Source organism: Pseudomonas sp. NBRC 111124 (genome assembly GCF_001320245.1).
Classification (GTDB): domain Bacteria; phylum Pseudomonadota; class Gammaproteobacteria; order Pseudomonadales; family Pseudomonadaceae; genus Aquipseudomonas.
Map to the genome: position 1 here is coordinate 1 of NZ_BCBA01000106.1, position 55,986 is coordinate 55,986.

Annotated in this window: 56 protein-coding genes and 1 pseudogene (1 of these 57 only partly in view); 38 read left to right on the plus strand and 19 right to left on the minus strand. The window is 64.0% G+C overall.

The window, feature by feature from the left end:
- Positions 1-40: 40 nt before the first annotated feature.
- Positions 41-1,051: an aldo/keto reductase gene (locus APH28_RS25995; RefSeq protein ID WP_060513286.1), complete on the minus strand. Its 1,011-nt coding sequence runs from the start codon at positions 1,049-1,051 to the stop codon at positions 41-43.
- A gap of 118 nt (positions 1,052-1,169) precedes the next feature.
- Here APH28_RS25995 and APH28_RS26000 point away from each other — a divergent pair, with 118 nt between their 5' ends.
- The 7 genes and pseudogenes from APH28_RS26000 to APH28_RS26030 all read left to right on the plus strand — a co-directional run bounded on the left by APH28_RS26000 (position 1,170) and on the right by APH28_RS26030 (position 7,944).
- Entirely contained in the window at positions 1,170-2,093 is a 924-nt protein-coding gene (locus APH28_RS26000) for a LysR family transcriptional regulator (protein ID WP_060513287.1), read from the plus strand.
- An 86-nt stretch (positions 2,094-2,179) separates the two neighbouring features.
- Positions 2,180-2,977, plus strand: a complete 798-nt coding sequence (locus APH28_RS26005) for an SDR family NAD(P)-dependent oxidoreductase (RefSeq protein ID WP_060513288.1) — start codon at positions 2,180-2,182, stop codon at positions 2,975-2,977.
- A 21-nt stretch (positions 2,978-2,998) separates the two neighbouring features.
- The gene (locus APH28_RS26010; protein WP_060513289.1) at positions 2,999-3,406 is read left to right on the plus strand and encodes an SRPBCC family protein; all 408 of its coding nucleotides are present in this window, start codon (positions 2,999-3,001) and stop codon (positions 3,404-3,406) included.
- A gap of 129 nt (positions 3,407-3,535) precedes the next feature.
- Positions 3,536-4,520, plus strand: a pseudogene (locus tag APH28_RS26015) (zinc-binding dehydrogenase).
- Positions 4,521-4,731: 211 nt separating this feature from the next.
- The gene (locus APH28_RS26020; RefSeq protein WP_060513349.1) at positions 4,732-5,274 is read left to right on the plus strand and encodes a WYL domain-containing protein; all 543 of its coding nucleotides are present in this window, start codon (positions 4,732-4,734) and stop codon (positions 5,272-5,274) included.
- 98 nt (positions 5,275-5,372) lie between these two features.
- The gene (locus tag APH28_RS26025; protein ID WP_060513290.1) at positions 5,373-6,308 is read left to right on the plus strand and encodes a cyclase family protein; all 936 of its coding nucleotides are present in this window, start codon (positions 5,373-5,375) and stop codon (positions 6,306-6,308) included.
- 184 nt (positions 6,309-6,492) lie between these two features.
- Entirely contained in the window at positions 6,493-7,944 is a 1,452-nt protein-coding gene (locus APH28_RS26030; RefSeq protein WP_156340957.1) for a catalase, read from the plus strand.
- Here the strand turns inward: APH28_RS26030 and APH28_RS26035 are convergent.
- Positions 7,913-8,950: an AraC family transcriptional regulator gene (locus tag APH28_RS26035; RefSeq protein WP_060513291.1), complete on the minus strand. Its 1,038-nt coding sequence runs from the start codon at positions 8,948-8,950 to the stop codon at positions 7,913-7,915. The two genes, APH28_RS26030 and APH28_RS26035, sit on opposite strands and share 32 nt — an antisense overlap.
- A 168-nt stretch (positions 8,951-9,118) precedes the next feature.
- Between APH28_RS26035 and APH28_RS26040 the strand changes: the two genes are divergently transcribed.
- From APH28_RS26040 to APH28_RS26050, 3 genes are read left to right on the plus strand one after another with little or no spacing between them, the layout of a single operon-like run.
- Positions 9,119-10,303: an acetyl-CoA C-acyltransferase family protein gene (locus APH28_RS26040; RefSeq protein ID WP_060513292.1), complete on the plus strand. Its 1,185-nt coding sequence runs from the start codon at positions 9,119-9,121 to the stop codon at positions 10,301-10,303.
- Between the two features lie 11 nt (positions 10,304-10,314).
- Positions 10,315-11,163, plus strand: coding sequence for a 3-hydroxybutyryl-CoA dehydrogenase (locus APH28_RS26045; protein WP_060513293.1), 849 nt, complete (start codon positions 10,315-10,317; stop codon positions 11,161-11,163).
- Between the two features lie 12 nt (positions 11,164-11,175).
- A complete protein-coding gene (locus tag APH28_RS26050; protein ID WP_060513294.1) occupies positions 11,176-11,757 on the plus strand; it encodes a TetR/AcrR family transcriptional regulator in 582 nt (193 codons plus the stop codon).
- 93 nt (positions 11,758-11,850) lie between these two features.
- Here APH28_RS26050 and APH28_RS26055 read toward each other — a convergent pair whose 3' ends face one another.
- Genes APH28_RS26055 through APH28_RS26075 form a run of 5 tightly spaced genes read right to left on the minus strand, consistent with a single transcriptional unit; the run spans position 11,851 to position 18,351 of the window.
- Positions 11,851-12,228: a response regulator gene (locus APH28_RS26055; RefSeq protein ID WP_060513295.1), complete on the minus strand. Its 378-nt coding sequence runs from the start codon at positions 12,226-12,228 to the stop codon at positions 11,851-11,853.
- Positions 12,229-12,267: 39 nt separating this feature from the next.
- Positions 12,268-13,500 carry a hybrid sensor histidine kinase/response regulator gene (locus APH28_RS26060; RefSeq protein WP_060513296.1) on the minus strand — a complete coding sequence of 411 codons (1,233 nt, stop codon included), beginning with the start codon at positions 13,498-13,500 and terminating at the stop codon, positions 12,268-12,270.
- Positions 13,494-14,069, minus strand: a complete 576-nt coding sequence (locus tag APH28_RS26065) for a chemotaxis protein CheB (RefSeq protein WP_060513297.1) — start codon at positions 14,067-14,069, stop codon at positions 13,494-13,496. The genes APH28_RS26060 and APH28_RS26065 overlap by 7 nt, the downstream gene beginning before the upstream one ends.
- Complete coding sequence (locus tag APH28_RS26070; RefSeq protein WP_060513298.1) at positions 14,066-14,887, minus strand: protein-glutamate O-methyltransferase CheR; 822 nt, start codon at positions 14,885-14,887, stop codon at positions 14,066-14,068. Before APH28_RS26070 ends, APH28_RS26065 begins: the two co-directional genes overlap by 4 nt.
- Entirely contained in the window at positions 14,884-18,351 is a 3,468-nt protein-coding gene (locus APH28_RS26075) for a response regulator (protein ID WP_060513299.1), read from the minus strand. Before APH28_RS26075 ends, APH28_RS26070 begins: the two co-directional genes overlap by 4 nt.
- A gap of 253 nt (positions 18,352-18,604) precedes the next feature.
- On the opposite strand from APH28_RS26075, the gene APH28_RS26080 reads away from it, so the two are divergent.
- A complete protein-coding gene (locus APH28_RS26080; protein WP_060513300.1) occupies positions 18,605-18,955 on the plus strand; it encodes a response regulator in 351 nt (116 codons plus the stop codon).
- Positions 18,956-18,971: 16 nt separating this feature from the next.
- On the opposite strand, the gene cobF is transcribed toward APH28_RS26080, so the two are convergent.
- Together cobF and APH28_RS26090 are read right to left on the minus strand one after the other, a co-directional pair.
- Positions 18,972-19,721 carry a precorrin-6A synthase (deacetylating) gene (gene cobF / locus APH28_RS26085; RefSeq protein ID WP_060513301.1) on the minus strand — a complete coding sequence of 250 codons (750 nt, stop codon included), beginning with the start codon at positions 19,719-19,721 and terminating at the stop codon, positions 18,972-18,974.
- Between the two features lie 20 nt (positions 19,722-19,741).
- On the minus strand, positions 19,742-21,031 hold the full coding sequence (locus APH28_RS26090) for an OprD family porin (RefSeq protein ID WP_060513302.1): 1,290 nt from the start codon (positions 21,029-21,031) through the stop codon (positions 19,742-19,744).
- Positions 21,032-21,390: 359 nt separating this feature from the next.
- Between APH28_RS26090 and APH28_RS26095 the strand changes: the two genes are divergently transcribed.
- The 3 genes from APH28_RS26095 (at position 21,391) to APH28_RS26105 (ending at position 22,846) form a co-directional block, all read left to right on the plus strand.
- The gene (locus APH28_RS26095) at positions 21,391-21,750 is read left to right on the plus strand and encodes a histone-like nucleoid-structuring protein, MvaT/MvaU family (protein WP_060513303.1); all 360 of its coding nucleotides are present in this window, start codon (positions 21,391-21,393) and stop codon (positions 21,748-21,750) included.
- Between the two features lie 228 nt (positions 21,751-21,978).
- Positions 21,979-22,506, plus strand: coding sequence for a lactoylglutathione lyase (gene gloA / locus APH28_RS26100; protein ID WP_060513304.1), 528 nt, complete (start codon positions 21,979-21,981; stop codon positions 22,504-22,506).
- Between the two features lie 97 nt (positions 22,507-22,603).
- The gene (locus APH28_RS26105; RefSeq protein WP_060513305.1) at positions 22,604-22,846 is read left to right on the plus strand and encodes a hypothetical protein; all 243 of its coding nucleotides are present in this window, start codon (positions 22,604-22,606) and stop codon (positions 22,844-22,846) included.
- 9 nt (positions 22,847-22,855) lie between these two features.
- Here APH28_RS26105 and APH28_RS26110 read toward each other — a convergent pair whose 3' ends face one another.
- Positions 22,856-23,689: a shikimate 5-dehydrogenase gene (locus APH28_RS26110; RefSeq protein ID WP_060513306.1), complete on the minus strand. Its 834-nt coding sequence runs from the start codon at positions 23,687-23,689 to the stop codon at positions 22,856-22,858.
- Between the two features lie 159 nt (positions 23,690-23,848).
- Here APH28_RS26110 and APH28_RS26115 point away from each other — a divergent pair, with 159 nt between their 5' ends.
- The 3 genes from APH28_RS26115 to pbpG all read left to right on the plus strand — a co-directional run bounded on the left by APH28_RS26115 (position 23,849) and on the right by pbpG (position 25,635).
- Positions 23,849-24,190 carry a hypothetical protein gene (locus APH28_RS26115; protein WP_060513307.1) on the plus strand — a complete coding sequence of 114 codons (342 nt, stop codon included), beginning with the start codon at positions 23,849-23,851 and terminating at the stop codon, positions 24,188-24,190.
- Between the two features lie 94 nt (positions 24,191-24,284).
- A complete protein-coding gene (locus tag APH28_RS26120) occupies positions 24,285-24,467 on the plus strand; it encodes a hypothetical protein (protein WP_060513308.1) in 183 nt (60 codons plus the stop codon).
- A 241-nt stretch (positions 24,468-24,708) separates the two neighbouring features.
- Positions 24,709-25,635 (plus strand): D-alanyl-D-alanine endopeptidase, encoded by a 927-nt coding sequence (gene pbpG, locus APH28_RS26125; protein WP_060513309.1) that lies wholly within the window; start codon positions 24,709-24,711, stop codon positions 25,633-25,635.
- A gap of 72 nt (positions 25,636-25,707) precedes the next feature.
- Here the strand turns inward: pbpG and APH28_RS26130 are convergent, their stop codons facing one another.
- Positions 25,708-26,145: a hypothetical protein gene (locus APH28_RS26130; protein WP_060513310.1), complete on the minus strand. Its 438-nt coding sequence runs from the start codon at positions 26,143-26,145 to the stop codon at positions 25,708-25,710.
- A gap of 200 nt (positions 26,146-26,345) precedes the next feature.
- Here APH28_RS26130 and APH28_RS26135 point away from each other — a divergent pair, with 200 nt between their 5' ends.
- The 9 genes from APH28_RS26135 to APH28_RS26175 all read left to right on the plus strand — a co-directional run bounded on the left by APH28_RS26135 (position 26,346) and on the right by APH28_RS26175 (position 33,917).
- Positions 26,346-27,680 (plus strand): lysine N(6)-hydroxylase/L-ornithine N(5)-oxygenase family protein, encoded by a 1,335-nt coding sequence (locus tag APH28_RS26135; RefSeq protein WP_060513311.1) that lies wholly within the window; start codon positions 26,346-26,348, stop codon positions 27,678-27,680.
- Positions 27,681-27,850: 170 nt separating this feature from the next.
- Positions 27,851-29,056, plus strand: a complete 1,206-nt coding sequence (locus APH28_RS26140; RefSeq protein WP_060513312.1) for a PepSY domain-containing protein — start codon at positions 27,851-27,853, stop codon at positions 29,054-29,056.
- The gene (locus APH28_RS26145) at positions 29,053-29,592 is read left to right on the plus strand and encodes a hypothetical protein (protein ID WP_060513313.1); all 540 of its coding nucleotides are present in this window, start codon (positions 29,053-29,055) and stop codon (positions 29,590-29,592) included. The genes APH28_RS26140 and APH28_RS26145 overlap by 4 nt, the downstream gene beginning before the upstream one ends.
- A complete protein-coding gene (locus APH28_RS26150) occupies positions 29,589-29,909 on the plus strand; it encodes a hypothetical protein (RefSeq protein WP_060513314.1) in 321 nt (106 codons plus the stop codon). The genes APH28_RS26145 and APH28_RS26150 overlap by 4 nt, the downstream gene beginning before the upstream one ends.
- Positions 29,910-29,920: 11 nt before the next feature.
- Positions 29,921-30,490 carry a DUF6162 family protein gene (locus tag APH28_RS26155; RefSeq protein WP_082432401.1) on the plus strand — a complete coding sequence of 190 codons (570 nt, stop codon included), beginning with the start codon at positions 29,921-29,923 and terminating at the stop codon, positions 30,488-30,490.
- A 16-nt stretch (positions 30,491-30,506) separates the two neighbouring features.
- Positions 30,507-31,409 carry a metal ABC transporter substrate-binding protein gene (locus APH28_RS26160; protein WP_060513316.1) on the plus strand — a complete coding sequence of 301 codons (903 nt, stop codon included), beginning with the start codon at positions 30,507-30,509 and terminating at the stop codon, positions 31,407-31,409.
- Positions 31,406-32,152: a metal ABC transporter ATP-binding protein gene (locus APH28_RS26165; RefSeq protein ID WP_060513317.1), complete on the plus strand. Its 747-nt coding sequence runs from the start codon at positions 31,406-31,408 to the stop codon at positions 32,150-32,152. The genes APH28_RS26160 and APH28_RS26165 overlap by 4 nt, the downstream gene beginning before the upstream one ends.
- A complete protein-coding gene (locus APH28_RS26170) occupies positions 32,152-33,051 on the plus strand; it encodes a metal ABC transporter permease (RefSeq protein WP_060513318.1) in 900 nt (299 codons plus the stop codon). The genes APH28_RS26165 and APH28_RS26170 overlap by 1 nt, the downstream gene beginning before the upstream one ends.
- On the plus strand, positions 33,048-33,917 hold the full coding sequence (locus APH28_RS26175; protein ID WP_060513319.1) for a metal ABC transporter solute-binding protein, Zn/Mn family: 870 nt from the start codon (positions 33,048-33,050) through the stop codon (positions 33,915-33,917). The genes APH28_RS26170 and APH28_RS26175 overlap by 4 nt, the downstream gene beginning before the upstream one ends.
- Before the next feature lie 41 nt (positions 33,918-33,958).
- Here the strand turns inward: APH28_RS26175 and APH28_RS26180 are convergent, their stop codons facing one another.
- Positions 33,959-35,365 (minus strand): cytosine permease, encoded by a 1,407-nt coding sequence (locus APH28_RS26180; protein ID WP_060513320.1) that lies wholly within the window; start codon positions 35,363-35,365, stop codon positions 33,959-33,961.
- A 316-nt stretch (positions 35,366-35,681) separates the two neighbouring features.
- On the opposite strand from APH28_RS26180, the gene APH28_RS26185 reads away from it, so the two are divergent.
- From APH28_RS26185 to APH28_RS26230, 10 genes are all read left to right on the plus strand, one after another.
- Complete coding sequence (locus APH28_RS26185) at positions 35,682-36,167, plus strand: flavin reductase family protein (RefSeq protein WP_060513321.1); 486 nt, start codon at positions 35,682-35,684, stop codon at positions 36,165-36,167.
- Positions 36,168-36,242: 75 nt separating this feature from the next.
- Positions 36,243-37,283, plus strand: coding sequence for an LLM class flavin-dependent oxidoreductase (locus tag APH28_RS26190; RefSeq protein WP_060513322.1), 1,041 nt, complete (start codon positions 36,243-36,245; stop codon positions 37,281-37,283).
- Between the two features lie 196 nt (positions 37,284-37,479).
- Positions 37,480-38,076, plus strand: coding sequence for an amino acid synthesis family protein (locus APH28_RS26195; RefSeq protein WP_003256068.1), 597 nt, complete (start codon positions 37,480-37,482; stop codon positions 38,074-38,076).
- 68 nt (positions 38,077-38,144) lie between these two features.
- Positions 38,145-38,978 carry an alpha/beta fold hydrolase gene (locus APH28_RS26200; RefSeq protein WP_060513323.1) on the plus strand — a complete coding sequence of 278 codons (834 nt, stop codon included), beginning with the start codon at positions 38,145-38,147 and terminating at the stop codon, positions 38,976-38,978.
- The gene (locus APH28_RS26205; protein WP_060513324.1) at positions 38,975-40,456 is read left to right on the plus strand and encodes an aldehyde dehydrogenase; all 1,482 of its coding nucleotides are present in this window, start codon (positions 38,975-38,977) and stop codon (positions 40,454-40,456) included. The genes APH28_RS26200 and APH28_RS26205 overlap by 4 nt, the downstream gene beginning before the upstream one ends.
- 13 nt (positions 40,457-40,469) lie before the next feature.
- Positions 40,470-40,955 (plus strand): flavin reductase family protein, encoded by a 486-nt coding sequence (locus APH28_RS26210; RefSeq protein ID WP_060513325.1) that lies wholly within the window; start codon positions 40,470-40,472, stop codon positions 40,953-40,955.
- 212 nt (positions 40,956-41,167) lie between these two features.
- Positions 41,168-41,557: a carboxymuconolactone decarboxylase family protein gene (locus tag APH28_RS26215; RefSeq protein WP_060513326.1), complete on the plus strand. Its 390-nt coding sequence runs from the start codon at positions 41,168-41,170 to the stop codon at positions 41,555-41,557.
- 90 nt (positions 41,558-41,647) lie between these two features.
- The gene (locus tag APH28_RS26220) at positions 41,648-42,412 is read left to right on the plus strand and encodes a GntR family transcriptional regulator (RefSeq protein ID WP_060513327.1); all 765 of its coding nucleotides are present in this window, start codon (positions 41,648-41,650) and stop codon (positions 42,410-42,412) included.
- 2 nt (positions 42,413-42,414) lie between these two features.
- A complete protein-coding gene (locus tag APH28_RS26225; protein WP_060513328.1) occupies positions 42,415-42,978 on the plus strand; it encodes an NUDIX domain-containing protein in 564 nt (187 codons plus the stop codon).
- Positions 42,979-43,063: 85 nt separating this feature from the next.
- Positions 43,064-45,232, plus strand: a complete 2,169-nt coding sequence (locus tag APH28_RS26230) for an ATP-binding protein (protein WP_060513329.1) — start codon at positions 43,064-43,066, stop codon at positions 45,230-45,232.
- Here APH28_RS26230 and APH28_RS26235 read toward each other — a convergent pair whose 3' ends face one another.
- On the minus strand, positions 45,233-47,398 hold the full coding sequence (locus APH28_RS26235) for a response regulator (protein ID WP_060513330.1): 2,166 nt from the start codon (positions 47,396-47,398) through the stop codon (positions 45,233-45,235). It abuts the gene before it with no gap.
- A gap of 97 nt (positions 47,399-47,495) precedes the next feature.
- A complete protein-coding gene (locus APH28_RS26240; RefSeq protein WP_060513331.1) occupies positions 47,496-48,110 on the minus strand; it encodes a LysE family translocator in 615 nt (204 codons plus the stop codon).
- 112 nt (positions 48,111-48,222) lie between these two features.
- On the opposite strand from APH28_RS26240, the gene APH28_RS26245 reads away from it, so the two are divergent.
- Complete coding sequence (locus APH28_RS26245; RefSeq protein ID WP_060513332.1) at positions 48,223-48,675, plus strand: Lrp/AsnC family transcriptional regulator; 453 nt, start codon at positions 48,223-48,225, stop codon at positions 48,673-48,675.
- Between the two features lie 292 nt (positions 48,676-48,967).
- Positions 48,968-50,380 (plus strand): cytosine permease, encoded by a 1,413-nt coding sequence (locus APH28_RS26250; RefSeq protein ID WP_060513333.1) that lies wholly within the window; start codon positions 48,968-48,970, stop codon positions 50,378-50,380.
- A gap of 105 nt (positions 50,381-50,485) precedes the next feature.
- Here APH28_RS26250 and APH28_RS26255 read toward each other — a convergent pair whose 3' ends face one another.
- The 5 genes from APH28_RS26255 to glnT all read right to left on the minus strand — a co-directional run.
- Positions 50,486-51,787, minus strand: coding sequence for an ammonium transporter (locus APH28_RS26255; RefSeq protein WP_060513334.1), 1,302 nt, complete (start codon positions 51,785-51,787; stop codon positions 50,486-50,488).
- A 59-nt stretch (positions 51,788-51,846) separates the two neighbouring features.
- Complete coding sequence (locus APH28_RS26260; RefSeq protein WP_016715698.1) at positions 51,847-53,172, minus strand: FMN-binding glutamate synthase family protein; 1,326 nt, start codon at positions 53,170-53,172, stop codon at positions 51,847-51,849.
- A gap of 15 nt (positions 53,173-53,187) precedes the next feature.
- Positions 53,188-53,862 (minus strand): protein glxC, encoded by a 675-nt coding sequence (locus tag APH28_RS26265; protein WP_060513335.1) that lies wholly within the window; start codon positions 53,860-53,862, stop codon positions 53,188-53,190.
- Positions 53,863-53,887: 25 nt separating this feature from the next.
- Positions 53,888-54,793, minus strand: coding sequence for a glutamine amidotransferase family protein (locus APH28_RS26270; RefSeq protein ID WP_060513336.1), 906 nt, complete (start codon positions 54,791-54,793; stop codon positions 53,888-53,890).
- Positions 54,794-54,859: 66 nt separating this feature from the next.
- Positions 54,860-55,986, minus strand: the 3' portion of a protein-coding gene (gene glnT, locus APH28_RS26275; RefSeq protein ID WP_060513337.1) for a type III glutamate--ammonia ligase. Its footprint extends 208 nt past the window's final position; only the last 1,127 of its 1,335 coding nucleotides appear in the window; its start codon lies off the right edge, out of view; the stop codon is at positions 54,860-54,862.

The window sequence follows — 55,986 nt, forward strand, 5'->3', positions numbered from 1 at the left end:
TTTACCCGCGAATGGAGGGCAAAGCCCTCCCCTTGCGCGATCAGGCCATAGGCACTGGCGCTTCCTGGGCAATCAGCCCCAGTTCACGCAGCTCGGCCCAGAACGCAGCCGGGATCACTGCGTTGAACGCCGCCAGGTCCTGGTCGGCATGCTGCGGCCGGGTCGCCCCCGGAATCACCGCCGCCACTGCCGGGTGCGCCAGCGAGAACTGCAGCGCTGCGGCCTTGATATCCACGCCATGACGCGCTGCCACTTCGTTCAGGCGCTGCACACGAGCACGGATTTGCGGGCTGGCCTTTTGGTACTCGTAGTGGTCACCACCGGCAATCACACCCGAGTTGTAAGGGCCGCCAACGACAATGCCGAGGCCTTGCGCCAGAGCACCCGGCATCACCCGCTGCAAGGCACGCTCGTGATCCAGCAGGCTGTAGCGGCCAGCCAGCAGGAAGCCGTCCGGGCGCGCTTGCTCAAGATCCAGGGTCAATTCGATCGGCTCGACGCGGTTGACGCCCAGGCCCCAGGCCTTGATCACCCCCTCTTCACGCAGGCGGCTGAGCACGCGGAAGGCACCGGTGCGGGCGATTTCGAACTGGCTCAGCCATTCGTCACCGTAGAAGTCCTGGGCGATGTCGTGAATCCAGACGATATCCAGGTGATCGGTGCCCATGCGCTTGAGCGTGTCTTCGATCGAGCGCAGGGTGGCATCGGCGCTGTAGTCGTTGACGATGCGGTTACGGTTGCCATGCTCGAACAGCCCGCTCTTCTCGCCCAGCTCACGGGCAGCGGGGTCTTCCAGTTCGTCGAGGATGACGCGGCCAACCTTGCTGCTCAGTACGTATTCGTTGCGAGGGCGCTGGGCCAGGGCTTTGCCCAGGCGGATTTCCGAGAGGCCGGCACCGTAGAACGGCGCGGTATCGAAATAGCGCACGCCATTGTTCCAGGCAGCGTCCACCGAGGCTTGCACTTCGTCCTGTGGCACGTTGCGGAACATGTTGCCCAGTGGCGCGGTACCGAAGCCCAGCGGGTTGGCGATCAGGTCTTTCAGGTTCATGGAATCTTCTCCAGTAAGGTGTGAAAGGTCGTCAGCCGACGACGTGAGCGCATCCTAGGCTTCCCAAGACAAGACCGTCCAAGTCATAATTCGACACAGTTAAGTCCCTGGAGGTCTCATGCAGGATCTACGTCAGTTGCGCTACTTCGTGGCCGTCGCCGAATGCGAGAACGTCGGCCGGGCCGCCGAGCAGCTGCATATTTCTCAATCCCCCCTGAGCCGGCAGATCGCCCAGCTCGAAGACAACCTCGGCCTGGCGCTGTTCGAGCGGCGCAACCAGCGCCTGTACCTCACCAACGACGGGCGCACCTTCCTGGCCGAAGCGCGCGGCCTGCTCAAACATGCCGAACGCCTGGAGTCGCTGGGCAAGCGCCTGGGCCGTGGCGAGGAAGGCGGCCTGTGCATCGGTTATGTCAACCACGCCATTCATGCCGGCGTGCTGCCCGGGGCGGTACGGGCGATCCGCGGTGAACGCCCGAACATTCACATTGCGCTGTACAACATGACCCCGGGCGAGCAGTTCGAAGGCTTGCGCCAGCGCAGCCTGGACATCGCCCTGGTCTGCGAGCCGCCACCGAAAAACGACCCCGACCTGCGCAGCCAGCCGGTACTCGATGACCCGATGCTGTTGGCCATCCCCGCCGTGCATCCCTTGGCCAGCAAGGCCGAACTGACGCCGGCCGACTTGCATGAACAGGAATGGATCATTACCGGCGGCCAGCCCGACCAGGTCAACAAGCGCGACGATTTCATCGCCCGCTGCGGCGATGCCGGCTTCACCCCGCGCCTGTCGCTGGAGGCCACCGACCCGCTGAGCGTACTTGGCCTGGTGTCCGCCGGCCTGGGCCTGGCCATGGTGCAGAGCAGCTTGTCGGCCAGCGTCGGGCCAAGCGTGGTGCTGCGCCAGCTGGACTGGTTCCAGCCTTGTGTGCAGCTGTGGGCGGCCTGGCACCAGGTGGACCTGCGGCCAATCGTGGGGATCTTCCGCGAGCGGGTACTGGCCCTGGCTGATCAAACACCTGATCAGTCGATACAGGTCTGAACTCAGTCGAATTACGTCTTTTACAGTCTTACGACGCATCACTAGCATGGCTCCCATCGATGCAACTCACCCACAGGAGCCATTCCATGAACATCGACCTCGGCGGACGCACCGCCATCATCAGCGGCTCGACCGGCGGTATTGGTCTGGCCATCGCCCGCGGCCTGGCCCGCGCCCATGCCGACGTGGTCATCGCCGGCCGTAGTCAGAAGTCGCTCGACGCCGCTCTGGCGGAACTGCGCACCCAGGGCGGCCGTGGCCAGGTACACGGCGTGGTCGCCGACCTGGGCACCGCCGAAGGTGCCGAAACCCTCTTCGCCGCCCACCCGCAGGCCGACATCCTGGTCAACAACCTGGGTATCTACGACGACGTCGACTTCTTCGACGTGCCCGACGGCGAATGGGAGCGCTTCTACGACGTCAACGTGTTGTCTGGCGTGCGCTTGGCTCGTCACTATGCTCCAGGCATGGTTGCCAAGGGTTGGGGGCGGATCTTGTTCATCTCTTCCGAATCGGGCATCGCCATCCCCGCCGACATGATCAACTACGGCGTCACCAAGGCCGCCAACCTGGCTGTATCCCATGGTCTTGCCAAACGCCTGGCCGGCACCGGGGTAACGGTCAATGCCGTATTGCCAGGCCCGACCCTGACCGACGGCGTCGCTGCACTGGTGGCCGATGCCGCCAAGGCCTCCGGGCGCAGCGTCCGTGAAGAGGCCGACAACTTCGTGCGCACTGCCCGGCCAAGTTCGATTATCCAGCGCGCCGCCGAGGTCGACGAAGTCGCCCACCTGGCGGTGTACCTGGCCTCCCCTTACTCCTCCGCCACCACCGGCGCGGCCCTGCGGGTCGACGGCGGTGTGGTCGACAGCCTCGCTATCTGAATTCAACTGGAGATTTACACCATGGCAACTGCCTACGCTTCCCTGCAAACCCAACATAGCCCTGACCACGTCTGGGCACTGATCGGCGGCTTCGACAGCCTGCCCGACTGGCTGCCGTTCATTCCTGAAAGCCTGTCCAGCGAAGGCGGCCGCGTGCGCTCGCTGAAAGACCCGGACGGCAACAGCATCGTCGAGCGCCTGATGGCCTTTGATGAGCAGCAGCGCAGCTACAGCTACGCGATTCTCACCAGCCCGTTCCCGGTGACTGGCTACCTGTCGACCCTGCGGGTCAAGGCCGACGGCCAGGGCAGCCTGATCGAATGGTTCGGCGAGTTCACCCCGGCCGGGGTCAGCGATGCCGAGGCACAAGCGCTGTTCAAGGGCATCTATGAAGGTGGCCTGGAAGCCTTGGCTAAAACCCTGGGCTGAGTGATCGGGGGCTGCTTTGCAGCCCCGCTTTTGTCTCACGGTCAAAACACCTTGTCCTGCTCCAACCTGTTTCCCCCGCCCGATACCCGCTAGCCTCCCGCCCACACCCGTCTGACAAGGACCCGCAGCATGCCAACCCATCATCAAGCCTGGGCCTGGACCCCGGACGCCGGCCTCGACGGTCTGCAACTCATGCAAAAGCCCCTCCCTGAACCCGGCCCCGGCGAAGTGCTGGTCGCCAACCGCGCCATTGCCCTCAACCCGGTGGACTGGAAGATCTGCGAATGGGGCCACCCGGCCTGGCAGCAAGGCACCGTGCCCGGTGTCGATGGTGCCGGCGTGGTCATCGCCGCGGGCGCTGGCGTGGATCTGCCACTGGGCACCCGCGTCGCCTATCATCAGTCGCTGGCCCGTGACGGCAGCTTCGCCGAACACTGCCTGCTCGATGCCAGCCTGGTCATGCACATCCCCGCCCAGTTGGACGACAGTGCCGCCGCTGCCGTGCCCTGCCCCGCCCTCACCGCCTGGCAGGCGCTGGCCAAGGTGCCGGACGGCGCCAGCCGCGATGTGCTGGTAATTGGCGCCGGCGGCGCAGTGGGCTTCTACCTGGCGCAGCTGGCGGCACAACGCGGCCTGCGCGTCTGGGCCACCGCGGGCCAACGCCACCACGTGGTACTCAAGGCATTTGGCGTAGCGGGTGTGTTCGACTACCACGACGGCGACTGGCAGGCCCAATTGCAGGCTGCCCTCGGCGAGCGCCCGTTACATGCCCTGTTCGACACGGTCAGCGGTGCTCACGCGGGCAGCCTGGCCCATCTGCTCGGCTACAACGGCCACCTGGTGTGCATCCAGGACCGCCAGGAGACTGCCCCACTGGATGCCTTCAGTACGGCAATCTCGCTGCATGAAGTGGCGCTACAGCATTCACGCCCATGGCCGCTTGCAGGATCGCCAGGCTCTGCGCGTGGCCGGTGAACAGCTACTGCAGGCCGTCGCCGATGGCCGTCTGGTTGCACCGCAGCGCCGCGAGTTTGCCTTTGAGGCGTTGCCCGAGGCCTTGCGGGCGCTGAAAGATGGTCGGCTCGGCGGTAAATGGGTTACTCGGCTGGATTGAGTTGTTTTTCGGGATGCCTGCCTTGAGTACTCTGGCGCCTATCAGATCGCGCGGGCGGCGCTCGATCTGATAGGCGCTGAAGGTGTTGCGGCGAGCAACAGCCAGCCGTAACCAAACTTGGATCCCATCCTCCGAAGGAGTATGCTATCGCAATAGCTATATGCCATCACTCAGGTGCACCTCGTACCTGGCCTTCAAGGATGAAGCTTCCGTGCCCAGCCACCCGACCCGCCACACCATCGCCCGACAATGGCAGCTCCTGAAACTGTTGCCCGACCGCCATCCCGGGATGAGCTCCACACAATTGCAGGGCGCACTGGCCAAAGCCGGCCACAAAACCAGCAAACGTACCGTCGAGCGCGACCTCAATGAGTTGGCGACGCTGTTCCCGCTGCACTGCAACAGCAAAGGCATGCCCTACGGCTGGTACTGGCAGCCGGGCCTGAGCCTAGGCCAGGCCGAGCAGTTGCAGCCCGATGCGCTCTCCCCCTCGCAACAGATCGAACTGCACGCCTGGGTCGACGATGGCCTGGCCCGTCGCCTGGAAGACCAGCCGCTGTCCGAGGACATGCGCCTGGCGCCCCACGACAACGGCGGCGCGATGCTCGCGGCGACCGTCGAAGACAGCCGTGCGTTGATGGGCTGGCTGCTGTCCCAGGCCGGCTCGATCCGTGTCAAGGCGCCGGAAACGCTGCGCGTGTCGATGGTCGAACAGCTGCGCCAGAGCCTGGCCCTTAACGACGACGGTTATTGACCGGCAGGCAAAAGTCATTGTCCCCCCGGCCGCTTTTTCCCCACGGCGGCCCTGCCCAGAATGCACTCCTGACAACGCTTCACCTTCAGGAGAATTCAATGAAACGCTTCAAACCTCTGCTACTCGCCGTTGCCCTGGCGACCACTGCCCAGGCCACCCTGGCCGCCGACTGGCAGACTTCGCCCTACGGCAAAAACGACGAAATCGGCGCGGCCAACCTGCTCACCCCAGACGTGGTGAAACAGGCCGTGGGCCTGGTCAAGACCGGCAAGACCTACCCGCTGGCCGTGCCGGTCAGCAAAGACCTGCCGGCCTTCCGCCACCGCAGCTTCCACCTTTACAACATCCAGCCTGGTGAACAGGCCGGCCAGTCCCTGGGCCGCAACAAGTTCACCTTCAATGACGAGCTGGTCAACGGCTGGACCGGCGTCGGCACGCAGCTCAACGGCATCGGCCATATTGGGATCGATAACGTCTACTACAACGGCAACAAGGCGGCTGATTTCGTCACCGTCGAAGGCGTGACCAAGCTGGGCGTGGAAAAAGTGCCGCCGATGGTCACCCGCGGCGTGGTGCTGGATATGACCGCCCACTATGGCAAGGCCATCGTCCCCGGCGGTACTGCATTCAGCGTCGACGACATCAAGGCGGTGCTCAAGCAAGAGGGCATCACCCTGCGCAAGGGCGATGTGGTGCTGTTCAATACCGGCTGGCTGGAGTTGATCGGCAAGGACAACCAGCAGTTCCTCGCCACCGAACCGGGCATCGACCTGGCGGCCGCCGAGTGGCTGGCAGATCAGGGCATCGTCGCCTTCGGCGGGGATACCTGGGCTTCGGAGGTGTACCCGAACCCGACCGGCGAAGAGTTTCCGGTCAACCAGTTCATGCTGGCCAAGCGCGGGATCTATAACCTGGAGCTGATCGACACCCGTGCGCTGGTGAAAGACAAGGCCTTCGAGTTCCTGTTCGTGCTGGGGCAGCCGCTGTACAAGGGCTCGACCCAAGTCAACATCAACCCGGTGGCTATCCACTGACTCAGCACTGCGAAATCTCATACAGCATGAGCCGATTAGCCTTGCTGTGAGGTTTCTACCGCATGACTAGCATCGGCACTCCCTTGATCAAGCGAGTGCCATTGCCATGCTTTTGTCCCGCCCCAACTGCCCTGCGTTGACGCTGCTGTGCGTGACTCTGCTTGCCAGCCCTGCGCTGCTGGCCATGCCACTGACCCGCGACAACGGCGCGGCAGTCGGCGATAACGAGCACTCCCAGACCGCCGGCGCCAGTGGCCCGACCCTGCTGCAGGATGTGCAGCTGATCCAGAAACTGCAGCGCTTTGACCGCGAGCGCATCCCTGAGCGCGTGGTTCATGCCCGCGGCACAGGCGCCCATGGCGAGTTCACCGCGTCCGAAGACCTGTCCGCGCTGACCTCGGCGCCGCTGTTCACCCCCGGCGAAAAAACCCCGGTTTTCGTGCGCTTCTCGTCGGTCGTGCATGGCCAGCACTCGCCGGAAACCCTGCGCGACCCGCGAGGCTTTGCCACCCGCTTCTACACCACTACCGGCAACTGGGACCTGGTTGGCAACAACTTCCCCACCTTCTTCATCCGCGACGCCATCAAGTTCCCGGACATGGTCCACGCCTTCAAGCCCGACCCTCGCAGCAACCTGGGCAACGATGCCCGGCGCTTCGACCTGCTCTCGCACATGCCGGAGGCCACCCGCACCCTGACCCTGCTGTACTCCAATGAAGGCACACCCAAAAGCTATCGGCACATGGATGGCAACAGCGTGCACGCTTACAAGTTCATCAACGCCAAAGGTGAACCCACCTACGTGAAGTTCCGCTGGAAGAGCCTGCAGGGCCAGGAAAACCTCGACCCCAAGGCTGTCGAACAAATCCAGGGCAAAAGCTTCAGCCACATGACCGAGGACCTGGTCAGCGCCATTGCCCGTGGCGACTATCCCAAGTGGGACCTCTATATCCAGACCCTGCGCCCTGAACAGCTGGCAGATTTCGACTTCGATCCGCTGGACGCCACCAAGGTCTGGCCTGATGTACCGGAGCGCCGGGTCGGGCAGATGGTGCTCAAGCGCAATGTCGGCAACTTCTTCCAGGAAACCGAACAGGTCGCCCTGGCCCCGTCAAACCTGATCAAGGGTATCGAACCCTCCGAGGACCGCCTGCTGCAAGGCCGGCTGTTCTCCTATGCCGACACCCAGGTGTACCGGGTTGGCGCCAACGCCGGCAGCCTGCCGATCAACCAGCCGCGGGCAGCCGTCAATAATGGCAACCAGGACGGTGCACTCAACCCCAACCGCAGCCGCGACATGGTCAATTACCAGCCCAGCCGCCTGCAGCCGCGCAGCACCAACGATTCGGCTCGCTACAGCCAGCTGGCCTTGAGCGGCACGACGCAGCAACAGGGCATCACCCGGGAGCAGAACTTCAAGCAGGCCGGCGACCTTTACCGCGCTTACTCGAAAAGCGAGCAGCGCGACCTGGTCAACAGCTTTGGCCAATCGCTGGCGGTTGCCGATGAGCAGAGCAAGCACATCATCCTGTCGTTCCTGTACAAGGCCGATGCCGAGTATGGTGCGAGGGTGACAAAAATTGCTGCAGGTGACCTGAAGCGGGTCAAGGCACTGGCAGCCGACCTGCAGGATTAGGAATGGCCAACCTGGCCCGGTAGCTACCCGGGCTCTGCCCCGTCCATTTCTTGAACGCCCGGTGAAATGCACTGGGTTCCTGGAAGCCGGCCTGCTCGGCAATCTCGGCGATGCTCAGTGTGCCTTCGCGCAAGCGCTCGAAGGCCATCGCCCGGCGCACTTCATCCTTGATCTGCTGGTACGACCGGCCTTCGCGCTCCAGCTGGCGGCGGAAGGTGCTGGCACTGATACCTTGCTGCCCGGCCATGGCCGCCAAGGTCGGCCATTGCCCATAATGGCGTGCGCGCAGATGGCGATAGACCTCGGCAACCCTACCGTTCTGATTGCGAAAACGGATCACCAGCCCCTGCGGCGCGCTACGCAGGAAGGTCTTCAGGCCCGCCAGGTCCTGCACCACGGGCAGGCGCAACCAGGCACTGTCGAACTCGACCTCGGTGCGCCCGCTGCCCAGGCGCAGGTCCGGCCCCCACAGCAGCGCATCGTCGTCCTGGGCCGGGCGTGCCACCGCCAGTTCCGTGCGATCGATGGCGATGCGCCGCCCGGCCAGCCAGCACAGCAGGCCGATCATCAGCACCAGGTAGGTTTCCTCGGCATACACCCGGGTAAGCGGGTCGGCGATTGCCGACTGCACGCTGATCACCGCACGCCCGCCGCGCAGCGTCAGGCTGCCGCGCAGGTCGCGCAGGAACAGGGCGAAACTGCCCATGCATTGGCGCAGGGCCTTTTCCAGGTTCGGTTCCTGGATCAAGCCACGGCAGATCAGGGCAAAGCTGCCCAGCGGCATGCCATGGCTGTCGAGGCGGAAGAACTCGTCGCCCAGCAACTCGATCAGCTCCAGCCACAGGCGGGCAAAAGCCTTGGCCGGCACCCGCGCCTGCGGCTGGTCGAGTACGGCCGGGTCGATGCCCACATCACGCAGCCGTGCCTCCAGCACCTCGGGCTGCTCGCGCAGGGCATGCAGCATGGCATTGAGAAAGTACACCGCGACCGAATCGCTATCGCGCATGGCGGAATTCACTGTCTATGCTGAGTGGCAAAAAATGCCAGGTTGACTGAACAGATCCGGCATAGGCTGCAACAGAGCCTTTGCCTAGACTCGGACCCCATCCGGGATCGCCGGCCATTCTCGCAGAGCCTGGCCCGCTCCCGCCATGCCTAAGCAATCGGAGCCTTTATGAGCACCACAGAAATCTACGTCGTCAGTGCTGTCCGTACCGCCATCGGCGGTTTCGGTGGTTCCCTCAAGGACCTGCCTCTGGCCGATCTCGCCACCGCGGTCACCCGCGCCGCCATCGAGCGTTCGGGCGTGCCCGCCGAGCAGATCGGCCACATGGTGATGGCCAACGTCATCCCCACCGAGCCACGCGACGCCTACCTGTCGCGGGTAGCGGCGATGAACGCCGGCATCCCCAAGGAAACCCCGGCCTTCAACGTCAACCGCCTGTGCGGTTCGGGCCTGCAGGCCATCGTCTCGGCCGCCCAGACCCTGCTGCTCGGTGACGCCGACGTGGCCCTGGCTGCCGGCGCCGAATCCATGAGCCGTGGCCCGTACTTGCTGCCGCAGGCACGTTGGGGCGCGCGCATGGGCGATCTGCAGGGCATCGACTACACCGTTGGCGTACTGCAGGACCCGTTCGAACACTTCCACATGGGCATCACTGCGGAAAACGTCGCCGCCAAACACGGCATCAGCCGCGAGATGCAGGACGAGCTGGCCCTGACCAGCCAGCGCCGCGCCGCCCGCGCCCAGGCCGAAGGCCGCTTCGACAGCCAGATCGTGCCGCTGGAGCTGAAAACCCGTAAGGGCACCGTGCAGTTCGCCATCGACGAGCATGTGCGCGCCGACGTCACGGCCGAGCAACTGGCCGGCATGAAGACCGTGTTCAAGAAGGACGGCACCGTCACCGCCGGCAACGCCAGCGGCATCAACGATGGCGCCGCCGGCCTGGTGCTGGCTACCGGTGACGCCGTGCGCCGCCTGGGCCTGAAGCCGCTGGCGCGCCTGGTGGCTTATGCCCACGCCGGTGTCGAGCCGGAACTGATGGGCCTGGGCCCGATCCCGGCAACCCGCAAGGTGCTGGAAAAGGCCGGCCTGAGCGTCAGCGACCTGGACGTGATCGAGTCCAACGAAGCCTTCGCCGCCCAGGCCTGCGCCGTGGCCCGCGAGCTCGGTTTCGCCCCGGAGAAGGTCAACCCTAACGGCTCGGGCATCTCCCTCGGCCACCCGGTCGGTGCCACCGGGGCGATCATCGCCACCAAGGCCATCCACGAACTGCAACGCATCCAGGGCCGCTACGCACTGGCCACCATGTGCATCGGCGGCGGCCAGGGCATTGCCGTGGTCTTCGAGCGCGTCTGAGGGGCTGAACCATGACGATTGAACAGATTGCCGTGATCGGCGCAGGCACCATGGGCAACGGTATTGCCCAGGTGTGTGCGGTGGCCGGCTACCAGGTGCTGCTGGTGGACGTTTCCGACGCCGCGCTGGAGCGTGGCGTGGCCACCTTGAGCAAGAACCTGGAGCGCCAGGTGAGCAAGGGCACCCTCGACGCCGAGCGCGCCGAGGCGGCGAAAACCCGCATCCGCACCAGCACCGACTATGCCCTGCTGGGCAGCGCGCAGCTGGTGATCGAGGCCGCCACCGAGAACCTGCAACTCAAGCAGCGCATCCTGCAGCAGGTGGCAGCCAACGTTGCCGCCGACTGCCTGATCGCCACCAACACCTCGTCGCTGTCGGTGACCCAACTGGCCGCCAGCATCGAGCACCCTGAGCGCTTCATTGGCGTGCACTTCTTCAACCCGGTGCCGATGATGGCCCTGGTCGAGATCATCCGCGGCCTGCAGACCAGCGACAGCACGTATGCCCAGGCGCTGGTGGTCACCGAAAAGCTTGGCAAGACGCCAATCACCGCCGGCAACCGCCCGGGCTTCGTGGTCAACCGCATTCTGGTGCCGATGATCAACGAAGCCATCTTCGTGCGCCAGGAAGGCTTGGCCAGTGCCGAGGACATCGACACCGGCATGCGCCTGGGCTGCAACCAGCCGATCGGCCCGCTGGCCCTGGCCGACCTGATCGGCCTGGATACCCTGCTGGCGATCATGGAGGCCTTCCACGAAGGCTTCAACGACAGCAAGTACCGCCCTGCTCCGCTGCTCAAGGAAATGGTCGCGGCCGGCTGGCTGGGGCGCAAGAGCGGCCGCGGCTTCTTCACCTACTGAGGAGCGCACGCCATGCCCCCGGTCAATGCCGCGATGCGCTGTGCCAACTTCGAAGAGCGACGCGACCGGGCCATGGCACTGTTCGCCGAAAAGGGCTTTGGCCAGGTCAGCATGCGCGAGCTCGCCGCGCACGTGGGGCTGACCGCAGGTTCGCTGTATCACCATTTCCCAAGCAAGCAGGACCTGCTGTTCGACCTCATCGAAGAGTTGTACGAAGAGCTGCAGGCAACCCTGGAACAGGGACGCCGGGCCATGGCGAGAGGGGGTTCGGCGTTGAACTGCCTGATTGCCGCGCATTGGCAATTGCATGCCGAACGGCCCATGCAGTTTCGCCTGGCCGAACGCGACCTGTGCTGCTTGAGTGATGAGCAGCAGGCGTGCCTGGGACTTCTGCGCAAGCGCTATGAGGCGGGGTTGCTGCGCCTGATTGCGCCACGGGCTACTTTGCAGGGCGAGGCATTGATGGCGACAGCCCACGTCGTGGCGACCTTGCTCAACCAGTTGCCGGGGATGCTCAAGGGCTTGCCTGAGGAACAGGGGCTGGGGTTGATGGAGAGCCTGCTGCTTGGTGGGATCGAGCGGACCCTGCGTTAACCAGTACCGGCCTCTTCGCGGGCACGCCCGCTCCCACAGAAGTCCGCGCGATACCTGTGGGAGCGGGCGTGCCCGCGAAGAGGCCGGTACAGCTTATCGCAGCAGGGCCTGAATCTGTTCGTGCAAGGTATCGAGGTCGAACGGCTTGGCCAGGATCGGCGCCTGGCGGGCGATTGGGCTGCCGGACTCGAGGATCTCCGCAGGGTAACCGCTGATGAAGATCACCTTGAGGTCCGGCCGCAGCTTCACCGCAGGTTCGGCGATCTCCACCCCGGAAATGCCCCCGGGCAAGCGGAAGTCGGTCACCATCAGGTCCAGGTGCGGCTTGCTCGCCAAAATGGCAAACGCCTGCTCGCCGTCTTCTGCCACCAGCACGTGGTAGCCCTCACCCGCCAGGTAATCGCGCAGGATCATCCGGATTGCCGGTTCATCCTCGACTACCAGTACTACATCTTGTGCATCTTCACTCATGATAACGCCTTGAATTCTTTACAGTTGGCCAATGTGACCTCAGGCTTGCGCGGAGGTTGCCCGCAGCTGGTCGTTTTGTTCTCTCACCTCTGCCAGCGGCAACAGCAGGGTGAACGTCGACCCTTTGCCAACGTCGCTTTCCACCTGGATCCGCCCGCCATGGGCCTGGACGATCTGCTCCGAGATGTACAAGCCCAGCCCCAACCCATTGCTGGCTTGCTGGGTGGCCACACGCTCGAACTGTTGAAAGATCCGCTGCTGGTTGCTGGCGCTGATGCCGATGCCGTAATCCCGAACCTGCACCGCTGCCATGCCATCCTGTTCGAACAGCTGCACATGCACGGGCCGTCGCTCGCCATAACGCAACGCATTGGACAACAGGTTGGCCAGGACTTGCTCAATCCGAAATTCGTCCCACACTCCCGTCAACGACTCACAACGTTGCAGTTCGATGGAGGTTTCCAGCGCCGTGGCCTGAGCCGCGAAGTTTTCCACCAAGCCCCGTACCAGTTGGCTCAGGTCGAACGTTTTAGGGCGCAGCGACAGTTTGCCGGTGCGAATGCGCGACACGTCCAGCATGTCTTCGACCAGGCGAATCAGGCTGTTGATCTGGCGCTCATCGCGCTCGACCATGGCCTGCAGCTTGTCGGGGTTGAAGGCTTCGAGGTTGCCGCGCCCCAGGTGCATCTTGCGCAACTGTGCCTCCAGAATCAGGCCGTTGAGCGGCGTGCGCACTTCGTGGGCGACGATCGACATGAAGTCGTCGCGCATGCGCACCGCATGCTCCAGCTCGCCACGCGCCACCTGCAGCTGGGCCAGCAGCAGTTCCTGCTCCTGGCGGCTGCGCTCGAGCGCCTGCAACTGGCGGTCGAGCACCTTGCGCTGGCGGTACAGGTCGACGAACACCGACACCTTGCTCTTCACCGCCAGGGTGTCCAGCGGCTTGTGCAGGAAGTCCACAGCGCCACTCTCGTAGCCCTTGAAGGCGTAGTTCATTTCGCGGCCGGCGGCGGTGACAAAGACGATCGGGATGTTGCGGGTCTTTTCTGTGCCGCGCATCAGCTCGGCCAGCTCGAAGCCATTCATGCCCGGCATCTGCACGTCGAGAATGGCCAGGGCGAACTCGTGCTCGAGCAACAGCGACAAGGCCGCTTCAGCCGACTGCGCCTCGTGCACCTCACGGTCTTCGCCTTGGATCAGCGCGGCGAGGGCCAGCAGGTTTTCCGGCAGATCGTCGACGATCAGCAGTTTGGCAGGGGTGTGGCTTAGCATGCGCTGGGTTCCAGGGTAGCGAGCAACTGCCCGATACCGCTCAGAGAAAGGATAAGGTCGGGCTGATGCAGGGCCAGAGCGGCCTCCGGCATCAGCGCCACCTGTGCGTCGCGGGGGTCCTGGACCACGGTCCGGCCGCCGCTGCTCTTGATGTAGGCAAGCCCTTCGGCGCCATCCTCGTTGGCCCCGGTGAGCAGTACGCCGAGCAGCTCGGGGCCAAAGGCATCAGCCGCCGAGGTGAAGAGAAAATCGATGGCCGGGCGCGAAAAATGCACCGGCTCTTCCTGGCTCAACGACAGGCTGAGGTCGGCCTCCACCGACAGGTGATAGCCCGGCCCGGCCACGTAGATCTGCCCCGGGGCGATGGCTTCTTTGTCACAGGCTTGGCGCACCGGCCGCTGCAAGCGCCGTTGCAGCACCTCGGCCAGCTGGCTGTGGCGGTCGTCCGGCAGGTGCAGCACGCACAGCACCGGAATGGCAAAGCTGGCCGGCAGCGATCCGAGCACCGTGAACAGTGCCGTGACGCCGCCCGCCGAGGCACCGATGACCACCGCGCGTACGCCGTTCATGATTTGCGGTAGATCCGTTCAGGTTTGACCAGCGGCTCGAAACGCTCGCCGTAGGCCGAAAAGTCCACCGACTCCTTGCTGCCCAGTACCAGGAAGCCCCGATGGCACAAGGATTCGTGGAACAAGCCGAGGGCGCGGTCCTGCAATTCCTTGTTGAAATAGATCAGCACGTTGCGGCAGGACACCAACTGGGTCTCGGAAAACACACTGTCGGTGGCCAGGCTGTGGTCGGCGAAGGTCACGTTGTCGCGCAGGCTATTGTCCATGATGGCGTTGCCGTAGGCCGCCGTGTAGTACTCGGCGAAGTCACGGCGGCCACCGGCCAGGCGATAGTTTTCTTCATACTCGCGCATGCTCTGCATCGAGTAGATGCCCTGTTTGGCGCGGTCCAGCGAAAGCGGGTTGATGTCGGTGGCATAGATGATGGTGCGCTCGAGCAGGCCTTCTTCACGCAGCAGGATAGCCATCGAGTACACCTCTTCACCGGTGCTGCAGCCAGCGATCCATATCTTGATCGACGGCCAGGTGCGCAGCAGCGGCACCACCTCCTGGCGCAGCGCGAGGAAGTGGCTGGGGTCGCGGAACATCTCGCTGACCGGGATCGTCAGGTATTGCAACAGCTGCATGAACATGCCCGGGTCGTGTAGCACCCGCTCCTGCAGCGCCGACACCGTGAGGCAGTCGAACTGGCGCAGCGCATGGAGGATCCGGCGCTTGATCGAAGCGCCGGAGTAGTTGCGAAAATCGTAGCTGTACTTGAGGTAGATCGCCTCGATCAGCAGCCGGATCTCGATGTCGGTGTTGCGCTCGCTAGTCAAATTCGCTCCAGTTGCGGCAGCCATACGCGGATCAACGAGAACAGGCGGTCCAAGTCGATCGGTTTGGCCAGGTAATCATTGGCACCGGCCTGCAGACAACGCTGCTGGTCGTCCTTCATCGCCTTGGCAGTGACGGCGATGATCGGCAGCTTGCGCCAGCGCGGCTGTTGGCGGATCAGGCGGGTGGCCTCGAAGCCGTCCATCTCCGGCATCATCACGTCCATCAGCACCAGGTCGATGTCATCGTGCTGTTCCAGGCGCTCGATGGCTTCGCGCCCGTTGCGGCCAATCTCGACGATGGCACCCTTGTGCTCAAGGGCACTGGTCAGGGCAAAGATGTTACGCACATCGTCGTCCACCAGCAGTACCTTGCGCCCTTCGAAGACTTTGTCGCGGCTGCGTGCGGTCTTGAGCATGCGCTGGCGTTCATGGGACAGCTGCGATTCGACTTTGTGCAGGAACAGCGTCACTTCATCGAGCAAGCGCTCCGGCGAGCGCGCGCCCTTGATGATGATCGAGCGCGAATACTTGAGCAGGTCAGCCTCTTCTTCGCGGGTAAGGTTGCGCCCGGTGTAGACGATGACCGGCGGGAACGAGCGGATATCCTCGGCGGTCATGCGCTTGAGCAGCTCGTTGCCAAGCATGTCGGGCAGCTTGAGGTCGATGATCATGCAGTCGTAGATGTTCTCGCGCAGCAGCGCGAGGGCGTCCTGGGCCATGGCCACGGCGGTGATCTCGACATCTTCGTCGCCGATCAGGCGGGCGATACTCTCGCGCTGCAAGTCATCGTCTTCGACCAGCAGGATGTGCTTGAGCTTCTGGGTCAGCTTGGCTTCCAGGCGGGCGAAGACTTCCTTGAGCTCCTCACGGCTGGTCGGCTTGACCGCATAGCCCACTGCACCCATGTGCATGGCGGCCTCGACGCGGTCTTCCACCGAGATGATGTGCACCGGTATGTGCCGGGTGCCGGCCTGCTCCTTGAGGCGCTGCAGCACGGTCAGGCCAGAATGGTCGGGCAGGCGCATGTCCAGCAGGATGGCGTCGGGAATGTACTGCGCGGCCAGTTCGAAGCCCTCGTCGGCGCTCTGCGCCACCAGGCAGCTGTAGCCCAGCTCGTGCGCCAGGTCGAAGAGAATGCGGGCGAAATTGGGCTCGTCCTCGACCACCAGGATGCAACGGTTGCCAAACGGCGCGCGTTCACGGTCATCGCTGAAGGTGGGGGCCGGGCGCTTGGTCACTGCCGGCGCGGTAATCGGCGGGGCCGGCGGCAAGCTGTCGACGGCTGGCCGCAAGCTCAGCGCCTCGATCTCGCCACCTTGCGACTCGTAGCGCTCCGGCATGATCAGGCTGAACACGCTGCCCTGCCCCGGGCTGCTGTCGACGTTGATCTGCCCACCCAGCAGGTGCGCCAGGTCACGCGAAATCGACAGACCCAGGCCGGTGCCGCCGTAGCGGCGGTTGCTGGTGCCATCGACCTGGTGGAAGGCGCCGAAGATCGCCTGCTGCTGGTCGGCGGCAATGCCGATGCCGCTGTCGCGCACCGAGAAGATGATGCCACTGCCGGCCTGGTAGCCGATATTCAAGCTGACCTGGCCACGCTCGGTGAACTTGATGGCGTTGGACAGCAGGTTCTTGAGAATCTGCTCCAGGCGCTGGCGGTCGGTGAACAGGGTAGCCGGTACCTGCGCCTCGACCGTGACCTCGAAGCCCAGGCCCTTGTGTTCGGCCAGTGGCAGGAACATGCCGCGCAGGCCTTCAACCAGGCGTTCGAGCTGGGTGTTTTCAGGGCGCACTTCGAGCTTGCCGGCCTCGACCTTGGCGATGTCGAGGATGTCGTTGATCAGGTTCAGCAGGTCGTTGCCGGCGGAATAGATGGACTCGGCAAATTTGACCTGCTCGGCGCTGAGGTTGCCTTCGCCGTTCTCGGCCAGCAGTTTGGCCAGGATCAGCGAGCTGTTGAGCGGCGTGCGCAGCTCGTGGGACATGTTGGCGAGGAATTCGGACTTGTACTTGCTCGAGCGCTGCAGGTCATCGGCACGGGCCTGCAGTTCTTGCTGGGCCTGGCTGAGTTCGTCGTTCTTGCGGTCCAAGGCCTCGGTGCGATCGGACAGCTGCTCATTGGTCTGCTCAAGCTCGGCCTGCTGGGTTTCCAGGTGGGCCTGGGACTCCTTGAGTACCCGTGATTGCTCTTCGAGCTCTTCGTTGGCGGTCTTGAGCTCCTCCTGCTGAACCTGCAGCTCTTCGTTAAGCTGCTGGGTTTCGGCCAGCACTTCCTGCAGGCGCTGGCGGTAACGGGCGCTTTCGATGGAGATGCCGAGATTCTCACAGACCCGCTGCATCAGTTCGTCGTCACGCTCGTTCAACGGGCGGAGGAAGCCCAGTTCGATCACCCCATTGATCTGGCCGTCATCGCGGGACGGCATCAGCAAGGCGCTGCGCGGGAGGCCGCTGCCCAGGCCGGAGCTGAGGTGGTAATAGTCCTCTGGCAGGTTGTCCAGGCGCAGCAGGCGCCCTTCGCGCACGGCCTGGGCCAACAGGCCATCGTGGTCGCCCAGCACTTGCCGGCGGGCTTGCTCCTCGGCCGCCAGGCCATAGCTGGCCACGCGCACCAGGCGGCCGTGTTCGTCGCGGACGTACAACGCACCCACCACGCTGCCCAGGTAAGCTGCGAAGAAACGCAGGATGTTGTCACCCAGCATCGGCAAGGTCAGCTGGCCCAAGACCTGCTCGGCCAGCTGGGTCTGGCCATTGCGCAACCAGGCCTGGTGCTCCAGGCGTTCGGCGGCGCGCTGTTGCGCCTCAAGGTTTTCCGTATAACTGCCCGACAGGGCCATCAGATCGCGACGGCCGAGGTAGGCGAGCAAGGCGCTGAGGCCGACGATCAGCAATACGAACGCGGAAATGGCAGTGACGGTAACCGTGCTGACCTTCTCGGTGCGGGTCATGCGCAGCTGTTGTTCCGTACTGATCAGCGCGTCGAACTCCTTACGGATCTCGTCGGTGATGCGCTTGCCACGGCCATTGCCGACCGATTGGCGATAATCGCCGCCATTGCGCCGCTGGCTGATCATCTCGCCGGCGAATGCGTTCCAGGCGTTTTGCAGGGCAATCAGCCGCTCGATACGGTCAACCTGCTGCGGGTTGTCCTCGACCATGCTGCGCAAACTCTGCAGGCTGCCGAGGATGCGCGGCTTGGCCACTTCGTAGGGGTCGAGGAAGCGTTCGTCACCGGTGATCAGAAAACCGCGCATGCCGGTTTCCATGTCGATCGACAGTTTGACCGTTTCGTTGGCATTGCCGATCACCCGGTCGGTGTGCTCGACCCACTGCATGGCCGAAAGCAGGTAGTTGATCACCGCGACGAAGGCCACGGCGCCGAGCAGGCCCACCCCGAGGGGCAAGCCGATATTGCGACTCAACAGCTTGCGAAAGCTCTGCTGGTCCATCGAGGCTGCTTGAATCATCTGAAAACGCCCGCGCAAAAAAAAGTCCATTGAAAAGTGTGGCGATTGAAGCCTGTTTTTATAGGCCGCTGCGCTCACCGGTCCACAAGCGAGTCTAACCCGCTTAAGCGGCTGCGGCGGGGCATTTAGCCAGTATTTGAAGGCTGTGTGTGAGAATCGTTCCATCGAGGTGCCACAGCCGGTATCCTCGGGAACTTCTGTCACTGCCTGGCGCACAGAGTAGGGACATGCCATTTTTAACAGGGAACCCACCATGCACCTTCTGGTAGTCGAAGACGACGACATCGTACGTATGCTGATGGTCGAAGTGCTCGATGAGCTGGGCTACAGCACCATAGAAGCGGAAAATGCCACGGCGGCGCTGAAAGTGATCGAGGATGCCAGCCAGAAACTGGCCCTGCTGGTGACCGACGTGGGCCTGCCGGACATGCGCGGTGAAGAACTGGCAGCCAAGGCCCGTGCGATGCGGCCGTTGCTGCCGGTGCTGTTTGCCAGCGGTTATGCCGAGAGTCTCCACGTGCCCGAGGGCATGCACATGATCGGCAAGCCGTTCAGCATCGACCAGTTGCGCGACAAGGTGGTGGACATTCTGGGTACGTCTTGAACACCGGCCAATTGCCCTACAACTCGCGCCGCAACAGATAGGTATCCATGATCCACCCCATGCGCGCCCTCTCCCGCTCGCGCACCTCGAGAATCCGGGCCTTAACCGCCTGCAAAGGCCCGGCGATCAGCACTTCATCCGCAGTGCCCAAATAGGCGCCCCAGTAGATCACCAGCGCCGCATCCTCCAGCGTGGCGAACGCGCACTGGCCGTCGAGCAACACCACCACATTGTCCACCTGCCCCTGCTCGGCCAGGCGCCGGCCGGGCAGCACGGTCAGCGGCTCGCCGATGCGGTTGAGCGGGACCTGATGCCGTGCAGCCAGGGCCTGCACACTGCTGATGCCGGGGATCACCTGAAGGCGCAGCGCCACGCCGCGTTCGCGGACCAGGTCCAGTATGCGCAGGGTGCTGTCGTAGAGGGTTGGCTCACCCCATAACAAGAAGGCGCCGATATCCTCAGCGCCCATCTCTTGGTCAATCAACCGGGCATACAGCGCGGCACGCTGGCGGTGCCAGTCGTGAACCGCGCCCGCATAGTCAGCGGCCTGGGTATCGCGTTGCGGGTCCGCGACCTGCACCAGGCGGTAGCCACCGCCTGGCCGGTAACGTTCAAGCATGGCGCTGCGCAAGCGCAGCAGCTCATCCTTGCCCGCGCCTTTGTCGAACACGAAAAACACCGTGGCGTGGCGCAATGCATCCACCGCCTCGACGGTAATCTGGCGTGGGTCGCCCGGGCCAATGCCGATCAGCAGCAAATCTTTCATGGCACCGCCCGGCCCGTGACCTAGAGAATGGAGAAGTTATAGCTGACGATGACCCGGGTCTCATCCATGTCACGCGCCCACTGCTCGTAGTTGCTGCGGTACGTGGAGTTACGCAGGCGCACGCTGACATCCTTGAAGGTTCCACTCTGCACCTGGTACTTGAGCTCGGTGTCGCGTTCCCATTCCTTGCCTTCGGCATTGCTGCCCGGAACCTTGATGTGGTCGCCGTTGATATAGCGGGTGAAGAAGCTCAGGCCGGGGACGCCGACGGCCTTGAAGTCGTAGTCGTAACGCAGCTGCCAGGAACGCTCCTGGGCGGCGGCGAAGTCGTTGACCTGGGCATAGTTGACCAGATAAGGGTTGCTGCCATCGAGGTACGGCATGGCACTTTCGCCATACATGCGCTGCCAGCCTGCACTGATCTTGTGGCCACCCAGGCTGTAGCCGAGCATGCCGCTGAAGGCACGGTGGTCGATCTCGCCGGCGCGGGCATTGCCGATGTCATCGCTCTTGATCACGCGAAGGTCTGCCGACAGGCTGCCTACGGCAAGCGGTTGATTGCCGACCAGCCCAAGGAAGTGCTGGCGGTAGATGTTTTCCAGCTTGGCGACCTGATACTGGGCACTGAGCTGATCATTGAAACGGTAGTCCAGGCCGGCCAAGTCGAAGTGGTCAGCTTCGATATTGCAGGCATAGCGCTTGTTCTTGCAATGCACGCGAATATCCTGGCGATCAGTGGAATCCCGTGCGGTGTACTTGTTCAGGCGCGCCAGCGTGAACTTGAGGTCGCGCACTTCTTCGGAAGTCAGCATCGCGCCGTGGAACACGGTCGGCAACAGGCGACCATCGTTGTATTTCAACAGCGGCACATCCGGCATCATCGAACCGTACTTCAATACCGTGTTGGAAACCTTGGCCTTGGCCGCCAGGCCCATCTTCGCGTATTGGTCGACAGAATGCCGCGGGTCATGGCCGGAAGACGGCAGCAAACCGCTGTTACTGTCGCCGGGACTGGAATCGAGCTTGAAACCGATCATGCCCAGTGCATCCACACCAAAGCCTACCGGCCCTTGGGTATAACCCGACTGAACATTGAGAATGAAGCCTTGCGCCCACTCTTCGCGTTTTGACGCACCCTGGCTGGAACTGCTGTGGCCGTCACGAAAATCCCGGTTGAAATAGACAGTGCGTGCTTCGACCTTGGCAGTAGTGTCTTCAAGAAAACCGGCAGCCTGGGCATGGGCGCCGGCACACAACAGGAACAGGCCAGCAACACGGCGCCCGGGGGCGAGAGGAAGGGGGGAAAACATGCGAGGGAACATCCACAAGAAAGGCGAAAAAACAAATCGTGACGCACCTGCGCCACGCGAATGCGTCGCGGCCGAATATCAGCCGATCATCATCTGAAATGATCGCCCAAACGCTCTGTTCCGGGCCATTGGACCATGGTCTACAGGCCTGGACAGAGCGCCTGTAAAAGCCCACGAATTACCGCTCGAAAAACTTGTAAAGTTCCCGTCTTACTTATAAAAGTTTGCGGTTTACCGAAGTCCTGCAAGTGTCTACACTCGATGTCAGCGAACAGATTTACCCACCCGCGTGGCCGGCGTTTAGTGCGTGTCAAATGTTCGTCGCGCCCTGCCACGAAAGACGTACAGGAGTGATTACAGTGTCCAGACTTGCAGAGTTTCGTGCTGCCGAAAAAGCGCTCCAGGAACAGATGGCACAACTGGAGGCGCTGAAAAAGGATGCCGGCCTCAAACGCGAAATCGAATTCGAGCAGAAACTAGTCGGCCTGATGAAAAGCTATGACAAAAGTCTGCGCGATATCATCGCCATCCTCGACCCGAAGGCAGTTACCCGCGGCACTGCCAGTGCACCGAAACAGCAGCGTCGTGCGCGCGTGGTGAAAGTCTACGAAAACCCGCACAGTGGCGAGCTGATCGAAACCAAAGGCGGCAACCACCGCGGCCTGAAGGCATGGAAAGAACAGTACGGGGCCGCAACCGTGGAAAGCTGGGTGCGATGATGAAACGTCAACGCCCACTTCACACTTTTTTCACAACGGCTGCAGCAGTATCGAGACAGCTAAAGGACTAGCGACCCCATCACGCGCCCGCACATGCGGGCCTCTAATTCCGGCGCCCTGCTCCCCCCGAGCAGGGCGCTTTTATTTGCGCAAACGGTTCACTGCCGTATCATGGCCCCCTGTCTGTTTCGCTGGCACTGGTTGCCAGCCCCGTCACTGGAGTACCCCATGAGCCTGCACGATCTGCAAACCCTGCCTGGCGTCACTGCGCAGCCAGACGCCGCCACTGCCCAGTTCGTCTTCAACCACACCATGCTGCGGGTCAAGGACATCGAGAAGTCGCTGGACTTCTACACCCGCGTGCTGGGCTTCCGCCTGGTCGACAAGCGCGACTTCCCTGAAGCGGCCTTCAGCCTGTACTTCCTGGCCCTGGTCGACCCAGCGCAGATCCCGGCCGACGACGCCGCCCGCCACCAGTGGATGAAGTCGATCCCCGGCGTTCTGGAACTGACCCACAACCACGGCACCGAAAACGACGCGCAGTTCGCTTACCACAACGGCAACACCGACCCGCGCGGTTTTGGCCACATCTGCATTTCGGTGCCGGATGTGCGCGTTGCCTGCGCTCGCTTCGAAGCGCTGAATGTGCCGTTCCAGAAGCGCCTGCAGGACGGCCGCATGAATCACCTTGCCTTCGTCAAGGACCCGGACGGTTACTGGGTTGAAGTGATCCAGCCATCCGAGCTGAAGGGCTGATAGCCGTCAGCTCGCGCTCGTCGGGCCGGGAACTCCTGGCCCCTTGCTGTGGTATACGAAGGTAACAGCTTCACATGCCACAGCGAGGTAAAGGACGATGCAATCTCTTCACTGTGAATACCGCGACCACACCATCACCGCCAGCGTGATGCCCCACCCCGACTCCCCCCTGCCCTACGCCGCCGGTTGCCTGATCACCGATCCACAGGGGCACACCAGCAAGCGTCTGTCGATGCCGATGAAGTTCTTCTCGGACCTTGAGAATGCCCAGCATGTATCGCTAGCCCATGGCCGGGCATTGGTGGACGAGCAGCTGGACAAGGGGCACAAGGCCTTCTGACCCAGGTGGTCATTTTGTTGCAGGAGCGGCGCGCGCGTACGCTACCGCCGCTTCAACCTGTTCGCGGCTGGGCCGGACCCCGGTGTACAGCACAAACTGCTCCAAGGCCTGCAACGCAATCACTTCGAGCCCGGTAATCACTGGCTTGCCCAGCGCCTCGGCCCGCCGGATCAGCGGCGTGCGCGCCGGCATCGCCACCACATCGAATACCCGCTCGGCCGCCGCAATGGCATTTTCGCTGAAGGCCAGCTCGTCGGCCTCCGGCCCGCCCGCCATGCCGATCGGCGTCACGTTCACCAGCATCGGCGGGCACAGGTCGCCCAGCTCGGCCACCCAGCGATAGCCGCAGACATCCGCCAGTTGCCGCCCGGCCTGCTCGTTGCGGGCGACGATGATGCCTTCGCCGAACCCGGCGTCGCGCAAGGCACTGGCCACGGCCTTTGCCATGCCGCCACTGCCGCGCAGGGCGAACGCGGTGGCAGGGTCGACCTGATGCGTTTCGAGCAGCTGCCGCACGGCCATGTAATCAGTGTTGTAGGCCTTCAGATGGCCGGCGGTGTTGACCAGGGTATTGACCGAATCGATGGCCGCCGCCGACGGGTCGATTTCATCGACCAGCGCCATGCAGGCCTCCTTGTACGGCATCGACACGCCACAGCCGCGAATGCCCAGTGCGCGGATGCCTGCGACCGCTGCCGGCAGGTCATCGGTACTCATGGCCTTGTAGTAGTAAACCAGGCCGAGCTGCTGGTAGAGGTGATTATGGAAACGCACGCCGAAGGAGCCAGGCCGCCCGGCCAGGGAAATGCACAGAACAGTGTCTCTGCTGGGAGTTGTCGCCATAACCTGCTCCTTTTTCATGACTGAATCGTTTGTTCAGCGTACCAGAGGCAACCACTGGTCGTCCCTTACACAACCTTTACCGTTTCCCTGTGCTCGCCTTACAGAGACCGGAGTCATAGTAACAAGGCCCCAAGCGTGGGGTTACTGCGAGGAAGTCTCATGAACCGTCTTTTCCCCGGAATCGCCCTGCTGGTCGGTGCCTTGGCCATCAGCGGGCAAGCCTCTGCCCATGGTGGCGGCGGTCATGGCTGGTATGGCCCGGGTCCGCTGCTCGGTGCCGCGGTGGTGGGTGCCGTGGTCGGAGCGACGGTCTATGGCGGCCACGACCGCACCGTCTATGTGCAACAACAGCCCGCCTACTATGGGCCACCCCCGGTGTATGTGCAGGCGCCGCCACAGCCAGTCTACTACCAGCCGTACTACGTGCCGGCACCGCCACCGCCGGCGTACCGCCCGTACTATGGCCCGCCGCCGGTGTACTACGGCCCGCCCCGCTGGTAATCGTTGATAAAACTGATGAGCACTATTGAGCGAGTTGATTTCAAACCGTGTCGGCTGCTGCGTAAGGTAGGGCCATGTTTCACAGGAGGTCCCTATGGCCACTATTCAGATCATGTCCGTCGTCGGCACTGCCGTCCCCTCCACCCTGCGTGAGCAGGGCCTGTTGGCCTGCTGGTACCTGGTAAGCAATGGCGAGGCCGTCAGCGGCCCGCTGGCTACCCGCGCCTCGGCCCAGGCCCTGGCGGAACAGCTCAAGGCCAACTGCCTGATCGCTTGAACGAATTTGCTGTGCGTTGCTCCCTACGCCTCTTCCGACCCGCCCATGGCGGGTCTTTTTTTGCCCGGACAAAGCGACGAACGGAGGCAGGAAAACCGATACAGCATGAAGCTTTTTTCATTTCGTGGGGGCGGCTCAACGAGCAATCGACAGCACTTCGGCCATACTCCACAATGCATCGGTTTTATGGGGGAAAACCCTTGCACAGCCAACGACATACCAACTTTTAGTGAGCCTCAACGTGAAAACATCCCTGTCCATCCTCAGCCTGCTGCTGTTGCTCACAGGTACTGCGACCCTTCCGTCGACCGCTGCTGCACAACCCCCGGCCCAGGTCCAACGCGACCCGTCCAAGCTGCACCTGGCGTCTGGCAGCGCCTTGCTGATTGACCTGAACACCAACCAGGAACTGTATTCGAGCCGCGCCGACCGGGTAGTGCCCATTGCCTCGGTGACCAAACTGATGACGGCAATGGTGGTGCTGGATGCCAAGCTGCCGATGGATGAAATGCTCACCATGACCATCGCCAACAACCCGGACATGAAAGGCGTGTATTCGCGTGTGCGCCTAGGGAGCGAGCTGAACCGTCGGGAGACCCTGCTGATCACCCTGATGTCTTCGGAAAACCGCGCCGCCACCACCCTGGCCAACCATTATCCGGGCGGCTACCCGGCCTTCATCAAGGCGATGAACGCCAAGGCCCGCAGCCTGGGCATGGCACACACCCGCTATGTCGAGCCGACCGGCCTGTCGACGCAAAACGTCTCCACCGCCCATGACCTTGCCAAGTTGCTGATGGCATCGCGCAAGTACCCGATGCTGAGCGAGCTGTCGACCACCCGCGAAAAGACCGTCGCATTCCGCAAGCCGAATTACACCCTGGGCTTCCGTAACACCGACCACCTGGTGAACAAGAGCAACTGGGACATCAAGTTGACCAAGACCGGGTTCACCAACGAGGCCGGCCACTGCCTGGTGCTGCTGACCAAGATGGACAACCGCCCGGTGGCCATGGTGATCCTCGACGCCTTCGGCAAGTACACCCACTTCGCTGACGCCACCCGCATGCGCCAGTGGCTGGAGACCGGTGCGACCAAGCCGGCACCAGCGGTGGCCATGCAGTACAAGTCCGACCGCCAGAGCAAGGGCCGCGTGGCGTCAGAGTAGTCGCCCAGCCGACGCACACCGCTTCCAGGCATGCGCCGTACCTGAGGGAGCCGCGCTTGCCGGCTCCCACGTTCAAGCCTGGGTATCGACCACTCCACCGGCACTGCTGCCACCGGTCTTCTGCAGTGCTTCCAGCAACTGAGCAGTAGCCTGCATGATTTCGCCACTGAGGGTGGCGATGCTGGCTTGCTTGGCAGTGACGGCTGTCAGCTTGGTGGTTTCATCGGTTTTCTGGGCCATCAGGATGGCCAGTTGTTTCTGCTCGTCGGCCATCTGCTTCTGCAGTTTCTTGATCATCTCGCGCAATTGCGTGATGTGTGCCGGTTCGCTACTTCCACTGCTGCCTTGCGCGCCCTGGGCACCTTGGGCCTGGCCATCGCCGCGCAGCGTCGAAGTGTCGACCTGCAGCGTCGAGCTGCCCGATTCGGTCTTGTCAGTGTCGCTGGTCTGGGAAACGCTTGCCGCCTGGGCCGAGGCGTTGTTAATGGTGACTGCTGCGATACCTACCATGTCTTTCTCCCTGCATTGCAATGGGTCCTTGAGTTGGCCTGCGTATCGGCCGGCACGCGCAAACCTTTAGGCCCGACCGCCCAATGGCAGGCTCCCGGGCAGTAAATTCCCCTTCCGCTGGCTCGTTCCACCCAATGTACAAGCGCAGACGCCGGACTCCCGGCATGCGCCCACATTCGCCCCATTATGGAATCGCAGCCATGAGCCAGCCTGCACACCCAGAAACTATCAAGGACCTGATCGGCGTGGGCTTCGGCCCGTCCAACCTGGCCCTGGCCATCGCCCTGGAAGAACTTGCCCAGAGCCAGGGTCACGCCCTCGATGCACTGTTCATCGACAAGCAGAAGGAATACCGCTGGCACGGCGAAACCCTGGCCACCCAGAGCGAGCTGCAGATCTCGTTTCTCAAGGACCTGGTCTCGCTGCGCAACCCGACCAGCCCGTACAGCTTCGTCAACTACCTGCACCAGAAGCAGCGCCTGGCTGACTTCATCAACCTCGGCACCTTCTACCCCTGCCGCCTGGAGTACAACGACTACCTGCGCTGGGCCGCCGAGCATTTCGCCACCCAGGCGGTGTATGGCGAAGAAGTGCTGCGCATCGAGCCTGAAGTGAAGGCTGGGCGCGTCGAGCACCTGCGCCTGGTCTCGCGCGATGCCCAAGGCCGGGAATTCAGCCGACGCACGCGCTCGGTAGTGGTCGGCAGCGGCGGTACGCCGAAAATCCCCGAAAAATTCAGCGCGTTCAAGGACGATCCTCGGGTATTCCACCATTCCCAGTACCTTAGCAGCCTGAACAAGCTGCCGTGCACGGCCGGCAAGCCGATGCGCATCGCCGTGATCGGCTCGGGCCAGAGCGCCGCCGAGGCCTTCATCGACCTCAACGACAGCTACCCGTCGGTCAAGGTCGACATGGTGCTGCGCGGCTCCGCCCTAAAGCCGGCCGATGACAGCCCGTTCGTCAACGAGATCTTCTCCCCGAACTACACCGACCTGGTCTACAACGAGCCGGCCGATCAGCGCGCCAAGTTGCTCGGCGAGTACCACAACACCAACTATTCGGTGGTCGATCTCAACCTGATCGAGCGCATCTACGGCATCCTCTACCGGCAGAAGGTCGCCCACCAGTTCCGCCACAACGTGCTGTGCCGCCGCCAGGTGGAAGCGGTGGTGGCCACCCGCGACGGCATCGAACTGACCCTGCGCGACCTGGCCACCGGCCAGCAGCAGACCCACCGCTACGACGCCGTGATTCTTGCTACCGGCTACGAACGCCGCTCGCACCGTGACCTGCTCGCACCGCTGGCGAACTATGTGGAAGACTTCAGCGTCGACCGCAACTACCGGGTACTGGCCAGCCCGGACCTGCAGGCGTCCGTCTACCTGCAAGGGTTCTGCGAGAACAGCCACGGCCTTAGCGACACCCTGCTTTCGGTACTGCCCTCCCGTGCCGCTGAAATCGGCCAGGCGCTGTACCACGATCTGGCTCGCCAGCACGGCAAGGCAAACCCCGCCGTGGCCCTGACCAGCGCCTGATTCACGCTGTCCCCAACCGACAGGGCGCCATGAGCGCCCTGTCGGCTTTTACGCCTCCAGAAACATTTGCTTGCACTTAATCAAGCAGGATTTTCATTCTCATTCGTCTTTTGAATAACAGCCCTTTTTGGTTGGGCCTGTGTTCGCCCCTTTTTTCAGAAGACTGACCGATGGCCAAATCACCGAAAAAATCCAAGTCCAGATTGTGGTTCCTGGTCCACAGCTGGCTCGCCCTGCCGATCTGGTTCTTCGTGCTGATCGTCTGCTTCACCGGCATGCTGGCGGTGGTCAGCCAGGAGATCGTCTGGCTGGCCAACCCCGACGTGCGTGCCATCAAGCCCGACGACACCGCCCAACGCCTGAGTTTCCAGCAAGTGCTCGATGCCATGCACAACGCCGAGCCGGACCTGGCAGTCAGCTCGCTCAGCCAGCCGGACGGCTCGCACTTCGCGCTCACGGCGCAGGTCACCTACCCCGATGGCTCCAGCCCGATGCTCTACGTCAACCCGTATACCGGGGCCATCCAGGGCAAGATGCCGGACTTCAACTTCGAAGCCTTCACCCGCGCCCTGCACGGCTGGTGGCTGGTACCGTTCACCAATGGCTTCAGCTGGGGCTGGTACATGGTGTCGCTGCTCGGGCTGCCGATGCTGGCGTCGCTGGTCACCGGCCTGGTGGTGTACAAGAAGTTCTGGAAAGGCTTCTTCAAACCGGTGCGCACCGGCCATGGGGCACGCATCTTCTGGGGCGACCTGCACCGCCTGGCCGGGGTCTGGTCGATCTGGTTCATCGCGGTCATTTCCATTACCAGCATCTGGTTCCTGATTCGGGCGATCCTGTTCGACAACCAGATCACTATTTCCAGCGAGCCGACCGTGCCGGTGATCGCCCGTGAGCAGGTGCCGCAGTCCGTCGATGGCGGCCCAGCGCCACGCATCGACCTGGACGAGGCCGCGCGCATCGCCGGGCTGGCCATCCCGAGCCTGGACATCACCTCCGTCTCGCTGCCAGCCACGGCCTACAGCCACATCGAAATGGGCGGGCGGGGCTGGTACCCGCTGATGTTCCAGAGCGCCTCGGTCAATCCGTACACGCGCCAGGTCGACAGCCAGTTCCTGCTCAGCGACCGCTCGGCCCTGGAGTTCGTCACCGAGTCCATGCGCCCGCTGCACACCGGCGACTTCGGTGGCCTGCCGATCAAGCTGATCTGGTTCTTCTTCGGCCTGATCCTGACCCTGATGGTGTTCAGCGGCCTGCTGATCTGGACCAAACGCACCGCCCAGGCCACCGCTGCGGCGCTCAAGCGCGGCGAGCGCGCACCGCGCAGCACCGCCCGTAACACAACCCGCGAAACCACCCTGGAGGTCCGCCCATGAGCCAGGCCCAAGCCCTGCCCGCGCGCCCCCTCAAGCGATGGTGGCTGAAGTGGCGCTTCCACTTGAACATCCTGCTGATCCTCATTCCCCTGGGCTTCATGCCCAAGTACTTCGCCGACGTCAAACTGTTCCGCGGTGACGCCGGGCTCGGTGCCAACCCGATCAGCAACATTCAGGTCGGCCCCTACAGCCTCGATCTCGCCGAACTGCGCAATGAAGCACCGCGCGCCGACGGCCCCGCAGGCCATTTCAAGCTGTTCAACGCGGCGCTGTGCAAGGCCTGCGTGAATGACGTGAAGGCGGTTTACCTGCGTATCGGCAAGCCGCGCAGCCTGCGCACCGCCGGCACCCTCTTCTTCGGTGCGCCGTACCGCATGGTCACCAACCTGCCGATACCGCCGCGCACCCGCACCGATGCACAGATCTGGATCACCCTCGAAGGCTGGGACGGCAATCTGCACCAGGCATCCGTGCCCCTGGCCAAGGCTTCGCCGGCCACCGTGGCCTGGCTCGAAAAACAAGGAGGCAACCCATGAAACACCTGATGCGCAGGCTCGCCCTGCCCTTGCTGGTACTGGCCGCGGGCCCTGCCCTGGCGCACAACCCGATGTGCGAGTGCGAAGACGTCGCGGGCGGCCAGGTGAAATGCACCGGTGGCTTTTCCGATGGCAGCGCCGCCCCTGGGGTGACCCTCGACGTGATCGGCTACGACGAGCAGGTGCTGGTCGGCGGCAAGCTCGGTGACGACTCGAGCCTCACCTTCAAGCGCCCCGACGGCGAGTTCTACGTGCTGTTCGACGCCGGCCCCGGGCATGTCGTGGAAGTCGACCACGCCGACATCGCGCAACCATGAGCAGCCCAGCCATGCGCCATACCCAGGTGGTGCGCCCGGCCGGTGCCGGGCACGAAACCCTCTACGTGCTGCTGGTCAGCCTGCTGATCGTCGCCCTTGCCACCAGCGTGGTCCTGCTGCGCGGTGAACGCGAGGACGAACAGGCCATCGCCAGCCACCAGATCGACGCCCGCCGCGACCTCACTGCTGCCGAACAAGGTATCTACACCGACCTGCGCGTGGCATTCGACGAAATCCAGTTGTTGCGCGAAGAAAGCGCCGCCACGCCCAGCGTCGAGGCTCTGGCCGAGGAAGGCCTGCCGCCCTTCGTGGCCGATGCCGGCAGCCAGAGCCGTGGCAGCCACCAGTGGCAGTGGCTGCCGACCGGCGCCTACCTGGGCCGCAGCCAGGCGCCGCAGGTGGCGGGCAGCTTCCTGATGATCCTGCCCGATACCAGCAGCGCCGCAGTAGACGTGTGGCTGCGCCGCGACAGCGCCGCCGTCCTTCCCGACGACCTGGGCCAGACCGCGCTGATCGCCGCCGGCTGGCAGCAAGTGGTCAGCCATTACGACGCCGGGGTCACCCGCGAACACCGTCACTGAACCCAAGGACTCCTCCATGCTTCGCAAAGCCTTCGCCCTGCTCCTGGCCTGCGCCCTGCCGGCGCTGACCCTGGCCGACACCGGCAAGCCCCTGCGCATCGGCATCACCCTGCACCCTTACTACAGCTACGTGAGCAATATCGTCGGCGACAAGGCCGAGGTGGTGCCGCTGATTCCGGCAGGCTTCAACCCCCATGCCTATGAACCCCGCGCCGAAGACATCAAGCGCATCGGCACGCTCGACGTGGTGGTGCTCAACGGCGTCGGCCATGACGACTTTGCCGACCGCATGATCGCCGCCAGCGAAAAGCCCGAAATCAAGACCATCGAAGCCAACCAGAACGTCCCGTTACTGGCAGCCACCGGCATTGCCGCCCGCGGCGCCGGCAAGGTGGTCAACCCGCACACCTTCCTGTCGATCAGCACCACCATCGCCCAGGTCAACAACATCGCCCGCGAGCTGGGCAAGCTCGACCCGGACAACGCCAGGTTCTACACGCAGAACGCCCGCGCCTACGCCAAGCGCCTGCGGGCCTTGCGGGCCGATGCCCTGGCCAAGGTGACCGAAGCGCCTGCGGCCACCTTCCGCGTGGCCACCATCCATGCCGCCTACGACTACCTGGTGCGCGACTTTGGCTTGGAAGTGACGGCGGTGGTCGAACCCGCCCACGGCATCGAACCGAGCCCGGCGCAGCTGAAAAAGACCATCGACCAGCTCAAGGCGCTGGACGTGAAAGTGATCTTCTCGGAAATGGACTTCCCCTCGGCCTATGTGGAGACCATCCAGCGTGAGTCCGGCGTGCGTCTGTACCCGCTGACGCACATTTCCTACGGCGACTACACCAAGGACAAGTACGAAGTGGAGATGAAGCGCAACCTCGACACCGTGGTCCGCGCCATCCAGGAGAACCGCGCATGACCGCCGCTGCCAACCTCACGGCGCCCGGCGGGCCGCGCATCGAGTTCGCCGGCATCGACCTGACCCTGGGCCGCACGCGCATCCTCGAACAGGTGCAGTTCAGCGTGGCCGCCGGCAGTGTGCATGCCATCGTCGGCCCCAATGGCGGCGGCAAGAGTTCGCTGATCAAGACCCTGCTCGGGCAGATGCCGCACCAGGGCCTGCTGAGCCTGCACTGGCCCGGCGCGCAGCAGGTGATCGGCTATGTGCCGCAAGCACTGGAGTTCGACCGCGGGTTGCCGATGACCGTCGACGACTTCATGGCCGCCATGTGCCAGCGGCGCCCGGCGTTCCTAGGCCTTTCACGCCGGGTGCGGCCAGCGATCGATGCGGCGTTGGCACGGGTCGGCATGCTCGACAAGCGCAAGCGGCGCATGGGCGCGCTGTCTGGCGGTGAACGCCAGCGGGTGCTGTTGGCCCAGGGCTTGATTCCCGAACCGCAACTGCTGGTGCTCGACGAGCCGATGTCGGCGCTCGACGAAGCCGGTATCCAGGTGTTCGAACAGCTGCTGCAAGGCTGGCGCCAGGCCGGCACCACCGTGCTGTGGATCGAACACGACCTGCAAGCCGTGCTGCGCCTGGCCGACCGGGTCACCGGCCTGAGCCGCCAGGTGCTGTTCGACGCCCCGCCCGCCCAGGCCCTGACCCCGCAGCGCCTGCTCAGCCTGTTCTCCGTCCACCCACGCAGCGAGCGCCTTGTCTGATGAGCTTTGAAGCATTCCGCCAGCTGATCCAGGCATGGGCCGGCGCTGGCTACCTGCCGCAGGCGCTGGCCTACGGTTTCGTGATCAATGCCTTGCTGGCCGGCCTGATGATCGGCCCGGTGCTGGGTGGTCTCGGCACCCTGGTGGTGGTCAAGCGCTTTGCCTTCTTCTCCGAGGCGGTCGGCCATGCCGCGCTCACCGGGGTCGCCATCGGCATCCTGCTCGGCGAGCCGTATACCGGCCCCTATGGCAGCCTGTTCGGCTACTGCCTGCTGTTCGGCATCCTGCTCAATTTCCTGCGTAACCGCACCGGGCTGTCGCCGGACACGCTGATCGGCGTGTTCCTTTCGGTGTCGCTGGCCCTCGGCGCCAGCCTGCTGCTGATGCTGGCCGGCAAGATCAACGTGCACATTCTCGAGAACGTGCTGTTCGGCTCGGTGCTGACCGTCAGCGGCCAGGACCTAATGGTGCTGGGCATCGTCGCGGTGCTGGTGCTGGCCCTGGCGCTGCCGCTTTACAACCGCATCATGCTGGCCAGCTTCAACCCGCAGCTGGCGGCGGTGCGTGGGGTGGCGGTAAAGACCCTGGACTACCTGTTCGTGGTGCTGGTGACCCTGGTCACGGTCGCCTCGGTGAAGGTGATCGGGGCAATCCTGGTGGGTGCCTTGCTGGTGATCCCGGCGGCGGCGGCGCGCCTGGTCAGCCAGTCATTGAAGGGGTTTTTCTTCGTTTCGGTGCTGATCGCCACCCTGAGCACGCTGCTTGGCATCCTCCTGCCGATCGTCCTCGACCTGCCGGTGCCCTCGGGCGCGGCGATCATCCTGGTCGCCGGCATCTGTTTCGCCCTCGCCGCGCTCGCCCGCGCCCTCGTTCCACGCCTGCAAGGAAACCCGGCATGAACCTGAAACACCTGACCCTGGCCATCGCCCTCGTTGGCCTGCCTACGCTCGCCTCGGCCACGCAAGTGCTGACCACCCTGCCCGTGACCCACAGCCTGGCCAGCGCCCTGCTCGACGGCACCGCCGTGCAGCTCAAGCGCGCCGCACCGGCCAACCTGCCGGCCAGCCGCCAGCCGTCGTACTTCAGCAGCCGTGGCGGCGCGGCACTGGCCAAGGCCGCGCAGCAGGCCGACGCGGTGATCGGCGTGCGCTCGATCTGGCGTGACGACCCGCTGTACCCGATGGCGCGGCGCAGCAATATCCGTATCGTCGAGATCGACGCGGCGCGGCCAGTGGATGGCGCGCTGCCGGGCATCGCCGTGAGCGGTGACGACGCCTATGCCGCTTACCCCTGGCTGAACCCGACCAACCTGGGGCGCATGGCAGATGTGCTGGCCAATGATCTGGAGCGCCTGGCGCCGGCCGATAAAGACAGGATCCAGGGCAACCTGGCGGGGCTCAAGCGCCAGCTGCTGGAGCTGACCGCCCGCAGCCAGACGCAGTTGGCCAAGGTCGACAACCTGAGTGTGGTCAGCCTGTCCGAGCGCCTGGGGTACCTGGCCAGCGGTTTGAACCTGGATGTGGTGGAGCAGCCGTTGCCGGAGGATGGCAAGTGGGATAAGGCGGCGCTGAAGGCGCTGGGTGAGCAGCTCGAGGGGCAGGATGTGGCGCTGGTGCTGGACCATCGCCAGCCAGATGCGGCGCTGACCGCGGTAATCGAGGCGGCCGGGGCAAAACTGGTGGTGGTGGAGAGTGACCCTGAAGATGCACTGGCGGGGCTCAAGGCCAGTGTCGAGCAGGTGGTCGGGGCACTGAGCGAAGGCTGAAAGGGCTGCAAAGCAGCCCCCGGCCCCTTAACAGCAGGCGGTCAGTCGTTGACGCTTACCACGCGCCCCGCCTTCTCGGCGGCCTTGCCGCGCGTTGCCAGGCAGTAGTACAGCGGCACCGTCACCAGCAGGCCGAACAGCCACGAAAGGTCAGCCCCTTCGACGATGTTGGAGTACGGGCCCACATACAGCGAAGTGTTGGCAAACGGCAGCTGCACCAGGATGCCGCAGGCATAGGCAACGATCGCGTGGTGGTTGAAGCGGCCATAGATGCCGCCGTCCGCGCGGAAGATCGACGCGATGTCGTACTGGCCCTTCTTGATCAGGTAGAAGTCGATCAGGTTGATCGAAGCCCACGGCACCAGCACCAGCAGCAGCGCCAGGATCAGGCCGATGAACTGGCCGATGAAGCCCGTCGACGCATTCAGCGCCACCATGGCGCAGCCCACCAGGATCACCGTAGCCAGGATCACCCGTACCTTGATGCTCGGCGTCCACTCGGCAATGAAGGTCTGGATCGCAGTGACGATCGACAGCACAGCGCCATACAGGTTGAGGGCGTTGTGGCTGATGATGTTGAGCAGGAACAGCACCATCAGGATCGGGCCCAGCCAGCCGGTGGCCTGCTTGACCGCATCCATCGCGTCGGTGCCTTCCGGCACGCACAGCACCGCGATGGCACCAAAGCTGAAGCACAGGATGGTGCCCAGGGTGGCGCCGAAGTAGGTTGCCCAGAACGGCTTGGCGATGCCCACTTCACGGGGCAGGTAGCGCGAGTAGTCGGAGGTGTACGGCGAGAAGCTGATCTGCCAGATGATGCCCAGCGACACCGTGGCGATGAAGCCGGAGAGGTTGAACGCGCCACGGTTGAAGAAGTCGGCCGGCAGCTCCTGGACGAACATCATGATGAAACCGGCCAACAACGCCGACCCCATCACCCAAGTACCGATGCGGTTGAGGATGTGGATGAAGCGGTAGCCGATCACGCCGATGGCGGTGGCGCTCAGGGCACCGATCACGATCGCGCCCGGCATCGGCACGCTCGGGGCGATGCCGTGGATGGTCTTGCCCGCCAGGACGATGTTGGAGATAAAGAAGCCGACATAGATCAGCGCGGTGAAGAACACGATCAGCAAGGCGCCGTAGCGGCCAAACTGGCCACGGCTCTGCACCATCTGCGGAATGCCCAGCTGCGGTCCCTGCGCAGAGGCCAGGGCGATGAACACGCCCCCGATCAGATGGCCCAGCACGATTGCGACCAGCCCCCACAGCAGGTTCAGGTGGAACACCTGGACCACCATGGCGCCGGTGACGATAGGCAGTGGCGCGATGTTGGTACTGAACCAGAGGGTAAACAGGTCGCGCGCCTTCCCATGGCGCTCGGCAGGTGGAACGTAATCGACCGTGTGATTTTCGACAAACTGGTGTTGCGACGACGGTTGGGACATAGGTTTCAGCTCGACAGGTCGTTTTTATCTTTGTAAGGAAACCGCATCTAGGCGGCGTCTCTGCTGCGGACCATATTATGGTATTCCAAACTTTTGACAACACTGATCCGCACTAAAAAGCGCCCGCTGATCTGCTCGCGCAACCCCTGCGACAAACCGCCTCACCGCTCAAGACCACGTTTTCCGTGGCCTTGAGCCGTTCATCGTGAAAAACCGCGGCCGAAAATTCCGCTTGCAAAATAGGTATTACGGTATACCATCAGACACATCAACGATAAAAACCGCGGTCCACCGCAGCTCCTTAGAGGTACACCCGATGATCGACGCAACCGTCTACAAGAACGTCTTAGGATCCTTCCCGTCCGGCGTTACCGTCATCACCACCCTGGACGACGACGGTTCGGTCGTCGGCCTGACCGCCAGCGCCTTCTCCTCCCTGTCGATGGACCCGCCGCTGGTGCTGTTCTGCCCCAACTACACCTCAGACTCCTACCCTGTGCTGATCAAGAACAAGCGCTTCGCCATACACCTGCTTTCGGGTGAACAGCAGGCCGAAGCCTACGCGTTCGCCAAGAAAGGCAAAGACAAGGCCACCGGCATCGAGTGGACCCTGAGCGAACTGGGCAACCCGATCCTGGCCGGCGCCACCGCCGTCATCGAATGCGAACTGTGGCGCGAGTATGAAGGTGGCGACCACGCCATCATGGTCGGCAAGGTACACAACCTGATCGTCCCTGAAGAAGCCCCACGCCCCATGGTCTACTGCCGCGGCAAGATGGCCAGCCTGCCGGCATTTGCCTGAAGCCTATTCTGAATCGAGACACCTGGCGCCTCCCCTGCCCGGCGCCAGACACTTTCAAGCGTTGAGGAAAGCCCCATGAAATTTTCGTTGTTCGTGCACATGGAACGTTGGGATGAACAGGTCAGCCACCGCCAGCTGTTCGAAGACCTGACCGAACTGACCCTGATGGCCGAGCACGGCGGTTTCAGCACCGTGTGGATCGGCGAACACCACGCCATGGAATACACCATCTCGCCCAGCCCGATGCCGCTGCTGGCCTACCTGGCTGCACGCACCGAGAAGATCCGCCTGGGTGCTGGCACCATCATCGCACCGTTCTGGAACCCGATCCGCGTCGCTGGCGAATGCGCCCTGCTCGACGTGATCAGCAACGGCCGCATGGAAGTGGGCCTGGCCCGTGGCGCCTACCAGTTCGAATTCGACCGCATGGCCAACGGCATGCCGGCCACCGACGGCGGCAAGGCCCTGCGCGAAATGGTCCCGGTGGTGCGCAAGCTGTGGGAAGGCGACTACGCCCATGACGGCGAAGTCTACAAGTTCCCCACCTCCACCAGCGTACCGAAGCCGTTCAACGCCACCCCGCCGATGTGGATCGCTGCCCGCGACCCGGACTCGCACAACTTCGCCGTGGCCAACGGCTGCAACGTGATGGTCACCCCGCTGATGAAGGGCGACGAAGAAGTGCTGGACCTGAAGAACAAGTTCCAGGCTGCCTGCGACAACAACCCTGAAGTGCCGCGCCCACAACTGATGGTGCTGCGCCACACCCACGTGCACAGCCCGTCGGAGCCGGAAGGCTGGAAGGTCGGCGCCCAGGCCATCTCGCGCTTCTACCGCACCTTCGATGCCTGGTTCGGCAACAAGACCACCCCAGTCAACGGCTTCCTTGAGCCGAGCCCGGAGTCGAAGTTTGCCGAAGTGCCGGCGTTCCAACTGGAGAACATCCGCAAGAACACCATGATCGGCACCCCGGAAGAGATCATCGCCCGTATCAAGTACTACCAGGAACTGGGTGTCGACGAGTTCAGCTTCTGGTGCGACAACAGCCTGCCACACGCCGAGAAGAAGAAGTCGCTCGAGCTGTTCATCAAGGAAGTGGTACCGGCCTTCGCCTGAATTCCCATTGCCTGAGACATTGCGGGACGCGCCCGCTCCCGTGGCCCCCCCGTGGCCCGCGGGAGCGGGCTTTTTTTTGGGTGTACGCCCACCTTTCGTCCCCCCGCGAGAGAAATTTTCAGCCACCTCTTGCACAACAAATATTATGGTATACCATCAGACAACAAGAGCTGATAACCCTCACTAGGAGCCACCCATGAGTTTCGAAATCCGCAAGATCGTCACCTACTCCGAAGAGACCCGTATCGAAGGCGGCAAGGCCACCGACAAGCCGGTGACCATGGTCGGCCTGGCCGTCGTGATCAAGAACCCATGGGCAGGTCGCGGTTTTGTTGAAGATCTGAAGCCAGAAATCCGCGCCAACTGCTCGGAGCTGGGTGCACTGATGGTCGAGCGCCTGACCGCTGCCATCGGCGGTGCCGACAAGATCGAGGCCTACGGCAAAGCTGCAGTCGTCGGCGCCGACGGCGAGATCGAGCACGCCTCGGCGGTGATCCACACCCTGCGCTTCGGCAATCACTACCGCGAAGCGGTACAGGCCAAGAGCTACCTGAGCTTCACCAACAAGCGTGGCGGCCCAGGCACCTCGATCCAGATCCCGATGATGCAGAAGGACGACGAAGGCCTGCGTTCGCACTACATCACCCTGGAAATGCAGATTGAAGACGCCCCGCGCGCCGATGAAATCGTCGTGGTCCTGGGCGCAGCCGACGGCGGCCGCCTGCACCCGCGCATCGGCAACCGTTACATCGACCTGGAAGAACTGGCTGCCGAAAAAGCCAACGCTCAATAACAACAACCAAGACGGGCCGGGGCGTGGCGTGTTTACCCGCCGCGCCCGACCTTCAAGGAGCGCCCTCCATGATTCAGCCTGTCGCTGAACGTACACCTGCCGGCACCAGCTACCTGTCCGTCGGCCAGGGCCAACCCGTGGTATTGATCCACGGCGTGGGCCTGAACAAGGAAATGTGGGGCGGTCAGATCGTTGGCCTGGCCAATGACTACCGCGTCATCACCTACGACATGCTCGGCCACGGCCAGAGCCGCGTACCGGCTGCAGACACCCCGCTGGAAGGCTATGCCGACCAGCTCGCCGAACTGCTCGACCACCTGCAAATCCAGCAAGCCACTGTGATCGGCTTCTCCATGGGTGGCCTGGTCGCCCGTGCCTTTGCCCTCAACTACCCGCAGCGCCTGGCTGCACTGGTAGTGCTCAACAGCGTGTTCAACCGCACCCCCGAGCAGAGTGCCGGCGTCATCGCCCGCGCCGCCCAGGCTGCGGAGCTCGGCCCCGACGCCAACGTCGACGCCGCCCTCGACCGCTGGTTCAGCCGTGAATACAAAGCTGCCAACCCGGCGCAGGTCGCCGCCATCCGCCAAGTGCTGGCGAGCAACGACCCGCAGGGCTACCACACCACCTATTCGCTGTTCGCCACTCAGGACAAGTACCGTGCAGGCGACCTGGGCAGCATCCAGGTGCCGACGCTGATTGCCACCGGCGAACTCGACTCGGGCTCCACCCCGGCCATGGCCCGCCAGCTCGCTGCCAGCATTCCTGGCGCGCAAAGCGTGGTCCTCGCCGAGCAACGGCATATGATGCCGGTGGAAGCACCGCGTGAAGTCAACAAGATGCTCCTGGACTTCCTCGCCCAAGCCCGCACCCTCACCGAATCCGCCAAGGGGATTGTTGCATGACCCTCGTTCGTTTCCAGATGTGCATCGACGGCCAATGGCTCGATGCCCAGAGCGGCAAGACCTTCGACAGCCTCAACCCGGCCACTGCCCAGGCCTGGGCGCAACTGCCCGACGCCGACGAAGCCGATGTCGAGCTGGCCGTACAGGCCGCCCAGCGCGCCTTCGACAGCAAAGCGTGGCGCAGCATCACCGCCACCGCGCGCGGCAAGCTGCTGCGTCGCCTGGGTGACCTGATCACCGAGAACAAGGAACACCTGGCCCAGCTGGAAAGCCGTGACAACGGCAAGCTGATCCGCGAAACCCGCGGCCAGGTCGGTTACCTGCCGGAGTTCTTCCACTACACCGCGGGCCTGGCCGACAAGCTCGAAGGCGGCACCCTGCCGCTGGACAAGCCGGACCTGTTTGCCTACACCGTGCACGAGCCGATCGGCGTGGTGGCCGGGATCATCCCGTGGAACAGCCCGCTGTACCTGACCGCGATCAAGCTGGCCCCGGCCCTGGCTGCCGGCAACACCATCGTGCTGAAACCGTCCGAGCACGCCTCGGCGACCATCCTCGAGCTGGCTCGCCTGGCCCTGGAAGCCGGCTTTCCGCCCGGGGTGGTCAACGTGGTCACCGGCTACGGCCCAAGCACCGGCGCGGCGCTGACCCGCCACCCGCTGGTGCGCAAAATTGCTTTCACCGGCGGCGCCGCCACGGCCCGCCACGTGGTGCGCAGCAGCGCCGAGAACTTCGCCAAGCTGTCGCTGGAGCTGGGCGGCAAGTCGCCGAACATCATCTTCGCCGACGCTGACCTGGACAGCGCCATCAACGGCGCCGTGGCCGGCATCTATGCCGCCTCCGGCCAGAGCTGCGTGGCCGGCTCGCGCCTGCTGGTACAGGACGAGATCTTCGACGCGTTCGTCGAGCGCCTGATTGCCCGCGCCAAGCGCATCCGCATCGGCAACCCGCAGGACGACGCCAGCGAAATGGGCCCGATGGCCACTGCGCAGCAACTGGCCGTGGTCGAAGGCCTGGTCGCTGCGGCCAAGGCCGAAGGCGCCAAGCTGCACATGGGCGGCAAGCGTGCCGAGGTCGAAGGTGAAGGCTGGTTCTACGAGCCAACCCTGTTCGAGTGCGACAGCAACTCGATGACCATCATGCAGGAAGAGGTATTCGGCCCGGTCGCCGCAGTGATCCGCTTCAAGACCGAGGAAGAAGCCCTGGCAATGGCCAACGACTCACAGTTCGGCCTGGCCGCCGGCATCTGGACCCGCGACCTGGGCCGTGCCCATCGCCTGGCCCGCGACGTGCGTTCTGGGATCATCTGGGTCAACACCTACCGCGCCGTGTCGGCCATGGCGCCGATCGGTGGCTTCAAGAACAGCGGCTACGGCCGCGAGAGCGGCATCGATTCGGTGCTGGCCTATACCGAGCTGAAGACCGTGTGGATCAACCTGTCCACCGCGCCGATGCCCGACCCGTTTGTGATGCGCTAAGAGGTAGCACGAGATGATCGAACCAGGCATCTACAAAGACGTGATGGGCTCATTCCCGTCCGGCGTGACCGTGGTTACCACCCTGGACGCCGACGGCGGCATCGTCGGCATCACCGCCAGCGCGTTCAGCGCACTGTCGATCGAGCCGGCGCTGGTGCTGTTCTGCCCCAACTACGCATCGGACACCTACCCGATCCTGCGTGACAGCAAGCAGTTTGCCATTCACCTGCTGTCCGCCGACCAGACCGCCGAGGCCTATGCCTTTGCCGGCAAGGGCAAGGACAAGGCCAAGGGCGTCGAGTGGCAGTTGAGCGAACTGGGCAACCCGCTGCTGACTAAGGCCACGGCGATCATCGAGTGCGAACTGTGGCGCGAATACGACGGCGGTGACCACGCGATCATCGTCGGCGCGGTGAAGAACCTGGTGCTGCCGGCCGAGCCGGTGACGCCGATGGTCTATCACAAAGGCAAGCTGGGCGCCCTGCCGCCCTTGGGCTGACCTTGATACCGCCGGGGCTGCTTTGCAGCCCATCGCCGGCAAGCGCGGCTCCCACAGGAGCTCCACAGAACTCTGGCTTTGTGATGTATCTGTGGGAGCCGCGCTTGCCGGCGATGGGACGCGCAGCGGCCCCCGTTTCACCCCATTTTTAGGGGCCGCGCTAATCGTCTCACCCTCGGTAGCGGCCCCTGTTTTATTCCGGAGTACTGCGCATGAGCAACGAAAAGTACGAGAAAGGCCTGCAGATCCGCACCCAGGTGCTGGGCGAGGAGTACGTCAACCGCTCGATCCAGAACGCCGACGACTTCACCAAGCCGCTGCAGGAGTTGGTCACCGAATACTGCTGGGGCCACGTCTGGGGCCGCGAAGGCCTCTCGCTGAAAGAGCGCAGCATGATAAACTTGGCCATGATTTCCGCGCTCAACCGGCCCCACGAGCTCAAGCTGCACATTCGCGGCGCCTTGCGTAATGGCCTGAGCCGTGAACAGATTCGCGAGATCCTGCTCCAGGTCGGCATTTATTGCGGCGTGCCCGCGGCGGTGGACAGTTTCCGCCTGGCCCGCGAAGCGTTCGCTGAAGCCGATGCGGAGTCAACCCGTTAACAGCGGGCTGTTCGAACCCACGCAAGGAGCACCGCTGGTTCGTGGTGCTATTGCGGTTGCGGCCGGGCAGCCTCATTCAGAGCGCACTTGATGAAACGCCAGCCCCTCGACGACAGCTTCAAGGTCAACCGCAACCCCGTTACCCTGCGCGAAATCGTGCTCGACAAGCTGCGCGGCGCGATCATGAACTTCCACTTGCTGCCGGGCGACCGCCTGGTCGAGCGCGACCTCTGCGACCGCCTCGGCGTCAGCCGCACCTCGGTGCGTGAGGCCCTGCGCCACCTGGAATCCGAAGGCCTGGTGGAATTCGCCGACGCCAAGGGCCCGCGCGTGGCCATCATCACCCTGGAAGACGCCCGCGACATCTACGAGCTGCGTTGCGTACTCGAAGGCCTGATCGTGCAGCTGTTCACCCTCAACGCCAAGGCCAAGGACATCCGTGCCCTGGAGCGCGCCCTGGAAGTGAACCGCGAAGCGCTGGAAGAAGGTGAGCTGCAACAGGTGCTGGACTCGGTGCAAGGCTTCTACGATGTGCTCCTGGAAGGCTCTGGCAACCAGGTCGCAGCCCAGCAGCTGCGCCAGCTGCAGGCACGCATCAGCTACCTGCGCGCCACCTCGGTGTCGCAGGAAAACCGCCGCGGCGCCAGCAACCGGGAAATGGAAAAGATCGTCGAGGCGATCAAGGGCGGCGACCCGCTGGTGGCCCACCAGGCCTCGGTCGATCACGTGCGCGCCGCGGCCAAGGTAGCCCTGGAGTACCTGCGCCAGAAGCAGGACGACAACACCAAGGTGCGCGACATGGTCGAGCCCCTGGCCCTGAAGGAACCCCGCATAGAACCTCGCATAGGCCGCTGAGCATGCCCAACGCCCCGCGCTACTGCCCGCACTGCACCACAGAACTGGCCCGGGGCGTTCCCACAGGCGACACCCACGAACGCCTGCACTGCACCGGTTGCGGCTACATCCACTACATCAACCCGAAGATCATCGCCGGCTGCATCATCGAACGCGAAGGCAAGTACCTGCTGTGCCAGCGCGCCATCCCGCCGCGCCCGGGCACCTGGACCTTGCCGGCCGGGTTCATGGAGGCCGGTGAGACCACCGAGCAGGCGGCCTTGCGCGAGGTGTGGGAAGAAAGCGGCGTGCGCGCCGACATCGTCTCGCCGTACTCGATCTTCAGCGTGCCTAGAATCTCCGAGGTGTATATCATCTTCCGCGCGATCGTCACCGAAGAGACCGGGCAGTACGGGCCTGAGACACGGGCGTACAAGTTCTTCGAACCTGAGGAAATTCCCTGGGAAGAGATCTATTACCCGGCGATCCGGCAGATCCTCGAACGGTACATTCTCGAGCGCCAGGCCGGGGTGTATGGCATGTACATGGGCAATGACGACACCGGCAAGGTGCACTTCATGCGCTAGCCTGCACAGCCCGACACAAAGCGCTCGCCAACCGTCTATTCTCGGTGCACCCTTAAGGCCCTACGCAGAAGGACCGGCAGTTCACATGGCAAAATGGCTAGACGGCGGCGGACTGATGGCCGAGCTCATCCGCAACCACGACTGGGCCGCCACACCCCTGGGGCCGCTCGTTCAATGGCCCGACGCCCTGAAAACCACCGTGGCCTTGTGCCTGGCCTCGCGCTTCCCGCAGGCCGTTCTCTGGGGCCCGGCCCTGATCACCCTGCACAACGACGCATTCACCGAGATCCTTGGGCAGAAGCCCCTGGCCCTGGGCAGGCCCTTCAGCGAGGTGTGGCAGGAAGCCTGGGCCGACATCGGCATGATGGCCAACCGCGCCATGGCCGGCGAAGCCGTGTACATCCAGGACTTCCCGCTGACCATCGACCGCAACGGTGGCCCGGAGCGCGCCTACTTCACGTTCTGCTACAGCCCGATCCGCGACCATGATGGCAGCGTGCTGGGCATGCTCGACACCGTCACCGAAACCACGGCCAACGTGGTCGCCAACCAGCGCCTGAACTTCCTCGATGAACTGGGCCGGGCCGTGAGCGACGCCTCCGACCCGGACCAGATCCTCGCCGTCAGCACGCGTAAACTGCTCGATCATCTGCAGCTTTCGAGTTGCGCCTACGCGGTGATGGAGCCTGACGAGGACGGCTTCACCATCTGCGGCGACGCGGTGGCGCCCGGTTCCCCGCACCTGGTCGGCCAGTACCACTTGCACGACTTCGGCCACCTGGCGGTGAGCCGCCTGCGCAGCGGCCTCGCCCTGGTGATCAACGATAACCTGCGTGAACTGGCCCCTGAAGAGGCGGCCACCTTCCAGGCCATCGGCATCACTGCCACCATCTGCATGCCACTGATCAAAGGCGGCCGGCTGACTGCACTGATGGCCATCCACGACAAGCTGCCGCGCGTATGGACCCCGTATGAACTGGCGCTGATCAGCGAAGTGACCGAGCGTTCCTGGGCGCATATCCAGCGGGTCCAGGCCCGTGCCGAAGTGCGTGAGGCCATGGCTACACTGGAAGCGCTCAACGCCACCCTCGAACACCGCGTCGAAGAGCGCACCAGCCAGCTGCTTTATACCGAAGCCGTGCTGCGCCAGACCCAGAAGCTCGAAGCCATCGGCCAGTTGACCGGCGGCGTGGCCCACGACTTCAACAACCTGCTGACCATCATCCGTTCGTCGCTACATTTTCTGCAGCGCCCCAACCTCGATGACAAGCGCCGCGAACGCTACCTCAAGACCATCGCCGACTCGGTCGACCGCGGCGCCAAGCTGACTGGCCAGTTGCTCGCCTTCGCCCGGCGCCAGGCCCTCAGCCCGCAGGTGTTCGAAGCAGGGCCACGGCTGGAGGCCATGGCCGACATGCTCGATACTGCCACGGGGGCACGGGTCCAGGTGGAGCTGCAACTGCCCCAAACGCCCTGCCATATCCGCGCCGACCTCAGCCAGCTGGAAACGGCGGTGATCAACCTGATGCTCAACGGCCGCGACGCCATGGCCGGCGAAGGTACGCTGCGCATGTGCCTGCTGGCCGACCAGCACATGCCCGGGCAAACCGGCTTGTTTGCCGCGATTTCGGTGACCGACAGCGGCGTCGGCATCGCCCCTGAGCTGCTGGAGCGCATCTTCGACCCGTTCTTCACCACCAAGGCGCCTGGCGAGGGCACCGGCCTGGGCCTGTCCCAGGTGTTCGGTTTCGCCAAGCAGTCGGGCGGCGACGTCAAGGTCAGCAGCATCCAGGGCCAGGGCACCAGCTTCACCCTGTACCTGCCGCAGGAGCCCGCGCCGGCCACAGAGCTGTCGGGCAATGCCGATGACAACACGCAAGCGCAGCCCGTTGCCGGGCGGCGGCGGATCCTGGTGGTCGAGGATAACCCCGATGTCGGCAGTTTTACCTCGCAAATTCTCCAGGACCACGGCTATTACATCAGCCTGGCCAGCTCGGCCGAAGAGGCACTGGCCCAGCTTAACGGGCCAAATGGCGATTTCGATGCGGTGTTCTCCGACGTCCTCATGCCGGGGATGGGTGGCCTGGCCTTGGCCAGGGAACTGCGCAAGCAGCGGCCGCAGCTGCCGGTGATTCTGACCTCGGGCTACAGCGAAGCGATCGCCGAGGGCGGGCATCAGGGTTTCGCCTTCCTGCCCAAGCCGTATTCTGCGCAGCAGGTGTGCCAGATGCTGGGCGGGTTGCTGGACAACTGATCAGCGCGGATTGGCCACCAGGCGCGCCACGCTCTGCGCCAACTCCGCCTGCCGGTAAGGCTTGCGCAATACCTCAAAGCCCTTGAGCTCGCGCGGCGTGAGGTTGGCATAACCGGTAATGATCAGCACCGGCATGTCAGGCTGCCGTTCGCGCATCTGCTGGGCAAAACGCACGCCCGTCATCTCGGCCATGACATGGTCGGTCACCAGCACATCCGGCAGCCAGCCCTGATCCACTAGATGCAGCGCCGCCGCCGCACTGCCAGCCTCGGTCACGTCATAACCCAGGTCGCGCAATTGCGCAGCCGTGGCATGGCGCACGATCTCTTCATCATCCACCAGCAGTACACGGCACGGCCTGTCGGCCTGGGGCACTTCGGGCAACTCAGTGTCCCTGCCGGGCGCCGCCACGTCACTGACCGGCAACCACAAGGTTGCCTTGGTGCCCTGCCCCGGCGTCGAGTCGATCGCGAAGCCCCCGCCTGATTGCAACGCCAGGCCCTGGACCATCGGCAAGCCCAGGCCGGTGCCCTTGCCCACGCCCTTGGTCGAGTAGAACGGCTCGACGCAGCGGCGCAGTTGCTCTTCATCCATGCCACAGCCGCTGTCACGCACCTGCAGCCAAAGCAGGCGCGCCGCAGCCATACCCGCTGGCCGCGCCGGGCCGCTGTCGGTATCGAGCCCGGCAGTGATGTTCAGCGCGCCGCCGTCGGGCATGGCATCACGGGCATTGACCACCAGGTTGAGCAAGGCCAGTTCCAGTTGGTGAGGGTCGGCCACCACCGCAGGCAGTGCCGGGTCTATCTGCACGTGCACGGCGATGGTTGGCCCCAGTGAACGGGCGATCAGCTCGCGCATGTCCACCACCAAGGCCGCCAGCGACACCGCCTGCGGCTTGAGGGTCTGGCGCCGGGCGAAACTGAGCAACCGCCCCACCAGGTTGCGCGCCCGCTCGGGCGCCTGCAGCCCACCCTCGATCAGGCGCGGTCCACGCTCGGATTGCGGGTGCCGGCGCAGCAGCTCGAACGAAGCGATGATCGGCGTCAGCATGTTGTTGAGGTCGTGGGCGATGCCTCCGGTCAGTTGCCCGATCATTTCCAGCTTGTGCGCCTCGTGCAGCTGCAGCATGGCGGCCTCGCGCTCGGCCAGTGCCGCCACCACGCGGTCCTCGAGGCTTTGGTTGAGCAGGTGCAAGGCCCGCTCGGCCCGGGCGTGGGTGATGGCGGCCCAGGTTTGCTTGGCGGTTTCTTCGATCAACTGGCATTCGTCTTCAAAACACTGACGCGGCGTATGAAAGTGCACACCCAGCATCGCCTCCAGGCGCCCGGCGCGCAGCACGGGAACATGCAGCGTGGCGCACAAGCCATCGAGTTGCGCCTCGTAAGCCTGCTGCACCACCTGGCCCGCCTCCAACTGCTCACGCAGTGACGTGCCGAAACTGGCGTAGTCATGCTGACCGACCATCGAAGGCACGCCGTCGGCCCATTCATGGGCGACCCGGAAGCCGCTGCCGTCGCCCTGATCCTCGCCGAAACAGACGCGTGTGGCGCCCAGCTCGCGGGCCAGGCGCTGCACCGCATAAGCCTCTATACGCTCGGCCTCGCCCAACCCCGGCAGCGTCCGGCCCAGCTCCAGCAAGAATGCCTGGCGCTGCTGGAAACGTACCCGCTCGGTGGTGTCGGATACCAGGCACAGCACACCCCCGACGCTGCCATCGGCCTCGCGCACGGCGGAATAGGACACATCGAAGTAGACAGTTTCACCCAGCCCGCGGCGCTCTATATAAAAGGGTCGGTCCTTGGCCCAGAAGGTCTCGCCCGTCTCGCGCACGCCGCGCAACAGCGGCTCCAGGTCATCCCAGAGCTCGGCCCAGTTTTCCTGCCCTGGCCGACCCAGGGCCTGCGGGTGCTTGGTGCCGATCGTCGGGACGTAGGCATCGTTGTACAGGGCCACATAAGCCTCGCCCCAGAACAGCACGAACTGCGCCTGGGCCGGCAGCAGCGTGGCCATCACCGCCTGCAGGTGCGGCGACCAGGTCGGTGGCGGCCCCAGCGGCGAGCCGCTCCAGTCCATCGACTGTAGCAGGCTGCCAACGTTGCCGCCGTTGAGCAGGAAGCTCGGTGGCGCCTGCAGGGTATGCGTTGGGTGTTGCTGAAGCGATCTCATGTCTGGGAAGTCCCGGGCACCATCCATCTCTGGATAGGAGACCGGCGATCAGCAGTTCGTTCCGCTGAATTTCAACGAACGATCAGCGGCGCTGCGTTCAGCGCAACTGGCCAACGATCAACCCCAGCGCCACCGTAACCATCGCCATGCCCGACACCCGCCCGACCCAGCGGGCTGCACCGGGTCGGCTGCTCAGCACAGCCTTGGCGCCGTAGCCGACCAGCGAGTAGATCACCAGCGAACTGCACAGGTGCACCAGCCCCAGCAACAGGATCTGCAGCGGCACCGGCCAGCTCGACTGCGGGTCGGTGAATTGCGGCAGCAAGGCCAGGAACAGCAGAAACACCTTCGGGTTGAGCCCGCTCACGCAAAAGCCCTTGAATGCCCAGCGCGACCCCGATTCGCCCACGCTGGCCTGCCCCGCCTCGGGTGTTGCGGGGCTCAGTAACAGGTTGCCGCCCAACCATAGCAGGTAGGTGCAGCCTGCCAGGGTCAGCAGGGTCATCGCCAGCGGGTGGCCGGCCAGCAGGCTGCCTACCCCTGCCGCCACCACCAGGGTGGCCAGAAGGTGCCCCGACAACATACCCGCCACCGCAGGCATCACCCAGCGCCCGCGCATACCCGCAGAGATGGCATAGGCCCAGTCGGCACCGGGGGTGATCACGAACAGCAACGACACGGCCCAGAACGCCGTCAGCAGGCTGATTGCCACTTGAGTCTTCCTTTCACACAGTTTGGGTGGTGAAGAAAGCCTACGGATTCCGCCGGGGGATTTTCTTCCGTATATTTCCCCTGAAGCCATTGTTACTGGAAGATTCTTCTCGATGGACAGAACAGACCGAAAGATCCTTGCCGAGCTGCAAAAAGAGGGTCGCCTTTCGGTGACCGAGCTGGCCGACCGCGTCGGCCTCAGCCTGTCGCCCTGCCATCGCCGGCTCAAGGCACTGGAGGAATCCGGTGCCATCCTGGGCTATCACGCGCGCCTGGCACCCAGCGCATTGGGGCTGAACTTCGCCGCACTGGTGTTCGTGACCCTGCGCGAGGTGACCCGCCAGCCGGTGGCGGATTTCGAGGCGGCGCTGGCAGAGATACCGCAGATCGTCGAAGCCCAGCGGCTGTTCGGCGACCCGGATTACCTGCTGCATGTGGTGGCCAAGGACTTGCCCGCGTTTCAGAAGCTGTATGACGAGCAGCTGACCAGCATTCCCAATGTGAAACGGCTGAGTTCGACGCTGGTAATGAAAGAGGTCATCCAGGATCGGCTGCTGCCGATGTAGCTTTTCAACCTGCACTGTTAATGCGCACGACGCACCAGTGCAGCACACCCTCCCTGCCTTGGGGGGCAGCGAACCCCTCTACCCCAAGCCCTCCCGCCCACTGGCACCCTCCTTGCTACCGTCCACCGCTTAACCTTTTGTCAGCCTTAGGTTTTTTAAGGTTTATGGGCACATATTTACTAATTTCTCGTTATCCCCGCGCCCCGCATCATCGCTCCAACAAGAACGCGTCGCCCTTCGCCGGCACGCACCCGGGCAGCACCCGATGCCCCACCTTGCCTTGGAGTCAGTCATGACCAGTGCAGCCAATTCGGCACCCCTGATAGAAAAACACACGATCGGCTATGTACCGCCGCAAGACCGCCATGGAAAGGTAAGGGATCTGTTCACACTGTGGTTCGGCGGCAACATCGCGCCGCTGCCCATCGTCACCGGCGCGCTGGGCGTGCAGCTGTTTCACCTGAACCTGGTGTGGGGCATCGTCGCCATCCTGGTCGGCCACCTGGTCGGCGGCGTGCTGATGGCGCTGCACTCGGCCCAGGGCCCGCAGATGGGCATCCCGCAGATGATCCAGAGCCGCGCCCAGTTCGGCACCCTCGGCGCCTTGCTGGTGGTGGTGATCGCCGGGGTGATGTACATCGGCTTCTTCGCCTCCAACATCGTCCTGGCCGGCAAGTCGCTGCATGGCGTGGTCGAGGCCGTACCGGTGTCGGTGGGCATCGTCATCGGTGCGCTGGGTTCGGGCATCATCGGCATCATCGGCTACCGCTTCATCCACGTGCTCAACCGCATCGGCACCTGGGTGCTGGGCATCGGCATCGTGGTCGGTTTTGGCTACATCTTCACCCACGTGCAGAGCGACGACTTCCTCACCCGCGGCGGCTTCAACCTGGCCGGCTGGCTGGCCACCGTATCGCTGGCGGCACTGTGGCAAATCGCCTTTGCGCCGTACGTGTCGGACTACTCGCGCTACCTGCCGGCTGATGTAAAAGTCAGTTCGACCTTCTGGACCACCTACCTGGGCGCGGCCCTGGGTTCGAGCCTGTCGTTCATCTTCGGCGCGGTGGCGGTGCTGGCGATCCCGGCTGGCGTAGACACCATGGACGCCGTCAAGCTCGCCACCGGCACCCTGGGCCCTGTGATGCTGGTGCTGTTCCTGCTCAGCGTGATCAGCCACAACGCCCTCAACCTGTATGGCGCAGTGCTGTCGATCATCACCCTGGTACAGACCTTCGCCTACCGCTGGATCCCCACCGCCAAGAGCCGTGCGGTGCTGTCGCTGATCGTCCTGGCGGCCTGCTGCGTGGTGGCGGTGTTCGCCTCGGCCGACTTCATCGGCCACTTCGTCGACATGGTGCTGGTGCTGCTGGTGGTGCTGGTGCCGTGGACGGCGATCAACCTGATCGACTTCTATGTGATCCACAAGGGCGACTACGACATCCAGTCGATCTTCAAGGTCGATGGCGGTATCTACGGCCGTTACAACCCGCAGGCGCTGATTGCCTATGCGGTGGGTATCGTGGTGCAGATTCCGTTCATGAACACACCGCTGTACGTCGGGCCGATCTCCGAGCACATCAACGGGGCTGACCTGTCGTGGTTGGTAGGCTTGGCAGTGACCTCGCCGTTGTATTGGTGGCTGGCCAGCCGTGACAGTGCCTATCGCCGTCGCCAGACCAGTGCCAAGTTGGCCATGAGTCACTGATTTACCTGCACCAGCCTCTTCGCGGGTAAACCCGCTCCTACAGGGACATGCGATCCTTGTAGGAGCGGATTTATCCGCGAGAGGCCGGCACAGGCGAAACACCAGTCAGAGGTTATAAGCCCGCTCATTGTGCTCAGCCAGGTCCAACCCCTGCTCTTCCTCTTCCCGACTGGCCCGCAGCCCGACGGTCAGCTTGATGGCCCCAAGAATCGCCCAGCTCACCACGAAGCAATAAACGAAGGTAAACGCCACACCCTTGAGCTGCACCAGCGCCTGCCCGATCGGCGAAGCGCCCTCCACATACCCGCCCAACGACGGCGCGGCAAATACCCCGGTCAACACCGCCCCGACTATCCCGCCAACCCCATGCAGCCCGAACACATCCAGGCTGTCGTCATACCCCAGCGCCTGCTTCAAACGGGTCACGGCAAAAAAGCAGATCGCCCCGGTCAGCAAGCCGATGATCACCGCACCCAACGGCCCGACAAACGCACAGGCCGGCGTGATCCCGACCAATCCGGCCAACGCCCCGGATGCTGCGCCCAAGGCGGTAGGCCGCCCATGCATGACTTTCTCGGTCAGCAACCAACCGACAATCCCCGCACAGGCCGCCACCATGGTCGCCAGCATCACCACCCCTGCCCCTTCGTTGGCCGCAAGCCCGGAACCTACGTTGAAGCCGAACCAGCCGACCCACAATAGCCCCGCGCCCACCAGGGTAAAACCAAGGTTGTGCGGCGGCATGGCGGTCTGCGGGTAACCCTTGCGCTTGCCCAGCATCAACGCGGCGGCCAATGCCGCGACACCGGAGTTGATGTGCACTGCGGTGCCGCCGGCAAAGTCCAGCACCCCCCAGTTGAGCATCAACGCCCCCGGCCCACCCCACACCATATGGGCGATCGGCGCGTACACCAGAACGAACCAGGCCGCCATGAACAGCAGCGACGCGCTGAACTTCATGCGCTCGGCAAAACCACCGGCAATCAGTGCCGGGGTGATGATGGCGAAGGTCAGCTGGAACACCGCGAATACCCCTTCCGGGATGGTGCCGACCAGGCTGTCGTGACCGATGTTCAGCATCAGCGCCTTGTCCAGGCCGCCGATGAAGCTGTTGAAGGTCAACTGCCCTTCGACCATGCCGCGGGTATCGACCACCAGGCTATAGCCGAACAGTACCCAGAGGATGCCGATCACCCCGGCCACGGCGAACAGCTGGGTGAACACCGAGAGGAAGTTCTTGGCCCGCACCATGCCGCCATAGAACAGCGCCAGGCCCGGGATGCACATCATCAGCACGAACATGGCGGCGCAGATCATCCAGGCGGTGTTGCCGGTATCCAGAGCAGATTCGGCAGCGTGGGCCAACGGCGTCATCGCGAACAGCACAACAGCAAGGGCAAGCTTCATGGCGACACTCCTGTGCAAAAGAAAACCGCCGGCGCGAAGGCCGGCGGTATCGGGCTGGATCAGTACTGGGCCTGGCCCGGCACCCAGGCGGTGCCGGCCAGCGGCACCCGGGCCATGGCGGCGGCCTCGACGGTCAGCGCTACCAGGTCTTCGGGGTCAAGGTTGTGCAGGTGCGACTTGCCGCAGGCGCGGGCCATGGTCTGCGCCTCCAGCACCAGCACCCGCAGGTAGTTGGCCAGGCGCCGGCCGGCCTCTTCCGGGTTCAGGCGCTTGGCCAGCTCCGGGTCCTGGGTGGTGATGCCGGCCGGGTCGCGGCCGTTCTGCCAGTCGTCATAAAAGCCGGCGGCCGAGCCGATCTTCTTCAGCTCGCTGTCCAGCCGCGGGTGGTTGTCACCCAGGGCGATCAGCGCCGCCGTGCCGATGGCCACGGCATCGGCGCCCAGGGCCATGGCCTTGGCCACGTCGGCACCGTTGCGGATGCCTCCGGAGACGATCAGCTGCACCTTGCGGTGCATGCCCATCTCCTGCAGCGCCTGCACCGCTTGCGGGATGGCCGGCAGAATCGGGATGCCAACGTGTTCGATGAACACTTCCTGGGTCGCCGCAGTACCGCCCTGCATGCCGTCGAGCACGATCACGTCGGCGCCGGCCTTCACCGCCAGCTTGACGTCGTAGTACGGGCGGCTGGCCCCGATCTTCACGTAGATCGGTTTTTCCCAGTCGGTGATCTCGCGGATCTCGGCGATCTTGATCGCCAGGTCGTCAGGGCCGGTCCAGTCCGGGTGGCGGCAGGCGCTGCGCTGGTCGACGCCAATCGGCAAGGTGCGCATGCCGGCAACGCGCTCGGTGACCTTCATGCCCAGCAGCATGCCGCCACCGCCCGGTTTGGCGCCCTGGCCGAGGACGATCTCGATGGCGTCGGCCTTGCGCAGGTCATCGGGGTTCATGCCATAGCGTGACGGCAGGTACTGATACACCAGGTGCTGCGACTGGCCGCGTTCTTCCGGAGTCATGCCGCCGTCGCCGGTGGTGGTGCTGGTACCGGCAATGGTCGCGCCACGGCCCAGGGCCTCCTTGGCGTTGGCCGATAGCGCGCCGAAGCTCATGCCAGCGATGGTCACCGGGATCTTCAGGTGGATCGGCTTCTTGGCGAAGCGATTGCCCAGCACCACGTCGGTGCCGCATTTTTCACGGTAGCCCTCCAGCGGGTAGCGCGAGACGCTGGCGCCGAGCAGCAACAGGTCGTCGAAGTGCGGCACGCGTCGCTTGGTGCCGCCGCCGCGGATGTCATAGATGCCGGTTTCGGCGGCACGCTGGATTTCCTGGATGGTCAGGCGATCGAAGGTGGCCGACTCACGCAGTACCGGGGGGAATTGTTCGCTCATGGGAATGCTCCTGGATCAGTACGCGGAGGCGTTGTCGACTGTGAAGTTGTACAGCTGGCGGGCCGAGCCGTAGCGTTTGAAATCGGCCGCCTGGTGATCCAGGCCGGCCTTGTTCAGCAGCGCCTGGAGCTCTTGCAGGTGCTCGGCGCGCATCGTTTTCTCGATGCAGTCCGACCCCAGCGACTGCACCGATCCCTTGACGTAGATGCGCACCTCGTACAGCGAATCGCCCAGCGCATCGCCGGCGTCGCCACACACCACCAGGCGGCCGGCCTGGCCCATGAAGCAGCTCATGTGGCCGATGCTGCCGCCGACCACGATGTCCACGCCCTTCATCGAGATGCCGCAGCGCGCACCGGCATCGCCCTCGATCACCAGCAACCCGCCATGGGCGGTGGCGCCGGCAGCCTGGGAGGCGCTGCCCTTGACCCGCACCGAGCCGGACATCATGTTCTCGGCCACGCCCACCCCGACATTGCCGTGCACGGTAACGGCGGCCTGCTGGTTCATGCCGGCGCAGTAATAGCCGGCGTGGCCTTCGATATCCACCGACACTGCGGCGTTGATGCCCACCGCCAGGTTGTGCTTGCCGTCGGGGTGGGTCACCCGCCATTCGCGGTCCTGCACATCGCCATGCAGGGACTGGTTGAGTGCGCGCACCGAGGCGCTGGATAGGTCGATCGTCTTCATGAATGTCTCCAGTGATTCGGTGGGGTCAGGCGCTTTCGCGTTCCCAGACGTACAGGGTGGCCGGCGCCGGTTCCCAGACCTTGGCGTGCTCGATACCCGGCAGGCTGGCCAGGGCCTGGTATTCGGAGGCCATGGCCACGTAGTCCTCGGTCTCGGCCAGTACCGCCGGCTTGCAGGCGATCGGGTCGCGGATCACGGCAAAGCCGTTGCGGGTGCCGATGGCGAAGGTGAAGAAACCGTCCAGGTCTTGCAGCGCACCGTCCAGGGCCTGGGCCAACGTGTCGCCCTGCTGCAGGCGCCAGGTCAGGTAGCCGGCCGCCACTTCAGTGTCGTTGTCGGTCTCGAAGGCGATGCCTTCGCGCTTGAGCGCCTGACGCAGGCGGAAGTGGTTGGACAGCGAACCGTTGTGCACCAGGCACAGGTCGGCGCCGGTGGAGAACGGGTGGCTGCCTTCCATGGTCACGGCGCTTTCGGTGGCCATGCGGGTATGGCCGATGATGTGGCTGCCCTTCATGCCGGCCAGGCCGAAGCGGCTGGAGATGTCCGCTGGCAGGCCCATGCCCTTGAGGATCTCGATGCTCTGCCCGGCGCTCATGATGCGCACCTCGGGAGCCAACTCGGCCAGCGCGGCGCGGGCTGTGGCTTCATCGGCGTGCACCTTGAGCACGGCGGCGCTGGCGTTCTGAAACCAGTCCAGCGAGCAGCACAGGCGCCCTTCCAGCAGCCCCATCAGGGCCGCCCAGGGGTAGTTGATGTCCGTCGCCTGCAGGGTCAGCTTGACCCAGCCATCGGCCACTTCATCGCCGTAGATGGCAAAGCCGGCGCTGTCCGGGCCACGGTCGGTCATGGCTTGGAGCATGGGTTCGAAGAGCTTGCCGAGCTGGGCTTGCAGCGCTGGCTTTTTCAGGTACAGACCTACGATTCCACACATGGTGATACTCCTTCTAGGCAGTGGGTAGCCGCTGCTTTTGCCGCTACCCAGGGATTGGGTTGGCAGTCAGAAGAATTCGGTGTACCGCTGGATTTCCCAGTCGGAGACGTGGCGGCAGTACTCCACCCATTCCATGCGCTTGAGCTTGATGAACTCGTCGACGATCTCGGCGCCGAGCACCTCGCGGAACAGCGGGTCGGCCTCCAGGGCGTCGGCGGCTTCCTTGAGCGACTGCGGCAAGGTCTTGATGCCGCGTGCGGCGATCTCTTCCAGGCTTAGGTTGTAGAGGTTCTCGTTGCACATCTCGCCCGGTTCCAGCTGACGGTCGATGCCATCGAGGCCCGCGGCGATGATCGCGGCGGTGACCAGGTACGGGTTGCAGCCGGCGTCCGGCAGGCGGAACTCCAGGCGGCCATAGGGGATGCGCACCATCGCCGAGCGGTTGTTGGCGCCGTAGGCAACAAAGGCCGGGGCCCAGGTGGCGCCGGACAGCGAGCGGCCGACGACAAGACGCTTGTACGAGTTGACCGTGGGCGCGGCGAAGGCACACAGCGCCGGGCCGTGGGCCAGCAGGCCGGCGGCGAAGTGGTAGGCCAGTTTCGACAAGCCCATGCCGCTGCTGTCGGACGGGTCGTGGAACAGGTTCTTGTTGCTGCTGCTGGCCAGCGACAGGTGAAAATGCATGCCGTTGCCGGCGCGCTTGGGGTCAGGCTTGGGCATGAACGAGCAGATCATGCCCAAGTCGTTGGCGATCTCGCCGGCGGCCATGCGGAAGAAGGTGAAGCGGTCGGCCGACTCCATGGCGTCGCTGTAGGTGTAGTTGATCTCGAACTGGCCGTTGGCGTCTTCGTGGTCGATCTGGTAAATGTCGAAACCAACCGGCTGCAGCGCCTCGGTCAGGCGTTCGAGGAACAGCCGCGAGCGCGACAGGCCCTTGTAGTCGTAGCAGGGCTTGTCGAGGTTGTCGGAGGCGTCCACCAGCTGCAGCTTGCCGCCTTCGTCACGGCGGAACAGGCTGAACTCGGGTTCGAGGCCGGTGTTCAGGGTCCAGCCCTTGTCGGCCAGGCGCTGCACCTGTTGCTGCAGCACATGGCGGCTGTCGTAGGGCCAGGGTTGGCCATTGACGTGGCCCACGCACACCACTCGGCCATAACCCGGCTGCCACGGCACCGGGATCAGTGTGGACAAATCGC

Coding starts and splice junctions, on each gene's coding strand:
- APH28_RS25995 (WP_060513286.1), bottom strand. CDS start 1,051: ATGAACCTGAAAGACCTGATCGCCAACCCGCTGGGCTTCGGTACCGCG.
- APH28_RS26000 (WP_060513287.1), top strand. CDS start 1,170: ATGCAGGATCTACGTCAGTTGCGCTACTTCGTGGCCGTCGCCGAATGC.
- APH28_RS26005 (WP_060513288.1), top strand. CDS start 2,180: ATGAACATCGACCTCGGCGGACGCACCGCCATCATCAGCGGCTCGACC.
- APH28_RS26010 (WP_060513289.1), top strand. CDS start 2,999: ATGGCAACTGCCTACGCTTCCCTGCAAACCCAACATAGCCCTGACCAC.
- APH28_RS26025 (WP_060513290.1), top strand. CDS start 5,373: ATGAAACGCTTCAAACCTCTGCTACTCGCCGTTGCCCTGGCGACCACT.
- APH28_RS26030 (WP_156340957.1), top strand. CDS start 6,493: ATGCCACTGACCCGCGACAACGGCGCGGCAGTCGGCGATAACGAGCAC.
- APH28_RS26035 (WP_060513291.1), bottom strand. CDS start 8,950: ATGCGCGATAGCGATTCGGTCGCGGTGTACTTTCTCAATGCCATGCTG.
- APH28_RS26040 (WP_060513292.1), top strand. CDS start 9,119: ATGAGCACCACAGAAATCTACGTCGTCAGTGCTGTCCGTACCGCCATC.
- APH28_RS26045 (WP_060513293.1), top strand. CDS start 10,315: ATGACGATTGAACAGATTGCCGTGATCGGCGCAGGCACCATGGGCAAC.
- APH28_RS26050 (WP_060513294.1), top strand. CDS start 11,176: ATGCCCCCGGTCAATGCCGCGATGCGCTGTGCCAACTTCGAAGAGCGA.
- APH28_RS26055 (WP_060513295.1), bottom strand. CDS start 12,228: ATGAGTGAAGATGCACAAGATGTAGTACTGGTAGTCGAGGATGAACCG.
- APH28_RS26060 (WP_060513296.1), bottom strand. CDS start 13,500: ATGCTAAGCCACACCCCTGCCAAACTGCTGATCGTCGACGATCTGCCG.
- APH28_RS26065 (WP_060513297.1), bottom strand. CDS start 14,069: ATGAACGGCGTACGCGCGGTGGTCATCGGTGCCTCGGCGGGCGGCGTC.
- APH28_RS26075 (WP_060513299.1), bottom strand. CDS start 18,351: ATGATTCAAGCAGCCTCGATGGACCAGCAGAGCTTTCGCAAGCTGTTG.
- APH28_RS26080 (WP_060513300.1), top strand. CDS start 18,605: ATGCACCTTCTGGTAGTCGAAGACGACGACATCGTACGTATGCTGATG.
- cobF (WP_060513301.1), bottom strand. CDS start 19,721: ATGAAAGATTTGCTGCTGATCGGCATTGGCCCGGGCGACCCACGCCAG.
- APH28_RS26090 (WP_060513302.1), bottom strand. CDS start 21,031: ATGTTTTCCCCCCTTCCTCTCGCCCCCGGGCGCCGTGTTGCTGGCCTG.
- gloA (WP_060513304.1), top strand. CDS start 21,979: ATGAGCCTGCACGATCTGCAAACCCTGCCTGGCGTCACTGCGCAGCCA.
- APH28_RS26105 (WP_060513305.1), top strand. CDS start 22,604: ATGCAATCTCTTCACTGTGAATACCGCGACCACACCATCACCGCCAGC.
- APH28_RS26110 (WP_060513306.1), bottom strand. CDS start 23,689: ATGGCGACAACTCCCAGCAGAGACACTGTTCTGTGCATTTCCCTGGCC.
- APH28_RS26115 (WP_060513307.1), top strand. CDS start 23,849: ATGAACCGTCTTTTCCCCGGAATCGCCCTGCTGGTCGGTGCCTTGGCC.
- APH28_RS26120 (WP_060513308.1), top strand. CDS start 24,285: ATGGCCACTATTCAGATCATGTCCGTCGTCGGCACTGCCGTCCCCTCC.
- APH28_RS26130 (WP_060513310.1), bottom strand. CDS start 26,145: ATGGTAGGTATCGCAGCAGTCACCATTAACAACGCCTCGGCCCAGGCG.
- APH28_RS26135 (WP_060513311.1), top strand. CDS start 26,346: ATGAGCCAGCCTGCACACCCAGAAACTATCAAGGACCTGATCGGCGTG.
- APH28_RS26140 (WP_060513312.1), top strand. CDS start 27,851: ATGGCCAAATCACCGAAAAAATCCAAGTCCAGATTGTGGTTCCTGGTC.
- APH28_RS26145 (WP_060513313.1), top strand. CDS start 29,053: ATGAGCCAGGCCCAAGCCCTGCCCGCGCGCCCCCTCAAGCGATGGTGG.
- APH28_RS26150 (WP_060513314.1), top strand. CDS start 29,589: ATGAAACACCTGATGCGCAGGCTCGCCCTGCCCTTGCTGGTACTGGCC.
- APH28_RS26155 (WP_082432401.1), top strand. CDS start 29,921: ATGCGCCATACCCAGGTGGTGCGCCCGGCCGGTGCCGGGCACGAAACC.
- APH28_RS26160 (WP_060513316.1), top strand. CDS start 30,507: ATGCTTCGCAAAGCCTTCGCCCTGCTCCTGGCCTGCGCCCTGCCGGCG.
- APH28_RS26165 (WP_060513317.1), top strand. CDS start 31,406: ATGACCGCCGCTGCCAACCTCACGGCGCCCGGCGGGCCGCGCATCGAG.
- APH28_RS26170 (WP_060513318.1), top strand. CDS start 32,152: ATGAGCTTTGAAGCATTCCGCCAGCTGATCCAGGCATGGGCCGGCGCT.
- APH28_RS26175 (WP_060513319.1), top strand. CDS start 33,048: ATGAACCTGAAACACCTGACCCTGGCCATCGCCCTCGTTGGCCTGCCT.
- APH28_RS26180 (WP_060513320.1), bottom strand. CDS start 35,365: ATGTCCCAACCGTCGTCGCAACACCAGTTTGTCGAAAATCACACGGTC.
- APH28_RS26185 (WP_060513321.1), top strand. CDS start 35,682: ATGATCGACGCAACCGTCTACAAGAACGTCTTAGGATCCTTCCCGTCC.
- APH28_RS26190 (WP_060513322.1), top strand. CDS start 36,243: ATGAAATTTTCGTTGTTCGTGCACATGGAACGTTGGGATGAACAGGTC.
- APH28_RS26195 (WP_003256068.1), top strand. CDS start 37,480: ATGAGTTTCGAAATCCGCAAGATCGTCACCTACTCCGAAGAGACCCGT.
- APH28_RS26200 (WP_060513323.1), top strand. CDS start 38,145: ATGATTCAGCCTGTCGCTGAACGTACACCTGCCGGCACCAGCTACCTG.
- APH28_RS26205 (WP_060513324.1), top strand. CDS start 38,975: ATGACCCTCGTTCGTTTCCAGATGTGCATCGACGGCCAATGGCTCGAT.
- APH28_RS26210 (WP_060513325.1), top strand. CDS start 40,470: ATGATCGAACCAGGCATCTACAAAGACGTGATGGGCTCATTCCCGTCC.
- APH28_RS26215 (WP_060513326.1), top strand. CDS start 41,168: ATGAGCAACGAAAAGTACGAGAAAGGCCTGCAGATCCGCACCCAGGTG.
- APH28_RS26220 (WP_060513327.1), top strand. CDS start 41,648: ATGAAACGCCAGCCCCTCGACGACAGCTTCAAGGTCAACCGCAACCCC.
- APH28_RS26225 (WP_060513328.1), top strand. CDS start 42,415: ATGCCCAACGCCCCGCGCTACTGCCCGCACTGCACCACAGAACTGGCC.
- APH28_RS26230 (WP_060513329.1), top strand. CDS start 43,064: ATGGCAAAATGGCTAGACGGCGGCGGACTGATGGCCGAGCTCATCCGC.
- APH28_RS26235 (WP_060513330.1), bottom strand. CDS start 47,398: ATGAGATCGCTTCAGCAACACCCAACGCATACCCTGCAGGCGCCACCG.
- APH28_RS26245 (WP_060513332.1), top strand. CDS start 48,223: ATGGACAGAACAGACCGAAAGATCCTTGCCGAGCTGCAAAAAGAGGGT.
- APH28_RS26250 (WP_060513333.1), top strand. CDS start 48,968: ATGACCAGTGCAGCCAATTCGGCACCCCTGATAGAAAAACACACGATC.
- APH28_RS26255 (WP_060513334.1), bottom strand. CDS start 51,787: ATGAAGCTTGCCCTTGCTGTTGTGCTGTTCGCGATGACGCCGTTGGCC.
- APH28_RS26260 (WP_016715698.1), bottom strand. CDS start 53,172: ATGAGCGAACAATTCCCCCCGGTACTGCGTGAGTCGGCCACCTTCGAT.
- APH28_RS26265 (WP_060513335.1), bottom strand. CDS start 53,862: ATGAAGACGATCGACCTATCCAGCGCCTCGGTGCGCGCACTCAACCAG.
- APH28_RS26270 (WP_060513336.1), bottom strand. CDS start 54,793: ATGTGTGGAATCGTAGGTCTGTACCTGAAAAAGCCAGCGCTGCAAGCC.